This window comes from Blastococcus sp. SYSU DS0619 (genome assembly GCF_054051035.1).
Map to the genome: position 1 here is coordinate 57,672 of NZ_JBJHAM010000010.1, position 56,219 is coordinate 113,890.

Consider the following 56,219-nt stretch of genomic DNA (forward strand, 5'->3'; position numbering starts at 1 on the left):
CGAACCTCGTCGGGACCTTCGCCCTGCTGGAGGCCGTGCGGAAGCACGGCGTCCGCTACCACCACATCTCCACCGACGAGGTCTACGGCGACCTCGAGCTCGACGACCCGGCGAAGTTCACCCCCGAGACGCCGTACAACCCGAGCAGCCCGTACTCCGCGACGAAGGCGGGCTCGGACCTGCTGGTGCGCGCGTGGGTGCGCTCCTTCGGCATCCACGCGACCATCTCCAACTGCTCCAACAACTACGGGCCCTACCAGCACGTGGAGAAGTTCATCCCCCGGCAGATCACCAACGTGCTGTGCGGCCTGCGCCCCAAGCTGTACGGCGCCGGTGCGAACGTGCGCGACTGGATCCACGTCGAGGACCACAACTCCGCGGTGCACGCGATCCTCGACCGCGGCCGCTCCGGGGAGACCTACCTGATCGGTGCCGACGGCGAGAAGGACAACCGCGCGGTGCTCGGGCTGATCCTCGAGCTGACCGGGCAGCCGGCCGACGCGTTCGACTCCGTTCCCGACCGCGCCGGGCACGACCTGCGCTACGCGATCGACGCCACCACGCTGCGCACCGAGCTGGGCTGGACGCCGAAGTACACCGACTTCCGCGACGGCCTGGTCGACACCATCGACTGGTACCGCACCCACGAGGCCTGGTGGCGGCCGCAGAAGCAGCAGGTCGAGGCCGGCTACGCGGCCCAGGGGCAGTGAACGCGGTCATCGTCGGCGCGGCCGGTCAGCTCGGTCGCGCGCTGCAGCGCGAGTTCCCCGACGCCGTCGCCCTGGACCGGACGGCGCTGGACGTCACCGACGCCGCCGCCGTGCGGGCGTTCGACTGGACCGGGGTGGACGTCGTGCTCAACGCCGCCGCCTGGACCGCCGTGGACGCGGCCGAGGACCCGGCCAACGCCGCCGCCGTCCGGGCCGTCAACGTCGACGCCGTCGCGCACCTGGCCGACACCGCCCAGCGGCACGGCAGCGCGCTGGTGCACCTGTCCAGCGAGTACGTCTTCGACGGCCGGCACGCCGGCCCGATCCCCGAGGACGCGCCGCCGTCCCCGCTGAGCGTCTACGGCCGCAGCAAGGCCGACGGCGACGCCTGCGCCACCGCGATCGACCGGCACTGGCTGGTGCGCACGACCTGGGTGGTGGGGGAGGGCGGCAACTTCGTGCGCACGATGGCCGGCCTCGCCGACCGCGGCGTCTCCCCGTCGGTGGTCGACGACCAGATCGGCCGGCTCACCGCCACGGCCGACCTGGCCGCCGGCATCCGCCACCTGATCGCCACCGGCGCCCCCTACGGCACCTACAACCTCACCGGCGACGGCGAGCCCGCCTCGTGGGCCGACGTCGCGGCCACCGTCTTCACCGCACGCGGCCGCTCCGCCGGCGACGTGACCCGGGTGAGCACCGCCGAGTACTTCGCCGGGCGGACCGGCATCGCCCCGCGGCCGCACAACAGCGTCCTGGACCTGGCGAAGATCCACGCCACCGGCTTCCGGCCCCGCGACTGGCGTTCGATGCTGGACCGGTACCTCAGCGGACCCGCCTGACCCACGCGCCACCGCCGTCGCCCCCGTTGGGACGGAACGGTCAAGTCCTGGGACCGGGATGCCGATGACGTGGACGTGTCGTGGTGGTGGATCGTCGGTGGGCTCGTCGCCTGGCTGGTCGTCGCGACCCTGCTGGCGTTCGCGATCGGCCGGGGGATCCGGATCGCGGACCGCAACTCGCCCGGCACCGGCGTCCCGCTGACGACCGCCGACCTGCCGTCGACGTTCGTCGCTCCCGCCCCCCGCACCCGCCGCCGCGTCGTCCCGCTGCCGCCGGTGGGCGTCGGTCTGGCCGCCGCCGCGGTCGTCCTCATGGCCACCGGCTTCGTGCTGCGCCTGACCGGTGCCACCGGCCCGGCCGCGCAGCTGCTGTCGATGGACGCCCCGTTCTCCCTGCCCCGGCTGTTCGTGGCCGGGCTGTTCGCCGTCGCGGCCCTCGCCGCGGTCGCCGGCGCCGCCCGCAACCCCGGCCGCCGCACCTGGTGGCTCGCCGTCGGCCTGGTCGCCGCCGGGATCGCCTCGGTCAAGGCCGGTGGCACCGTGCACGCCGATGCGATGGGCGCCGCGATCTCCACCGTCGGGAAGCCCGCGGCCATCGCGATCAGCGCGGTCGTGGCGGTCGCCGTCGTCGGCGCGCTGTTCGTCCTGAGCCGCACCGAGCGCCGTGACCGGCGCCGGGTCCTCGGCAGCCTCGCCGGCTACGGCGTCGCGTCGGTCGGCCTGTCGGCGCTGTCGGTCCTCGCCCCGGACTCCCTGCGGGTGACGGCCACCTTCGTCGAGGAGTCCGGCGAGGCGCTGGCCGGGGTCGCCTTCCTCGTCGCGGTGCTCATCGGTGTCGCCCCGCGCCTGGTACTGCCCGCCGACTGGGCGCTGCGCCGCTCCGACGACGCGCACTCCCTGGAGCTCGTCCAGCCGCCGCTGGAGAAGCCCGCCGGCTGAGCCCCGCGGCTCAGATCGAGGCGCGGACCTGCCCGCATCGGCAGGCGTAGAGCGACGAGCCGCTGAACGGGTCGTCACCGCGGTAGCGGAACCAGTGCACGTGCGTCGGTGTGGGGCGTGCTCCGGCGGTGGGGCTCTGCCGCGGCCCGTCGACGTCCTCGATGGGTGCGGAACGGGTCACCTCGGCTGCTCCCATCCGGACTGCCGCCCGACGTCCGGGCGGTCTGCGCACCGGTCTACCCCGGATACCCGAGGAGCGAGCATCCGGAGGGTGAACTGTGCGCGGCGAGATCGGCCGCCCGCCCGGTGGAGCCGGTCAGCCGGAGGTCCAGGCGAGCAGCTCGTCGGCGGTACGGGTGTTGATCACCCGCTCGGCCGGGACACCGCACTCGATCGCCCGCTCGCAGCCGTTGTACTGCCAGTCGAGCTGCCCGGGTGCGTGCGCGTCGGTGTCGATGGCGAACTCGCAGCCCAGCTCGACGGCGAGGGTCAGCAGCCGCCGGGGCGGGTCCAGCCGCTCGGGGCGGGAGTTGATCTCCACCGCGGTGCCGTGCTCGACGCAGGCGGAGAAGACGGCCTCGGCGTCGAAGTCGCTCTCCGGCCGTGGTCGCTGCGTGCCGTTCCGCTGCTTGCGGCCGATCACCAGCCGGCCGGTGCAGTGCCCGAGAACGTCGGTGTGCGGATCGGCGACGGCGGCGAGCATCCGGTCGGTCATCGCCCGCCGGTCGGCCCGCAGGTCGGAGTGCACGCTGGCGACGACGACGTCGAGCCGGCCGAGCAGCTCGTCGGTCTGGTCCAGGGAGCCGTCGACGTTGATGTCGACCTCGATACCGGTGAGGATCCGGAACGGGGCGAGCTCGGCGTTCAGCTCGGCGACGACGTCGAGCTGCCGCTCCAGGCGCTCGGGGGTGAGCCCGTTCGCGACCGTCAGCCGGGGGGAGTGGTCGGTGAGCGCCAGGTACTCGTGGCCGATCGCCATCGCGACCTCGGCCATCTCGCGGATCGGGCTGCCGCCGTCGGACCAGTCGGAGTGCGCGTGCAGGTCACCGCGCAGCGCGGCCCGGAACGCGGCGACGTCGCCGGCCGCGGGCAGCTCGGCGGCGTAGGTCTCCTCCAGCGTCGTCAGGTACTCGGGCACCCTGCCCTCGTGCGCCTGCACGATCGCGGTCGCCGTCTTCGGGCCGATGCCCTTGAGGTCCGTCAGCGTCTTCGTGCGGATGCGGCGGTCGAGCTCGGCCTCGTCGAGGCCGTCGACCACCGCCGCGGCGCTGCGGTACGCCGCGACCCGGTAGGTGGCCTCGCGGGCGCGCTCCAGGAGGAAGGCGATCCTCCGGAGCGCGGCCGCGGGCGGGAGCGGAGCGCTCAGCGCAGCGCCTTCAGAGCGCCCTTGCCGGTCTTCTTGCCGGCCTTGCGGGAGGCCCTCTTCTGCGCCTTCGTCGCCCGCTTGGTGGCCTTCTCGTAGTTCTTCTCCGTGGCGTCGGCGGCCCGCCGCGCCGCCCGCTTGGTGCGGTAGCCCACCGACGGCTTGCCCTCGGTGTCGACGGCGGCGAGCAGCAGCCCGCCCAGCAGGCCGGTGTTCTTCAGGAAGTTCGACGTCTGCCCGAACTTTTCCGTCGGGTCGTCGTGCTCCCAGAACCGGTGGCCGGCCAGGGTGGTCGGCACGACCGACGCGGAGAGCACCAGCGCGGTGAGCCGCGGGAACTTGTTCAGCGCGAACAGCGCGCCGGCAGCGACCTTGACGGCGGCGTCGACCTTGACCCACTGCTCGACGTCGCGGGGCAGCTCCACGGGGAGCTGCTTGTCGGCGGTGTCGGCGATCTTCTCGACCACGGGGCGGGCTCCCGGCACGCGGTCCTGCGGCTTGCGCAGGGTGCTGACCCCTCCGTAGACGAAGGGAGCGGCGAGCAGGGGCCGGGCGATCCGGCGAACGAGCATGGTGACCTCTTTCCTCGATGCCACTGGGCAGTCGCGTCGTGCACTGCCCCGAAGATCGATTCCGCAATCACCGGGGTCGTGCGTCGTCGTCCCGGCACCCGCCCCCCTAGCCTGGCGCCGTGCACGTTCTCCGGGCTCTGCGCCAGGCCGCCGTCATGCTGGCCGTGTCGGCGGCCGCCGCGGCGGCCGCGGCCGGCGTCTGGGTGGCGGTGGGCGACGCGGCGTTCCGCTCGCGGTTCGCGATCTGCCTGCTCGTCGTCGCCGGCCTGCTCAGCCTGACGGGCGGCACGCTCGTGTCGCGCAGCGCGACCATGGAGATGCGGGCCCTCACCGGCCAGGGGCCGGGGATGGACGAGCCGGGGGAGGGGGAGGCGCTCACCGCTGTCGGCGTCTTCCTGTTCGTCGCGCTCCCGCTGTTCGCCGCCGGAGCCGTCCTCTACGGCCACGGCTGACCGCTCGCCGAGGGCTCAGCCGTCGTCCGGGCCGGCGCACTGCTCCGGGGAACAAGGGGCCTGCCCGGCGCTCCGGAGCCCTGTTTTCCCGAAGTGGGCGTCTCCCCGGCGGACTCGGCTGGAGATCGGTCGTGCCCTACCGATGTTCTCCCCAGCGGGCGGGCGCAGGAGCTCCTCCGCGCCGATCCGGGAGGGACCGACGTTGCGCCGTCACAGGAGACCCGACGCCGGTGGCGAGGTGACGCCCGTCCCCCGTGACGTCGAGGCGGTCGAGGCGGTCATCAACGCCCTGGACGAGGGCGTCACCGACAGCGCCGAGGCGCACCGGCTCATCGCCGACACCCTGGTCCGCGAGCTGGACCTCGACTACGGCGCCGCCTGGCTGCCCGACGGCGCCGGCGGGTTCGCCCTCGCCACCGAGTCGGGTCGCTACGTGGCGGCGATGCGTGCCTCCCGGGTCGAGCGGCTGCTGCCCTCCCAGGGGATGGCCGGCGCGGCGATCCGCAGCCAGGACCCGGTGCTGAGCAACGAGAGCACCGACCCGGCCACCTGCGGCCGGTGGCGCACCGCCCAGGCGGCCGGCGCCACCCGCGGCTGCGTGCTGCCCGTCGTGGACGACCGCGAGGTGGTCTGCCTCTACGAGTTCTACAACGCCACCGAGCTGCCGTTCTTCGGCGGACGTCAGTCGAAGTGGAAGTCCCTGCGGCGGATCCTGAGCCACGCCCGCAAGGCCGCGCTCGCCACGACCTCGCTCCAGGAGACGCTCGACGACCGCCAGGCGGTGACCACCGTCGTCACCCAGATCGGCGCGGCGCCCACGCAGAGCGAGGCGCTGCGCGTCGCGCTGGACACGGTGCGGACCGCTTTCGGCTGGGCCTACGGCTCGTACTGGGCGCTCGACGAGTCCGCCGGCGTGCTCCGCTTCCAGCAGGAGTCCGGCTCGGCTGGGGACGAGTTCCGCCGGGTCACCCTGGCCGCCAGCTTCGCCGAGGGGGTGGGCCTCTCCGGCCGCGCCTGGCGGGCCCGCGACCTCTTCTTCGTGTCCGACATCGGCGAGATGACCGACTGCGTCCGCGCCCCCGCCGCGCAGCGCGCCGGGGTGCGGTCGGGGGTGTGCTTCCCGCTGGTCGTCAACGGCCGGGTGGTCGGGACCATGGACTTCTTCGTCACCGAGACCATCGCGCTGTCGGACTCCCGCGCCGCCGCCCTGCGCAACGTCCAGCAGCTGGTCTCCCAGCGCCTGGACGTGCTCCGGCGCACCGAGGAGTCGGCCGCCAACGCCCGGGAGCTGCTGGACACCGTGGCCCGGCTGCGCGCGGCGGCCGGTGACGCCGGGGGCGTCGCCGAGAGCGCGGTCAGCCAGGCGTCGACGATGACCAGCGAGGTGCGGGCGCTGGACGAGGCCTCGGTCGCCGTCGGTGAGGTCATCCGCATCATCTCCGGCATCGCCGACCAGACGAACCTGCTGGCGCTCAACGCCACCATCGAAGCCGCCCGCGCCGGTGAGCTGGGCAAGGGCTTCGCCGTCGTGGCCGGCGAGGTCAAGGACCTGGCCCGGGAGACGGCGAAGGCCACCCAGAAGGTGTCCGACCAGATCGCCGGCATCCAGGCCAGCAGCAAGGCGGTCGCGGCGGGCATCCACACCACCGGGGAGATCATCGGCCGCCTCGACGCCGTCCAGGCGCGGATCAGCGAGGTGCTCGAGGAGCAGGCGCGGATGGCGCAGCTGATCGACACCGCCGGCTGAGCCGCCCCGGGGCCCGGCCGGTCCGGGGCTTCGGTCCGGGAGTCTGCTTCCCCGCTCCCGGGGTACGGGCGGACGATGACCTCCACGAGAAGTGTCGCCGCGGTCGGCCGCGGCGTCCTCGCCGGCGTTGCCGGGACCGCGGTGATGACCGCATTCCAGAAGCTCGTCGAGATGCCGCTGACCGGGCGGCGGGACAGCTACGCGCCGGCCGAGCTGGCCGAGCGCCTGCTGGGCGCACGCCCCGCGACGGCGCGCGGGCGGACGGTGCTCAACTACGCCGCCCACTTCTCGCTCGGGACGATGTGGGGAGCCGCGTACGGCGTCGCCGCCCGCCGCGGCCTGCGCGGTCAGCGGGCGGTGCACGCCGTCTTCGCCGTCGTCTACCCCGCCGACGTGGCGGTGAGCACGGCCCTCGGCATCTACGCGCCCGGTGCCTGGACCCTGCGGGATCTGGCGGTCGACGTCGCCGGCAAGTACGTGCAGGCGCAGGGCACCGGGCTGGTGTTCGACCGGCTCCTCGACCCGGCGTGACCCGGCGCCGCCGGCCGGCTCACTGCAGGTCGACGAACCGCTCGACGTCGCGGGGCCGCCCGGCGATCACGATCTCGGAGCCGTAGGTCAGCACCGTGTCCGTCCCCGCGTGCGTGTAGGCGTCGCCGCCCTCGGGCTTCACCGACACCACGGTGACCCGGTGTCGCGTGCGCAGGCCGGTCTGCCCCAGCGGCGTGCCCACGATCTCCCGCGGGGGCTTGGTCTTGGCGAACACCCACTGCGGGTCGAGCTCCACCCAGTCCAGCAGCCGGCCGGAGACCAGGTGGGCGACGCGCTCGCCCATCTCGTGCTCGGGGAACACCACGTGGTGGGCGCCGATCCGCTCGAGGATCTTGCCGTGCTGGCTGCTCAACGCCTTGGCCCAGATGTCGGCCACCTCCAGCTCCACCAGCAGCGAGGTGGTGAGGATGCTGGCCTCGAGGTCGGTGCCGATGGCGACGACGACGCGGCTGAAGTCGCCGACGCCGATCTCCCGCAGCGCGTCGAGATCGGTCCCGTCGGCGACCACGACCTGACCGAGCTGGCCGGAGAGCCGCTGCACGATGTCGGGGCGGTGGTCGATGGCCAGCACCTCGGTGCCACCGCCGGCCAGCTCCAGCGCCAGCGCCGTGCCGAACCGGCCCAGGCCGATGACGGCGACCGGGTCCCTGTGACTAGCCAACGATGGTCCTCTCCTCGGGCAGCTGGTAGAGCCGGGCACGTTCGCGCAGCGCCAGCCCCGAGGCCAGCGTGAGCGGTCCGATCCGGCCGATGAACATGAGCGCGACGACGAGCAGCTGCGCGCCCGGCGGCAGGTCCGCGGTGATGCCGGTGGAGAGGCCGACGGTGGAGAACGCCGAGACGGTCTCGAAGAGCACCTGCTCGAAGCCGAAGTCGGTGAGCGCCTCCATCGCGAAGGTGGCGACGGCGACCACTCCGATGCTGAGCAGGGCGACGGCCAGCGCCTGCCGCTGGTTGGTGGCCGGCACCCGGCGGCGCCCCACCTCGACGTCCGGGTCGCCCCGCAGCTCCGCCCACAGCACGTAGGCCAGCAGGCCGAACGTCGTCACCTTGATGCCGCCGGCGGTGCCGGCGCTGCCGCCGCCGATGAACATGAGCACGTCGGTGAGGAAGAGCGTCTCCGGCTGCACCGCCGACATGTCCAGGTTGTTGAAGCCGGCGGTGCGCGGCATGACCCCGGCGACGAAGCCGGCCAGGAGGGTGTCGCCGGCGCCCAGCGGGCCGAGCGTCCGCGGGTTCCGCCACTCGGCGAGCATGTAGCCGACGGTGCCCACGACAAGCAGCGCCAGCGTGACGAACACGGTGATCCGGGTGAGTACCGACCACGTGCGCGGCCGCCGCCAGGAGCGGGCCAGCTCGAAGACGACGGGGAAGCCCAGCCCCCCGACGATCACCGCGGTGGCGATCGGAAGGGTCACCCACGGGTCGGTGACGTAGCCGATCAGGCTGTCGGCGTTGAGCGAGAACCCGGCGTTGTTGAACGCCGAGATCGCGTGGAACACCCCGCTGTAGACGGCGTAGGGCAGCGGCTCGTCGTAGCCGAGGGCGAACCGGGCGGCCAGCACGACCGCGACCACGACCTCGCTCACCAGGCTGAAGACGACCACCCGGCGCAGCACCCGCCGGACGTCGGCCGCCGACAGCGACTTGGTCTCGGCCTGGGCGACCAGGCGGGCCCGCAGCCCGAGCCGCCGGGAGAGCAGGAGGGCGAACAGGCTGGCCAGCGTCATGATGCCGAGCCCGCCGGCCTGGATGAGCAGCAGGATGACGCCCTGCCCGAAACCCGACCAGTACGTGCCGGTGTCCACGGTGGCCAGGCCGGTGACGCAGACGGCGGAGGTGGCGTGGAAGAGGGCGGTGAGCAGGTCGGCGCGACCGGGGCCGGCGGTGGCCATCGGCAGCGACAGCAGCGCGGTGCCGACCACCACGGCGAGGAGGAACGCGCCGGCGATGACCCGCCCCGGGTGCCGGAAACCGCGCGCGGCCGGCGACTGCGACGGGGCGCGGAGGGTCTGCGTCACCGTGCGCCACCCGGCGTCCGCGGGGAGCCCGGGCGCACCGGCCACCGGCGCCGGCCGGCGGCCGCGACGGCGCCGCCCACCGCGAAGCCGGCCAGGACGTCACCGGGGTAGTGCACGCCGACGTGCACCCGCGAGTAGCCGACGCCCAGGGCGACCGGTGCCAGCACGGCACCGGCTGGGGGGCTCTCCAGGGCCACCCCGGTGACGAAGGCCGCGGCCGAGCTCGCGTGGCCGCTCGGGAAGGAGAGGCTGCCCGGCTCGCGCCGGAGCCGGCGCTCGGTGCGCAGGTTCGCCAGGTCCGGCCGCACCCGGCCGAACGCCCGCTTGAGGACGGCGTTGACCACGGCGCTGGACACCAGCATCGAGCCCGCCCCGCGGACCGCGCCGCGCCGCAGCGGCCCGCGCCGGGTACCCAGGACGAGCGCGATCAGCGCCCACAGCAGGCCGTGGTCGGCGGCGGTGGACAGCCGGCGCAGCCAGCGGTCGGCCGGGCTGGTGGGCAGCGACCCGACGAGGGCGTGCAGGCGCGCATCGAGGTCGCGGGCGGAACGCACGGCCGGACGCTAGACCTGCCGGCCGGGATCGGCGGACACGGCACCCCGAAGGGGTCAGGCGCGGACCGCCACCCACCATGTTGATCAGGTGACCTGATCGTTCTGGGTCCTGGCTCAGTGTCGATGGTGAGCCAGGACCCGTGATGATCAGGTCACCTGATCATCACGGGAGGGTCAGGCCTTGCGGCGGGCCCGGTAGGCGGCGACCGTCGAGCGGCTCGCGCAGGTGTTGGAGCAGTAGCGGCGGCTGGCGTTGCGCGAGGTGTCGACGTAGACGTCGTCGCAGCCCTCGGCCGAGCAGACGCCGAGACGTTGCCAGCCGTGCTGCACCACGACCTGCGACAGGCCCATCGCCACCGTCGTCGTCAGCTGCTCGAGCGCCGGGGCGTCGGGGCGGGCGTAGTGCAGGTGCAGCTCGCCGTCGTGGTCGGTGGCGTACGGGCGCGGCCGCGCGAGCGCCAGCAGCTCGTTGAGCCGGGTGAGGACGTCGGCCTGCGACTCGGCCAGCGCGACGGCGCGCACCAGCCGGGAGGTGACGGCCGCCTTCTCCGCCTCGGCCGGCGTGAGATCCAGCGACGTCCCGGGCGTGAACCACTCGTCGTGCGCCGTCAGGAACAGCGCCACACCGTCGTCGGGCTCCAGGTCGGCGTTGGCCAGGGCGATGGCCAGCTCGACCGCGGTGGACCCGTAGGTGTCGTAGTCCAATTGACTCCCTACTGTCGAGTCCCTACTCTCGGGACTGCGTAGGCGGTCAACGGTCTTTGACCGCCTACTGTTCCTTCCCCTGCAGTGCGAAACGAGTGCAAGCGTGCGTGCCTATCTCACCGTCTGGCGGCTTCCCTCCGCCCCGGTGCTCCTCCTCTCCGGCTTCGCCGGGCGTCTGCCGTCGGCCATGGTGCCGCTGGCGCTGCTGCTCATGGTGCAGCAGCAGACCGGCTCCTACGCGATCGCGGGTCTCGCCGCGGCCACCCTGGGCGTCGCCTCGGCCGCGATGGCGCCGATCCTCGGGCGCCTCGCCGACCGGAGGGGGCCGCGCCGCATCCTGCTCACCCAGGCGGCGCTGTACCCGCTGCTGCTCGGCCTGCTCGCGCTCGTCGTCCTCCGCGATGCGCCGACCACCGCCGTCATCGCGGCCTCCGCCCTGGCCGGTGCGAGCACGCCGCTGGTCTCGGGCACCGTCCGCGCGCTGTGGTCCCGCACCGATCCGCGCTCCCGGCCCGCCGCCTACGCCCTGGACGCCACCGCCACCGAGCTGGTCTTCGTGGTCGGCCCCACGCTGGTCGCCACGCTGGCCGTGCTCGCCGCCCCGGCCTGGGCGGTGGGGGTCGCCGGCGCGCTCGCCGTCGTCGGCGCGCTGGGCATCGCCGGTGCCGCCCGGTCGTGGGTCCCGGCACCGGTCTCGCGGGTAAGCCTGTTCTCCACCGTGCTCACCCCCGGCATGCCCCGGGTCCTGCTCAGCGGCTCGGCCGTGATGCTCGGCTTCGGCGCGCTCGAGGTGGCCATCCCGGCCTTCGCCGACTCCGCGGGCCGCCCCGGCATCTCCGGCCTGCTGCTGGCCGTCTGGTCGCTGGGCTCGGTCGCCGGTGGGCTGTGGTTCGGCGCCCGGGTGATGAGCGCGTCGCTGCCCCGGCAGTACCGCTGGCTGCTGTTCGGCGTCACCGTCGGCCTCGCGCCGCTGGCCTGGATCTCCAGCCCCTGGGCGCTGGGCGTGCTGCTCTTCCTCGGCGGGACGGCGATCGCCCCGACCCTGACCGTGCAGAGCTCGCTGGTCGGCTCGCTGGCCCCCGTGCACGCGACCACGGAGGCCTTCACCTGGCTCTCGACCATCACCGTCGGCGCCTCCGCCGTCGGTGCGGCTCTCGGGGGCGCGCTGATCGAGGGGCCCTCGGGTGTGCCGGGTGCGCTGGTGCTCGCCTGCGCCGGGGCCGCGTCGGCCGTCGTCGTCACCCTGGTGCCCGGTCGCCGTCCGGCGCCGCGGACGGCGAGTGCCCGCGAGTCCGTCGCCGCCTGAGCCGCACCGCTCGACGAGACCTGCGATCCCGTGGCCATCGAGCCGCGATCGCCCCGAGGCCGCAGGTCCCGTCCGTCGGGGGAGGGGGTCGGCCCACCCCCGGGGCAGCCGGCTGCGGAGCGCTGGTAGTCTCTCTCCTCGGTGGTTACGAGGTGACTCGGACCCCGGGAGGCTTCGCCTAGTCCGGTCTATGGCGCCGCACTGCTAATGCGGTTTGGGTTAATCCCCATCCCGGGTTCAAATCCCGGAGCCTCCGCGCACGACAACTGAACATCCGCACCCGTAGCTCAACGGATAGAGCATCTGACTACGGATCAGAAGGTTAGGGGTTCGAATCCCTTCGGGTGCACGTCTGGTTGAGACACCGAGCGGCCCCGCACTTCGACGGAAGTGCGGGGCCGCTTCGTCGCCCGCCCGCCCGCGTCGCGCGCCTGCCTCCGCTCCGGGGGTGCTGTTCGCGCCGTGGGGGTCCTGCAAGCCCCGCAGAGCGCGAGTACGACTCCCAGAGCGGCACCGTGGGCGGCACGGCGAACTTTGCGATCGTGTGACACATCGGCCATCTGGCAGGCGGATCGCGTCCCGAGGGGTAACGAGGAGCGGGGTCCGCTCGCGTGGGCGCCACCGTTGCCGCCTGCGCCGAGGAGTTTCGTGTCGCCCCGTCCCGCCATCGACGGCCTGCCGCTGCCCGGCGTCGAGGAGGCGCCTGCCTCCCGTACCCGCCGCGGCGGCGTGGTGCTGAACCTGGCACTGGCCGTGGTGCTCGCCGGGGCGCTGCTCGCCGCCTTCGCGCTGCCGGTCGTGGGCGGGGCCTCGGTCGCCACCCGCGCCGGCGCCGACCTGATGCAGCCGGTCACCGACGAGCTGCTCGACCGCACGCCGGTCAGCAACACCCGGGTGCTGGCCGCCGACGGCTCGCTGATCGCGGAGTTCTACCGGCGCAACCGCACCGTGGTGCCCAGCGAGGCGATCGCCCCGGTGATGAAGGACGCGCTGGTCGCGATCGAGGACAGCCGCTTCTTCTCCCACGGCGGTGTCGACGGCAAGGGTCTGGCCCGGGCGCTGCTGCGCAACCTGTCGGCCGGCGAGGTGGTCGAGGGCGGTTCCACCCTCACCCAGCAGCTGGTCAAGCAGATCCGGCTGCAGTCGGCCACCGACCCCGACGCCCGCGAGGCCGCCACCGACGAGAGCGTCGGCCGCAAGCTCCGCGAGGCGCAGCTGGCCCTCGCCATGGAGCAGGAGTACAGCAAGGACGAGATCCTCACCCGCTACCTGAACCGGGTCTACTTCGGAGCCGGCGCCTACGGGGTGGCCGCGGCGGCCGAGACCTACTTCGACGTGCCGCCGGACGCGCTGACGCTCGCCCAGGCCGCCACCCTCGCCGGGCTGGTGCAGAGCCCCACCCAGTACGACCCGTTCGTGGCCCCCGAGCGCGCCACCGAGCGGCGCGACGTCGTCCTCGCCCGGATGGCCGAGCTCGGCCTGGCCGACCCGGCCGCCGTCGAGGAGGCCCGCAGCGGCCCCGTCGTCCTGACGCCCGGCGGAGGCGAGCCCCGTGGCTGCCGCGAGGTGCGGCTCGGCGCCTTCTTCTGCGACTACGCCCTGAGCTACCTGACCGACACCCTCGGCCTCTCCCGCGAGCAGATCGACACCGGCGGCCTCACCGTCGAGACGACGATGGACCCGGCGATCCAGCGCGCAGGGGACGACGCCGTGCTGCGGACCCTGGCCCGGGAGGACTCGCGCGCCGGCATCTACACCGCGGTGGAGCCCGGTACCGGCCGGGTGCTCGCCATGGCGGTCAACCGCCTCTTCGGCGCCGTCGAGGGCGACCCGACCAGGACGACGGTCAACCTCAACGTCGTGGCCGGTCAGGGCACCGGGTCGACCTACAAGGTGTTCACCGCGGCCGCCGCGCTCGAGCAGGGCTACGGCATCGACCACGAGATCACCACGCCCGACCCGTACGTGTCGACGGTGTACCGCGACGGCGACGGGCCCTACGACGTCGAGAACGCCGGCCGCTACCGGCAGCGGCTGGACATGGAGCAGGCGCTCTACATGTCCTCGAACACCTACTTCCTGGCGCTGGAGGACCAGCTCGGCAGCGTCGAGGCGCCGGTGCGCATGGCGCAGCGGCTGGGCCTGGCCTCCCTGGACCCCGTCGCCGACCAGGTCGTCGCCGAGAACCGCGGCTCGTTCACCTTCGGTGCCGAGGCCACCAGCCCGCTGCACCTGGCCAACGCCTACGCCACGCTCGCCGCCGGCGGCACCCGCTGCGCGCCGACGCCGATCGTCCGCGTCCTCGACCGCGCCGGCGAGCCGCTGCTGGGCGAGGACGGGCAGCCGCTCGGCGGCCCGCAGTGCGAGGCCGAGGTGGTGGCCCCCGGGCTGGCGCACACGATCAACCAGGCGCTGCGCAAGGACGTCGAGCCGGGCAATCCCGGGCAGACCGGTCGCCGCGCGTACGTCCCCGGGCACGAGATCGCCGGGAAGACCGGGACCACGCAGGACAACGTCTCCGTCACCTTCGTCGGCTACACGCCCCAGGTGGCGGCCAGCGTGATGGTCTACAACCCGGTGGAGAACCAGGACGTCGGCGGCTTCGGTGGCGGTATGCCCGCCCAGATCTGGCACGACGCCATGCAGCCGGTCCTGAGCGCGCGGGAACCGGTGCCCTTCGCGCCGGCCGACCCGTTCTACGTGCAGGGCACCCGGGAGAGCGTCCCCGGCGGATGCGTCGGCCGGTCCGCCGACCGCTGCCGTGGCCTGCTGGGCTCCCGGGGTCTGGAGACCACCCTGGTGGCCGTCGACAGCGCGCGCCCGCGGGGTGTCGTGGTCGGCGTCGACCCGGGGCCCGGCGCGGTCGTCGAGCGGGGCAGCACCGTGACGGTGCTGGTCAGCAACGCTGCGCGGTGGACGCCGCCGCCTCCGCCGCCTCCGCCGCCCCCGCCCCCGCCGCCGGCCCCCGAGCCGACGCCCGAGCCGCCTCCGCCGCCGCCGAGCCCGGAGCCGCCTCCGCCCCCGGCGCCCGAGCCGACGCCGGAACCGCCTCCGCCGCCCCCGGCGCCGGAGCCCCCTCCGCCGCCGCCGAGCCCGGAGCCCCCTCCGCCGCCGCCGAGCCCGGAGCCGCCTCCGCCGCCGCCGAGCCCGGAGCCGCCTCCGCCGCCGCCGAGCCCGGAGCCGCCTCCTCCGCCGCCGAGCCCGGAGCCGCCTCCTCCGCCGCCGAGCCCGGAGCCCCCTCCGCCGCCGCCGAGCCCGGAGCCGCCTCCGCCGACCGAGCCGGCCCCGGAGACCCCGCCGCCGGCGGCCTGACCCACGGCTCGGCCCCGGGTGCGGCACCCGGGGCCGGCCTCGGCTCACCTGCTCGACGGGTCGGGACCTTGGCGCCACGCGAGCAGCCCGTTCCGGCGCGCGACCGGTCGTACCGCCGCGTCCGGTCGTTACGGACGAGGAGGCGTGCCCCGGCGGCCCTGCCAGGCATAGGCGCGTGTGCGGGCACCCGAGGCGCTGCCGCCCCACTCGTCCGTGGCGACGTACCGGTGCTGCGAGCCGTCCGCCATCACGATCTCGAACACCCCGGCGGCGGCGTCGCCGAGGACGCTGCCGTCGAGCGGCCCGCCGCGCGCCACTGCTCTGGGGACGTCGTCCGAGCCGGGGGCCACCCGGCCACGCTAGCCGACGGAAAAGGGGGCGGGGGGCCGGTTCTGACGGTCTGGCCGCGTTGGTCGGTCCACCCAGCGATGGGTGGCCACTCGGTCCCGGCTACCCCCGCCCGTCTCTACTGTGAGCCAGCTCACAAGGAGAGTCAAGCCGGCGCCAGGGGGCGCGATCAGGCGAGCCGGCGGAGGATCTCCGGGCCCAGCTGGTCGACGGCGGTGTGCCCGGTCAGCCCGAGGGTGAGGTCGAACTCGCCCAGCACGTCGGAGACGACCTGCCGGACGCCCTCCTCGCCGGCCAGCGCCAGCCCCCACGCGAACGGCCGGCCCAGCAGCACCGCGCGGGCGCCCAGCGCGACCGCGGTGAACACGTCGGCGCCGGTCCGGATGCCGCTGTCGAGCAGTACCGGTGCCCGGTCGCCGATCGCCGCCACGACGTCGGGCAGCGCGTCCAGCGCCGGGATCGAGCGGTCGACCTGCCGCCCGCCGTGCGTGCTGACGACGACGCCGTCCATGCCCTCGTCGAGCGCGCGCCGGGCGTCGTCGGGGTGCAGCACACCCTTGAGCAGGATCGGCAGCTTCGTGCGGGAGCGCAGCCAGGCCAGGTCGGTCCAGCTGATCGACGGTCGCGAGTAGATGGACAGGAACGTCTCGACGGCGGCGCGGGGGAGCGGCGAGCGCAGGTTCTCGCGGAACGGGCCCGGCCACGCCCGCGCCATGCTCACCAGCGCCTTGACCGCGGCCGGCGTCGGGCGCGGCTGGGGCTCCTTCGGCCCGCCGGTCGCCGCCCGCTCCTCGACCAGTCGCCGGAAGACCGGGTCGGAGGTGTACTGCGCGATGCCCTTGCCCAGCGCGAACGGCAGGTGCCCGAGGTCCAGGTCGCGCGGCCGCCAGCCGAGCATCGTGGTGTCCAGGGTGACCACGAGGGCCTCGCAGCCGGCCGCCTCGGCCCGGCCGATCAGGCTCTCCACCAGCTCGTCGGAGCTGGACCAGTACAGCTGGAACCAGCGCGGCGCGTCGCCCATCGCCGCCGCGCACACCTCCATGGGCACCGAGCCCTGGTTGGAGAAGACCATCGGCACACCGGTGGCGGCGGCGGCCCGCGCCACGGCGAGATCGGCCTCGTCGTGCACCAGCTCCAGGGCGCCGACCGGGCCGAGCAGCAGGGGAGCCGGCAGGCGCCGCCCGAACAGCTCGACCGAGGTGTCCCGGACGCTGGCGTCGCGCAGCACCCGGGGCACGACCGCCCACCGGTCGAAGGCTGCCCGGTTGGCGCGCTGGGTCGCCTCGTCACCGGCGCCCCCGGCGACGTAGGCGTACGCGCGGGCGTCCAGCACCTTCTTCGCGCGCTCCTGCAGCCGCCGGATGCCGACGGGTACGCGCGGGGAGTGGCCGAACACCCCGGCCCGGTAGACCTCGTTCTGCCGCCGCCGTCCCACGCCCGCTGTGTCCACGCGGCCACCGTAGTGACCGGCCTCTCACCGTCGTCCGCGGCCTCGGTGGACGTCCGGCGGTTGCCAGGTGGCGCTCCGGGGAACGAATTCCCGACACGCCGCACGACACGCGCGACACGGTCGTAACGGGCTAGCAACGAAGCGTCACTTCAGGCATCATCTGGAACTCGAGTGCATCGGAACAGGAGGACGGCCTGACCAGCAGGTTCGAGCGAGCTGTCGAGCCGGCGTCAACGACGTCGGCCCGGGTGGCCCGCAGCGCGTTCTCCGCCGGTGTCGTGACCGGTCTGCTCGTCCTCCTGCTCGGCGCCGCCGTCTCCGGGGCCGCCCCGGCGCTCGCGATCGACGACCCCACCCGCCCCGACGTGCGCGTCACCCACGGCCCCAGCTGCCGGCCGGGCGGGATCGTCGTCGAGGTGGTCGCCGGCACCGCCCCCTACGGCGTCCGGCTGGCCACCACCCGCCAGCCCGGCGGCGAGGACGAGGCCACCCTGGACGCCCAGGAGACCGTGGTGCTGCGCACCGGCGACGTCGCCCCCGGCGAGACCATCGACCCGCAGCTGGAGTTCACCGCCCGGGACGGCTCGGGGTTCACCTACGTCGACGAGCTCTCCGACTACACGCTCACCCGGCCCACGGTGGAGGACTGCGAGGCGGCCCTGTCCCCGCCGCCGCCCCCGCCGGCACCGCCGACCGCCACGGTCGAGCCGCCCAGCCCGAGCGCCTCGCCCACCGGCGGTACGCCCACCGGCTCCGGCGCACCCGGGACGCTCGGCGGGACGACGGCGCCGGGTGCCACGACCACCAGCGGTGGGGCGGCGACGAGCACGGGCGGCGCCACGCCCGTCGGCAGCACGCCGTCGCGCACCACCGACACGGGAGCCGCCCCGGCCCCCGGCCGCTCCGGCCCGAGCGGCACCGCGCAGGTGCAGCCCGGCGGCACGGTGACCCTGCGGGGCGCGGGGTTCATCCCCGGCGAGGAGGTGCGCGTCGTGCTGCACGGCAGCGACACCCTCCTGGCCACGGTCGTCGCGGACCCCGGCGGTGAGGTGCGGGTCGACGTGCGCATCCCCGCAGAGGCGCCGGCGGGCCTGGCGACGCTGGACCTCGTCGGCGCCGACTCCGCCGTGAGCACCGGCGTCGACCTCCGGGTCGCCTCGGCCACCGAGCCGGTCGCGCCCACCCGCGGTGTCCTGTCGCTGGCCTCGCTCGTCGCCGCCGCGGTGGCCCTGGTGGCCACGGCGGCCGGGCTGGTGTCGGTCGTGGGGCGGCAGCACGCCGACCGCCGAGGTCACGGCGCGGTCCCGACCGCCTGAGGTCGGTTTCACTGGTCCCCGTTCCGGGGACGGGAGTCGGGTGCCACGGTCCGAGGACGCGCTCGCGCGCGGTGTCCCCCGGGATGCCGCCGCTCTTCCCGGAGCAGCTCCCCGCCCCGCCGAGACGTGGTTGCGCATCGTGCAGGTGCACGACCGCATCACCCGGCGGGTCGACTCGGCGCTCCACCGCCACCACGACCTCTCCCTCACCGGCTTCGAGGCGCTCCGCCGGGTCGCCGAGTCGCCGGGGGAGCGGGCCTCGATGGGCGAGGTCGCCGACGCCGTCGGCCTGTCCCGACCCGGCGTCACCAGCACGATCAGCCGGCTGGTGGCCCAGGGCCTGGTGGTCCGGGAACGCGGGGCGGGGGACAAGCGGCTCCTGCACGCCCGGCTCACCCCGGCCGGGCGGGAGCGGGTGGAGGCGGCCCGCACCACACACGACGACCTCGTCGCGCACCTGCTCGGCCTGCTCGGTGACGACGCCGCCGTCGTCACCGACGCCCTGGCCCGCGTCTCGGCCGCTACCAAGACCCGCTGCTGAGCGCGGCGGCGGGTGGCCCGCGCCGGGCCGCCCCCGCCCGCGTACGGTGCGCTCCATGGCTGCGCAGGGTGATCCAGGGCACCTCCGATCCGGCCGGTCCGGGGTGGCGGCGTGAACGGGGCGCAGGCCCTCATCCGGACGCTGATCGACGGCGGCGTCGACGTCTGCTTCAGCAACCCGGGCACCTCGGAGATGCACTTCGTCGCCGCGCTCGACGCCGTGCCCGAGATGCGCGGCGTGCTCTGCCTCTTCGAGGGCGTGGCGACCGGCGCCGCGGACGGCTACGGCCGGATGACCGACCGGCCGGCCGGCGTCCTGCTGCACCTCGGCCCCGGGCTGGCCAACGGGCTGGCCAACCTGCACAACGCGCGCCGCGCCGCGACGCCGATGGTCACCGTCGTCGGTGACCACGCCGGCTACCACAAGGAGTACGACTCCCCGCTGGAGAGCGACATCGACGCGCTCGCCGGCACGGTGTCCCGCTGGGTGCGCCGCTCCGGGCACGCCGCCGACGTCGCGGCCGACGCGGCCGCGGCGATCGCCGCGGCCTGCTCGCCGCCCACCGGGATCGCGACGCTGATCCTGCCCGCCGACGTCTCCTGGTCCGAGGGCGCCGAGCCCGCGGCGCCCCTGCCGGCCGGCCGGCCGAGGACGGTGCCGGGCGACGTCGTCGCCGGGGTCGCCGCACTCCTGACCTCGGGGGAGCCGTGCGCGCTCCTCGTGGGCGGGGCGGCGACGCGGGAGCCGGCGCTGCGGGCGGCGAGCCGGGTGGCGCGGGGGGCCGGCGCGAAGCTCTACTGCGAGACCTTCCCGGCGCGGCTGGAGCGCGGGGCGGGCCTGCCGCCCGTCGAGCGCCTGCCCCGGGCCGGGCAGCAGGTCGCCCAGCGGCTGGCCGGCGTCCGCCACCTCGTGCTGGTCGGCGCGCGTCCGCCGGTGGAGTTCTTCGCCTACCCCGACCGGCCCAGCAGCCTGGTCCCCGACGGGTGCCAGGTGCACGTGCTCGCCGACGGCGGCGACGACGTCGTGGACGCGCTCGGCGCCCTGGCCGACCTCGTGGGCCCGGACGCGGAGGCCGACCGGCAGCCGCTGCAGCGGCCCGACCTGCCCACGGGTGCGCTCACCCCGGACACGGTCGGCGCCGCGCTCGGCGCCCTCCTGCCGGAGGGGGCGATCGTGGTGGACGAGGGCGTGACGTCCTCCCGGCAGATGCCGTTCCCCACCGCCGGTGCGCCGCGCCACGACTGGCTGACGCTCACCGGTGGGGCGATCGGTCAGGGGCTCCCGGTCGCCACCGGGGCCGCGGTCGCCCGCCCCGGGCAGCGGGTCGTCTGCCTCGAGGGCGACGGCAGCGCGATGTACACCATCTCGGCGCTCTGGACCCAGGCCCGGGAGTCGCTCGACGTGACCACCGTCGTCTTCAGCAACCGGTCCTACCGCATCCTCGAGGGCGAGCTCCGCAACGTCGGGGCGGAGGCGTCCGGGCCGCGGTCGAGGGACCTGCTGGAGCTGACCCGGCCGGATCTGGACTTCGTCTCGCTGGCCGCCGGGATGGGCGTGCCCGGCAGTCGGGCGACGACCGCGGAGGAGTTCGCCGAGCAGTTCCGCCGGGCGAACGCCGAGCCGGGACCGCACGTGATCGACGTCGTGCTCACGGTGCCCTGACCGAGTCCGGATCGTTGTCTTTTCGGTGAGCTGCCGGGTTTGCCCTGTGCTTACATCCAGGTGATCCACACCACCGGCCGGGTGCATCCGGCGGCGACCGGTCAATGGCGATCGTTGGAGGAACGAGCATGCGCATCTCGTCAGGCATCGCGGGCGTGGCCCTGGTCAGCCTGCTCGCCGCGTGCGGCGGGGACGACGGCGGTGACACCACCGGCGGCGGCAGCGGCGGTGACGCGGCCGCGTACCCGACCGAGTCGATCCGGATGCTGGTGCCCTACGGCGCCGGTGGGCCCACCGACCTGACCACCCGCACCGTGGGGGCCTGCGTCGAGGAGGAGCTCGGCCAGACGGTGGTGGTCGAGAACCTGCCCGGCGGCTCCGGCGCGCTGGCCACGACCGAGCTGGTCGGCGCCGAGCCCGACGGGCACACCCTGTCGCTGGTCACCGCGGGCACCATGGTGCTGACCCCGCTGGCCAACGAGGTGGGCTACACCAAGGACGACATCACGCCGGTCGGCGTCATGACCGAGGTCCCGTCGGTCCTCGCCGTCGGGGACAGCTCGCCGTACGCCTCCGCGGAGGACTTCTTCGCCGCGGTCGAGGCCGAGCCGGGCACGGTCACCGTGGGCACGCCCGGTGCCTCGACGCCCCAGGCCATCGAGCTGCAGCGGCTGGCCGAGGAGCACGGTGTCCAGGTCACCGCCGTCCCGTTCAACGGCAACGCCGAGATGACCACCGCCCTCCTCGGCGGCAACGTGGACGCCGTGCTGATCAACGCCTCGAGCGACGTGGTCCAGAACATCGAGTCGGGCGCGTTCGTCCCGCTGGTCGCCTCGCCCGAGGAGCGGCTGTCCTGGCTGCCCGACACCCCGACCTTCGCCGAGCTGGGCTACGACGGCCTGACCCTCTCCGGCTCGACCTTCGGCCTCGCCGGCCCCGCGGGGCTGCCCGACGACGTCGTCTCGACGCTGGAGGACACCCTGCAGACCTGCCTGGACAAGCCCGAGGTGCAGGAGCAGCTCGGTGAGGAGTACGTCCTCGAGGAGTTCGCCGGGGCCGAGGAGCTCGCCGAGGTCCTGGACCGCACGCAGGAGGTCTACGAACCGATCCTCGGCTGACCCGATCTCCGCACACACACGTCCCGCCCTCGACCATCGGAGGAACCATGCGTCGTACCCGCTCCACCTGGCCCGCGCTGATCGCCGCGTCCGTGCTCACCCTCGCCGCCTGCGGCGGCTCCGACGACGCCGGCTCGACGGACTCCGGCGGCGACGCCGCCGCCGAGTACCCGACCGAGACCATCACCCTGGTCGTCCCCTACGCCGCGGGTGGCCCGACCGACCTTGCCGCGCGCACGATCGGCAGCTGCATCGAGCAGGAGCTGGGTCAGACCGTCGTCGTCGAGAACCGCGAGGGCGCCTCCGGCTCGGTCGGCATGCAGGCGATGATCCAGGGCGGCGCCGACGGCTACTCGCTGTCGCTGATCGCCGTGCCGGCCTCGGCGACCAACCCGCTGCAGGACGACGTCGGCTACACCAACGAGGACTACGTCCCGATCGCCGCGGTCACCGAGATCCCGTCCGCGCTCATCGTCGGGGAGGACTCGCAGTTCGCCACGGCTGAGGAGTTCTTCAGCTACGCCGAGGAGAACCCCGGCGAGCTCAACGTCGGCGTCCCCGGGACGACCACGTCGCAGGCGATGGAGCTCCGACGGCTGGCCGAGGGGTACGGCATCGAGGTCACGGCGGTGCCGTTCACCGGCAACGCCGAGATGACGACGGCGATCCTCGGCGGCAACGTCGACGCGATCTTCATCAACTCCTCCCAGGACGTGCTGACGAACATCGAGGCCGGCAGCTTCGTCCCGCTGGCGGTCAGCCCGCCCGAGCCGGTGGACTACATCGACGCGCCGACGCTGGCCGAGTCCGGGTTCGAGGAGCTCACCAACAGCGTGTCGGTCTTCGGCCTGGCCGCGCCGGCGGGAGTTCCGGACAACGTCGTCTCGACGCTCGAGGAGACGGTGGACACGTGCCTGCAGCAGGACACCGTGCGGGAGCAGCTGGGCGAGCAGTACGTTCCTGACGAGTTCATCGGCAGCGAGGCCTTCTCCGAGCGGATCGACGAGATCGTCGAGGCCTACGGGCCGATCCTGCAGGAGTGAGCCCTGCAGCCGCGGGGACCGGCGTTGCGCCGGTCCCGCGGCTGCCCGGTCGTGTGTCCGCCTTCCCCCTCGGAGAGTTGATGACCAAGCAGTTGCACCGGCTCGCGCCGCTGATCCTGGTGCTCCTCGGTGTGGCCGCGATGGTGGGCGCCCGCGGACTCGGCCTGGGTGAGCTGAACGCCCCCGGTCCCGGCCTGTGGCCGTTCATCGTGGCGCTCGTGCTCACCGCGACGGGGGTGGTGCTGCTCTTCATCGACGACCCCGAGGACTACGAGCCCTGGACCCGCGGCACCCTCGGGATCGCCATGGGGCTGCTCAGCCTCGCGGTGTTCATCGTGCTGTTCGAGACGATCGGTTTCCTCGTCTCGGCCGTGCTCATGCTGCTGTTCTGGCTGCGGATCTTCGCCAAGGAGCCGTGGCGCTGGGCCGTCCCCCTCGCCGTCCTCGGTGCGGTCGCGTTCCACCTCGTCTTCGTCGAGGCGCTGGCCGTACCGTTCCCCGACGGCATCCTCTTCGCACCGGCCGGGAGCTGAGGCATGGGCATCCTCGAGGGCATCGGCCAGGGGTTCTCGGTCGCGCTCGACCCGACGAACCTGCTCTACGTCTTCATCGGCGTGCTCATCGGCACGGTCATCGGTGTGCTGCCGGGCCTCGGGCCGACGGCCACCATCGCGCTGCTGCTGCCGATCACCTACGAGATCGAACCGGTCACCGCGGTCATCCTGCTGGCGGGCATCTACTACGGGTCGATGTACGGCGGCACGATCACCTCGGTGCTGCTGCAGCTCCCGGGCGAGGCCGCCTCGGTGGTCACCACGTTCGACGGCTACCAGATGGCCAAGCAGGGCCGGGCCGGCCCGGCGCTGGGCATCGCCGCGGTCGGCTCCTGGATCGGCGGCACGGTCTCCGTGGTCGGCCTGGCGCTGCTCGCGCCGCCGCTGGCCGACCTGGCGGTCGAGTTCGGCGCCCAGGAGTACGTGGCCCTGACCGCACTGGGCATCCTGCTGGTCACCTACCTGGGCACCCGGCACCCGGTGAAGAGCCTGTCGATGGCCGCCCTCGGCCTGCTGCTGGCCACGGTCGGGCAGGACCTGATCACCGGGACCAACCGCTTCACCTTCGGGCAGATCTCGCTGTTCGACGGGTTCGACTTCGTCGCCGTGGCGATGGGGCTCTTCGGCGTCGGCGAGATCCTCTACAACGTCGAGAAGACCGAGAAGGCCCAGGCGATCAAGAGCAAGGTCAAGAACATCTGGCCGACGCGCAAGGACTTCAAGGACTCCTCCGGCGCGATCGCCCGCGGTTCGGTGCTCGGCTTCTTCATCGGGGTGCTGCCCGGCGGTGGCGGTGTCATCTCCTCGCTGGCCTCGTACGCCACCGAGAAGCGGCGGGCCAAGGACCCGACCCGCTTCGGCAAGGGCGCCATCGAGGGCGTCGCCGGGCCGGAGACGGCGAACAACGCCTCCTCCACGTCGGCGTTCATCCCGCTGCTCACCCTCGGGATCCCGCCCAACGTGGTGCTGGCGCTGATCTTCGGGGCGCTGCTCATCCAGGGCATCACGCCCGGTCCGCAGCTGATCGACCAGCAGCCCGAGATCTTCTGGGGCGTCATCGCGTCGATGGCCATCGGCAACCTGATGCTGCTGATCCTGAACATCCCGCTGGTCGGGTTCTTCGTGCAGCTGCTGCGGGTGCGCGCGGGCATCCTCGCCGCGTTCGCCCTGCTGGTCACGATGGCCGGCGTCTTCTCGGTGAACAACGACATCTTCGACATGTGGATCGTGCTGATCTTCGGGATCATCGGCTGGCTCATGAAGAAGACCGGGTTCGAGCCCGGTCCGCTGGTGCTGGCCTTCGTCCTGGGCGCGATCCTCGAGTCGAACTTCCGCCGGTCGATGCTGATCTCGGGCGGCGAGTTCTCGACCTTCTTCACCCGCCCCATGTCCGGGACGCTGTTCGCCCTGATGGCCCTGGTGGTCATCTGGAGCACCGTCCAGGGCATCCGGCGTCGGCGGAACCGCAGCCGCCCGTCCACGCCGGGGGAGGAGGACCTGGCGGCGACCGGGACCACCGCCGAGCCCGAGGGCACGCCCGGTATCGAGAACACCGACGAGTCGGCGCCCGCGTCGGGCGGCGACTCGCGGCAGGACCGGTCCTGACCGGCCGGGCGCGCCTCCGGGGCGTGACCGCGACGGCCCGGTGGCCCGAGAGGTGGCGGCAGTGATCGACAAGCGGGTGGCGTCCCTCGCCGCAGCGGTCGAGGGGGTCGCCGACGGCGCGACCGTCCTCGTGGGCGGGTTCGGCGCCGCCGGGGTGCCGGTGGAGCTGGTGCACGCGCTGCTGGACCAGGGTGCCCGGGACCTCACGATCGTGACCAACAACGCCGGCAGCGGGGAGACCGACGTCGCCGCGCTGATCCGGGAACGGCGGGTGCGCAAGATCATCTGCTCGTACCCGCGGTCGATGGGCTCCATCTGGTTCGAGGAGTTCTACCGGGCGGGGGACATCGACCTGGAGCTGGTACCGCAGGGCACGCTCAGCGAGCGGATGCGCGCCGCGGGAGCGGGGCTGGGCGGCTTCTTCACCCCCGCCGGCGCCGACTCGCTGCTGGCCCGCGGCAAGGAGGTGCGGATGATCGCCGGACGGCGGCACGTCTTCGAGGAACCCCTGGGGGGTGACCTCGCGCTGGTCAAGGCCCTGCGCGCGGACCGCTGGGGCAACCTCGTCTACAACAAGGCGGCGCGGAACTTCGGCCCCACCATGGCCACCGCCGCGCAGCTCACCGTCGTGCAGGTGCGTGAGTTCGTGGAGCTGGGCGAGCTGGACCCCGAGGCCGTCGTGACCCCGGGCATCTTCGTCGACCGGGTCGTGGAGGTGGCGGGATGACCGCTGCGCTGTCGCACACCGACATGGCCGCCCGGGTGGCCCAGGACATCCCCGACGGCTCCTACGTGAACCTCGGCATCGGCATGCCCACCCTCGTCGGCGACGTCGTCTCCGACGGCAAGGAGGTCGTCTTCCACAGCGAGAACGGCATCCTCGGCATGGGCCCCGGGCCGGCGCCCGGCGAGGAGGACTGGGAGCTGATCAACGCCGGCAAGCAGCCGGTCACCCTGGTCACCGGCGGCTCCTACTTCCACCACACCGACTCGTTCATGATGATGCGCGGCGGCCACATCGACGTCACCGTGCTGGGGGCCTTCCAGGTGTCCGAGCAGGGCGACCTGGCGAACTGGGCCACCGACGACGCGCACCTGCCCCCGGCCGTCGGCGGCGCCATGGACCTCGCCGTCGGCGCCAAGCGGGTGCTGGTGCTGATGATGCACACCACGCCCGACGGCCGGCCGAAGCTGCTGCGGGAGTGCAGCTACCCGCTCACCGCCGCCGCCGTCGTGCACCGGGTCTACACCGAGCTCGCCGTCATCGACGTCGGCCCGACGGGGTTCGTCGTGCGCGAGATGGTCGCCGGGCTCTCCCGCGAGGAGCTGCAGCAGCGCACTGCCGCCCCGCTCGGGTTCGCCGACGAGGTCGGCGTCCTGGTCCCCTCCGGCAGCTGAGCCGCTGCGCCGGGATTCGGTTCCCGTTCCCACCGGGGGGCGGGGACCGATCCTGCAACGGACCGGGACGACACGCGCGACCCTTCGGTCCATGTGAGATGTAGGTCACTTTCGGCCCGTAGTCTCGGCCCCGCGAGGTCCGCCGTCGTCGTGCCGACGAGCGGGCCGCCGGTCGGACCATCCGGAGGGACCACCATGCGACGCTCCCAGGCTGCGGCCCCCGCCGCTCTCGCGGCATCCGTGCTCCTGCTCGCCGCCTGCGGCGAGGAGGCGGCCGAGGGCGGTGGTGAGTCGGCCGCTCTCGAGTACCCCACCGAGCGGATCACGCTCATCGTGCCCTACGCCGCCGGTGGTCCGATCACCCTTTTCGGGCAGACCGTAGGCACCTGCCTGGAGGAGGATCTGGGTCAGACCGTGGTGGTGGAGAACCGCGAGGGCGCCTCCGGCTCGGTCGGCATGCAGGCAATGCTCGCCGGCGGGGACGACGGCCACACCATCGGGATCATCGCGGTGCCGGCGTCGGCCACCAACCCGCTCCAGGACGACGTCGGCTACACCAACGACGACTACGTGCCCATCGCGGCCGGCATGGTGATCCCCTCGGTGCTGGCCGTGGGGCAGGATTCGCAGTTCGCCGACGCGGAGGCGTTCTTCCAGTACGCCAGGGAGAACCCGGGCGTGCTCGACGTCGGTGTCCCGGGGGCGACCACCTCGCAGGCCATGGAGCTGCAGCGGTTGTCCGAGCTGTACGACGTGCAGGTGACCGTGGTGCCGTTCAACGGCAACGCCGAGATGACCACCGCGGTGCTCGGTGGCAACGTCGACGCCGTCTTCATCAACTCCACGGAGGACGTCCTGCAGAACATCGAGGCCGGCAGCTTCCGGCCGCTCGCCGTCAGCCCGGAGGAGCCGATCGAGTATGTCGACGCTCCCACGTTGGCCGAGGTCGGGTTCCCCGAGCTGGTCTACAGCACGTCGGTCTGGGGCTTCGCCGCACCGGCGGGGGTCCCCGACGAGATCGTCTCCGAGCTCGAGGGCTCGATCGAGAACTGCCTCGACAAGGAGGAGACGGTCGAGATCCTCGGCGAGCAGTACGTGCCCGACGAGTTCCTCGGCTCCGAGGAGTTCGCGGCACGCATCGACGACATCATCGAGGTCTACGGGCCGATCGTGCAGGAGTGAGCTGCCCTGGCGGCCTCCGACGGTCGGTCCAGGTAGCTCCGGCGGTCGCCTGATCGGCGGGTTCGCCAACACTTCAAGCCCGTAGTGTTTCGCCGGTACGAGAACGGGCAGGACGCGATCATGCTCGCGCAGTGCACCGTCGTCGTGCCGACGATCGGGCGACCCTCGCTCGACGTCCTGCTCGACGCGCTCGCCGCGGCGCCGGGCCCCCGGCCGGCCGAGCTGGTGATCGTCGACGACCGGCCCACCGGCGAGCCGCTGCACCCCGACCGCCCCGGCCTCCCGCCGGTCCGCGTCGTGCGCACCGGCGGCGGCGGGCCCGCCCGCGCCCGCAACCTGGGCTGGCGCACCGCCCGCACCGAGTGGATCGCCTTCCTCGACGACGACGTCGTGACCGACCCTGACTGGTACGAGCGCCTGGACGCCGACCTCGCCGGCCTGCCCGCCGACGTCGCCGGCAGCCAGGGCCGGGTGCGCGTGCCGCTGCCGGAGCACCGGCGCCCGACCGACTGGGAGCGCGGCACCGCAGGGCTGGCCACCTCCAGCTGGATCACCGCCGATCTCGCCTACCGCCGCAGCGCCCTGGCCGCGGTGGGCGGCTTCGACGAGCGCTTCCCCCGTGCCTTCCGCGAGGACTCCGACCTGGCGCTGCGGATCATGGACACCGGTGCCCGCCTGGTGCGCGGCGAGCGCTGGATCACCCACCCGGTGCGCCCCACCGACCGCTGGGTCAGCGTCCGGGTGCAGGCGGGCAACGCCGACGACGTCCTCATGCGCCGGCTGCACGGGCCCGACTGGCGGGAGCGCGCCGACGCCGCCCTCGGCCGCCGTCCGCAGCACACGGCCGTCACCGCCGCCGCCCTGGCCGCGGTCGGTCTCGCCGCGGCGCGCCGTCCGGCGGCCGCCGCGCTGGCCGCGGCCGCGTGGGCCGCCGGCACCGCCGAGTTCGCCTGGCGGCGGATCGCCCCGGGCCCGCGGGACCGCGACGAGGTCACCACCATGCTCGCCACCAGCGCGCTCATCCCGCCGCTGGCCACCTGGCACTGGCTGTGCGGGGTGGTGCAGCACGTGGGCGTCCGCCGCTGGCAGGGCCTGCCCGACCTGGTGCTCTTCGACCGCGACGGCACCCTGGTGCACGACTTCCCGTACAACGGCGACCCCGCGTGGGTGCGCCCGGTGGACGGCGCGAAGGAGGCGCTGGACGCGTTGCGCGCCCGCGGCGTGCGGGTCGGGGTGGTCAGCAACCAGTCCGGCGTCGCCCGCGGGCTGATCACCCGCGACCAGGTGGACGCCTGCATGGCGCGGCTGGACGAGCTGCTCGGCCCGTTCGACACCGTCCAGTACTGCCCGCACGGCCCGGACGACGGCTGCGATTGCCGCAAGCCGGCGCCCGGCATGGTCAAGGCGGCCTGCGCCGAGCTCGACGTCGATCCGGCGCGCGTCGTCGTCATCGGTGACATCGGCGCCGACGTCGAGGCGGCGGCCGCGGGCGGCGCGGCCGGGATCATGGTGCCGACGCCGGTCACCCGCCGCGAGGAGGTCGACGCCGCCCCACGCGTCGCGGCGACCCTGACCGCAGCGGTGGACGACGTCCTGGGTGGGCACTGGTGAGCCGCACCGTCCTGGTCGCCCGCCTCGACAACGCCGGCGACGTCCTGCTGCAGGGCCCGCTCGTGCGGGCCGTCGCCGCGGGCGCCGACCGCGTCGTGTTCCTCGCCGGGCCGGCGGGCGCCGCGGCCGCCGCGCTGCTGCCCGGCGTCGACGAGGTCTGGACCTGGTCGTGCCCCTGGATCCTCGGCGACCCGCCGGCCGTGGACGCCGCCGACCTCGCCGCGCTCACCGACCGCGTCCGGGCGCTCGCGCCCGACGAGGCGGTCCTCTCCACGTCGTTCCACCAGTCGCCCCTGCCCCTCGCCCTGGTGCTGCGCATGGCGGGCGTGCCCCGCATCTCGGCGATCAGCGTGGACTACCCCGGCACGCTGCTCGACGTCCGCCACCGGGTCGACGACGACCTCCCCGAGCCCGAGCGGGCGCTCTCGCTCGCCCGGGCGGCGGGGTTCGAGCTGCCGGCCGGCGACGACGGCCGGCTCGCCGTGCGACGACCCCTGCCCCCGGTCGCGCACCCGGCCGCGGCGGAGCCGCGGGGCCATGATCTGTCGCCCGGGTACATCGTCCTGCACCCCGGGGCCTCGGTCCCGGCGCGTGCCTGGCCGGCGCAGCGGTGCGCCGAGGCGGTCGAGGCGCTCGCCGACGCAGGCCACCGGGTGCTGGTCACCGGCGGCCCGGCTGAACGGGAGCTGACCGCCCTCGTCGCGGGCACCCGGGGCATCGACCTGGGCGGGGCGACCTCCCTGGCCGAGATGGCCGCGCTGCTCGACGGTGCGGCGGCGGTGGTCGTCGGCAACACCGGGCCCGCGCACCTGGCCGCCGCAGTCGGCACGCCGGTGGTCTCGCTGTTCGCGCCGGTCGTGCCCGCCGAGCGCTGGGCGCCCTACGGCGTGCCCACGGTGCTCCTGGGCGACCAGACCGCACCCTGCCGGGGCACCCGGGCCCGCGAGTGCCCCGTGCCCGGCCACCCCTGCCTGACCTCGGTGACCGCGCAGGACGTGGTCGCCGCGGTCGAGAAGCTGAGCACGGTCGAGCCCACGGCCGTCCGCCGTCCCGACGTCGCAGCCGGGAAGGCGGCGGCGGAGATCCAGGTGAGTGCGTGAACATCCTGCTGTGGCACGTGCACGGCTCGTGGACGACGGCGTTCGTCCAGGGCCGGCACCAGTACCTGCTGCCGGTCGTGCCCGACCGGAGCGCCGACGGGCTGGGCCGGGCCCGTACCTGGGACTGGCCGGCGTCGGCCCGCGAGGTGACGCCCGCGCAGCTGCGCGACGAGCAGGTCGACGTCGTCGTCCTGCAGCGACCCCGGGACCTGGAGCTGGTGCGCGAGTGGCTCGGCCGCGAGCCCGGCCGCGACCTGCCCGCCGTCTTCCTCGAGCACAACGCCCCCGGGCTCGAGCCGGGTGACGGACCGGTCCCGCACACCCGGCACCCGATGGCCGACCAGGCGGACATCCCGATCGCGCACGTCACGTTCTTCAACGAGCTCTTCTACGACAACGGCCGGGCGCCGACGACGGTGATCGAGCACGGGATCGTCGACCCGGGGGAGCGGTACACCGGCGAGCTGGCCCGCGCCGCCGTCGTCACCAACGAGCCGGTGCGCCGCGGGCGCACCGTCGGCGCCGACCTGCTGCCCGGCCTGGCCGCGGTGGCTCCCGTCGACGTCTTCGGCATGGGGCTGGCCGGCCTGCACGAGCGGTACGGCCTCGATCCCACCCGGGTCGCCCTGCACGACGACCCGCCGCAGGCCGCCATGCACACCGAGCTGGCCCGCCGCCGGGTCTACGTGCACCCGGTGCGCTGGACGTCGCTGGGCCTCTCGCTGCTGGAAGCCATGCACCTGGGGCTGCCCGTCGTCGGCCTGGCCACCACGGAGGCGGTGGAGGCCGTGCCCGCCGAGGCGGGGGTGCTGTCCACCCGGCCCGAGCGGCTGTGGACCGCCGTCCGGGAGTTCCTGCACGACCCGGACGCCGCCCGGCTGGCCGGGAAGGCCGCCCGCGCGGCGGCGCTGGAGCGCTACGGGCTCGACCGCTTCCTGCGCGACTGGGACGGTCTCCTCGAGGAGGTGACCCGATGAGGATCGATCTGGTCAGCGAGCACGCCAGCCCGCTCGCCGCGATCGGCGGCGTCGACGCCGGCGGGCAGAACGTGCACGTCGCCGCCCTGGCCGCGGGGCTCGTCCGGCGCGGGCACGAGGTCACCGTGCACACCCGCCGCGACGACGCCGCGCTGCCCGAGCGGGTGACCACCGACGACGGGTACGACGTCGCCCACGTCACCGCCGGCCCGGCCGAGCCGCTGCCCAAGGACGACCTGCTGGCGCACATGCCCGCCTTCGCCCGCGTGCTGCGGCACGGCTGGGCCGCGCAGCCGCCCGATGTCGTGCACGCCCACTTCTGGATGAGCGGCCTGGCGTCGGTCGAGGCGTCGGCCAGCCTGCTGCGCCCCGTGCCGGTGCTGCAGACATTCCACGCCCTCGGCTCGGTCAAGCGCCGCCACCAGGGCGACGCCGACACCTCCCCGGCCGAGCGGGTCGACCTCGAGCGCGGCCTGTGCCGCGACGTCAGCCACGTCGTGGCCACCTGCTCCGACGAGGTCTTCGAGCTGCGCCGGCTGGGCCTGGAGAGCGACCGCGTCTCGGTCGTGCCCTGCGGCGTGGACACCTCGGTGTTCACCCCGCGCGGGCCGGTGGCCCCGCGGGGTGACCGGAAGCGGCTGCTGGTCCTCGGCCGGCTCGTCGAGCGCAAGGGCCAGGACGACGCCGTGCGGGCGCTGCGTGCGGTGCCCGACGCCGAGCTCGTGGTCGTCGGCGGTCCGGCCCCGGACGCGATCGACGCCGATCCCGAGGTGCGCCGGCTGCGCGGCATCGCCGCGGAGGCGGGCGTGGCCGACCGGCTGGTGTTCGCCGGGTCCGTCGCCCGCGCCGACGTCCCCGCCTGGGTGCGCTCGGCCGACGTGGTCCTCGCCGTCCCCTGGTACGAGCCGTTCGGCATCACCCCGCTCGAGGCCATGGCCTGCGGGCGGCCCGTCGTCGCCACCGCCGTCGGCGGGCTCCAGGACACCGTCGCCGACGGCGTCACCGGTGACCTGGTGCCCCCGCGCGACCCCGAGCGGCTCGGCGCGGTGCTCGCCGCGCTGCTCGCCGACGACGACCGGCGCGCCGCCTACGGCGCCGCCGGCGTGCAGCGGGCCCGCGCCCGCTACCGCTGGGCCCGCGTCGTCGCCGACACCGAAATCGTCTACCGGCAGGTCCTCGCCCGCCGCCGCCCCGTGGAGATCGCCCGATGACCAGCATGCCGATGAGCGCGGCCCCGAACACCGCCGCCGAGGTCGTGTCCCCGGACACCTGCACCCACCTGACCGGCGCCGACCACGTCGCCTCGCTGACCGCCGCGCTGCGGTCGGTGGACGGCCAGCTGGACGTCCTCGACCGCTGGGGCCGGCTGCTCGCCGACGTGCTCTGCGGGGAGTCCCGCGGGCGCCTGCTGGCGGCGGGCAACGGCGGCAGCGCTGCACAGGCCCAGCACCTCACCGCCGAGCTGGTGGGCCGCTACCGCGCCGACCGGCCGCCGTTCTCGGCCATCTGCCTCACCGCGGAGACCTCGTCGCTGACCGCCATCGCCAACGATTACCCGGCCGACGAGCTGTTCGCCCGCCAGGTGGAGGCGCACGGACGGGCCGGCGACGTGCTGATCCTGCTGTCGACCTCGGGCCGCTCGCCCAACGCCGTCGCTGCGGCCCGCCGCGCCCGGGAGTGCGGGATCACCGTGCTGGCGATCACCGGGCCGGCGCCCAACCCGCTGGCCGCCGCCGCCGACGAGGCGGTCTGCATCGACTCGCCCTGGACGGCCACCGTGCAGGAGTGCCATCTGGTCGCCCTGCACCTGGTCTGCGCGGCGTTCGACGCCGCGGTGCTGGCCGAGCCCTCCCGGGTGCCCGCCGGCCCGACGCTGGGGGCCGCGCAGTGACGCGCCGGACGCCGCCCGCGCCCCGGCCGCTCGTCGTCGTGGGCGACGCGCTGCTCGACGTCGACCTCGTCGGCACCGCCTCGCGGCTGACCCCCGACGCCCCCGTGCCGGTGGTCGAGGACATTGAGCGGCGGGAGCGCCCGGGCGGCGCCGCCCTCGCCGCCGTCATCGCGGCGGCGGCCGCCGCCCGGGAGGTGGTGCTGGTCGCGCCACTGGACTCCGACGAGGGGGCCGAGCGGCTGCGGGCGCTGCTCGACGGCCGGGTCCGGCTGATCGCGATCTCGGCCGGCGGCGGCACCGCCGTGAAGCAGCGGGTGCGCGTGGGCGACCACTCCGTCGCCCGGCTCGACAGCGGGGCGCCCGTGGCGGTGCTGGGCGAGCTCCCGGCCGAGGCCGCCGCGGCCATCCGGGACGCCGCCGCCGTGCTGGTCGCCGACTACGGCCGGGGGACGACGGCGGACCCAGCCGTGCGCGACGCGCTGGCCGCCGCCCGCGGCCCCGTGGTCTGGGACCCGCACCCCCGCGGCGCCGACCCCGTGCCCAACGCCCGGCTGGTCACCCCCAACGGCGCGGAGGCCACCCGCGTGGCCGCCGGTGCCGGCGTGGCGGCCGACGGCTCGGGCCTGGCCGCCGTCGGCGCCCGAGCCGAGGCCCTCATCCGGCACTGGGGCGTGGGCGCGGTCGCGGTGACCCTCGGCGCCCGCGGGGCGCTGCTCTCCTACGGCTCCGGAGCGCCCATGGTGGTGCCCGCGGCCGCCGTCACCGGGGGCGACCCGTGCGGGGCGGGCGACTCCTTCGCCGCCGCCGCGGCCCTGGCGCTGGCCGACGGCGCGGTGACCGGCGAGGCGGTGGCCGCCGCGGTCGCCTTCGCCTCGGCGTTCGTGGCGCGCGGCGGGGCCTCGGCCTGGGACGCCGCCGACGGGGCAGAGCCGGACGTGGCGGCGGAGCCGGGTGCGGAGTCGGTCATCGCGCGGGTCCGCGCCGCCGGCGGCACCGTCGTCGCCACCGGCGGGTGCTTCGACCTGCTGCACCCGGGGCACGTCGCGACACTGCGGGCCGCCCGTGGCCTCGGCGACTGCCTGGTCGTGTGCATCAACTCCGACGACTCGGTGCGCCGGCTCAAGGGCCCCTCCCGGCCGCTGGTGACCGCGGCGGACCGGGCCCGGGTGCTGGAGGCGCTGGAGTTCGTCGACGCCGTCGTCGTCTTCGGGGAGGACACCCCGGCGCAGGTCCTCGACCGGTTGCGACCCGACGTGTGGGCCAAGGGTGGCGACTACGCGGGGGCCGACCTGCCCGAGGCCGAGGTGCTGCGCAGCTGGGGCGGGCAGGCCGTCGTCCTGCCCTACCTCGACGGCCACTCGACCACGGCCCTGGTCGAGCGCTCGCAGGTGTGAACGGGCAGCCGACCGCCGTCGTCCTGCGGCCGCTCGGCCTGGGGGACCTGCTCACCGGCGTGCCCGCCATCCGCGCGGTGCGGGCCGCCGTCCCCGGCCACCGGCTGGTCCTGGCGACGACGACCCCGCTGGAGCCGCTCGCCCGGCTGATCGACGCCGTCGACGAGGTGCTGCCCGCCCGCGAGCTCGAGCCCCTCGACTGGGCCGGTCCGCCGCCGGAGTTCGCCGTCGACCTGCACGGCAAGGGCCCGGCCTCGCACGTGGTCGTGGCGGACCTGGCACCCGCGCGACTGCTCACCTTCGACAGCCCCGGATACCCCGGCCCGACCTGGTACCCCGACGAGCACGAGGTCCGGCGCTGGTGCCGGCTGGTCGCCGAGGGGCTGGGGGTGGACGCCGACCCCGATGCCCTCGACCTCGCCGTCCCGGCCGTCGCCCCGCCGGTGCGGGGCGCCGCCGTCGTCCACCCGGGGGCGGCGTTCCCCGGGCGGCGCTGGCCGCCGGACCGGTTCGCCGCCGTCGCCAGACACCTGGCCGACGCCGGTCAGGACGTGCGGATCACCGGCGGCCCGGCCGAAGTGGAGCTGGCGCGGTCGGTGGCCGACCAGGCCGGGCTGGGGGACGACGCGGTGCTGGCCGGCCGCACCACGTCGCTGGAGCTGGCCGCCGTGGTCGCGGCCGCCCGCCTGGTCGTGTGCGGCGACACGGGCGTCGCGCACCTGGCCACCGCGTACCGGCGGCCCTCGGTGGTGCTGTTCGGCCCGGTGTCGCCCGCGCTGTGGGGGCCGCCGTCCCGGGCCGGGGAGCACGGGCCGCTGCACCGCGTCCTCTGGCACGGCGACGGCACCGGCGACCCCTGGGGCACCGAGCTCGACCCCGCGCTGGCGCAGATCACCGTCGACGAGGTGCTCGATGCCGTGGACGGACTCGTCGACGGCGCCTGCCCATCCCAGGCATAGGAAGCCATGCCTACGGTTCGGGCCGCCGGAACACAGGCATAGCCTCCTATGCCAGGCCGATGCCGCGGCCGGCTACTCGCGCTGGCGGAGGGCGTCGAAGAGCACCGTCTGGAGGTCGCTCTCGTCGACGGCCGAGTACGCCGCGCCCCCGGTCGCGTCGGCGATGTCCTCCAGCGCGCTCAGGTCGGCGTCCGGCCCGAGGGCGACGCCGATGACCTTGACCGGCCGGTTCGGGTCCTGCTCCTCGGCCAGCGTGCCCAGCAGGCTGTCCAGGGTGAGGCCCGCGGCGTCGTCCTCGTTGGTGCCGTCGGTGACGATCAGCACGCTGTTGACGGCCGTCGGGTCGTAGTCCTCCCGCGCGGCACGGACCGCGGCCAGCGTGGTGTCGTACAGCCCGGTCCCGCCCGGCGTGAGCCGGTCAGGGAGCGTGTCGAGCTGCTCGTCGAGGATCTCGCGTTGCACCTGCCCGTCCACCACGTCGTCCAGCTCGCGGGTGGGCACCATCTGCTCCCAGTCCCGGTCGCCGTCGAGCTGGTAGGCGAACACCCACGAGCCGAGCGCGTAGTTGTCCGGGACCAGGGAGAGCGCCGCCTTGGCCGCGTCGCGGGCCAGGGTGGCGCGGGTGCCGTCGCCGACCGGGGCCTCCATCGACTTCGAGACGTCGAAGACCGACAGGATCCGGGACGGCGCGGCGAGGCTGCTCAGCCGGGTGAGCAGCGCCTGCACCTGCGCGGCCTCCAGCGGCATCACCGCCGGGCTCGCCTCCGCGATGCCGGTGTCGGGGCCGGCGCCGGTCGGCGCTGCGCCCCCGGGTCCGCGGAAGCCGGCGTCGCGCACGGCGGTCTGCGCCTCGTCGGAGAGCAGCCGGTCGACCACGGCGTCCACGGCCTGCTGCTGCAGCCCCGTGGGCGAGCCGACCCGCAGCACCGGGTAGTCGAGCACCGGCGACCCCTCGGCCGGGTAGACCGCGACGAGGTCGGCACCCTCGGCGCCCTCGTTGAGGGCGTAGACCTCCTGCTCGCTCACCGGCACCAGCGGGGCGTCGGTGCTGCCCTCGCGGCCGGCGGCGAGGGCCTCGCTCGGCGAGAGGGCGGTGCTGCGCGCCGCGGAGAGCACGGCCTGCACCACCGCGTTGTCCGCGTCGGCGTCGTCACCCAGGGCGGTGCGCACGGCGGCGAGCGCGGAGATGGCCTCGGCGCTGGCGGCCAGGTCGGGCACCGCGAGCGGCCGGCCGGTGCCGAGGGCCTCGGCCCAGCCGGGCGCGGTCTCGGCCCAGCCGAGGTCGTCGGCCACCGCGGCGCTGGTGCCCAGGACCACCGGGGACACCGCCATCGAGCCGGCCTGCTCCAGCTCGGCGGAGGCGACGCGGGCCGCCCACAGGCGGGAGTCGGGGACCCACACCTCGGGGAGAGCGTCCTCGGCCAGCGCGCCGAGGGCGCCGGCTGTCTGCAGCGGCTCCTGGGCGGTCACCTCGACGTCGACGCAGACGTCGCCGTCAGGTGACTCCAGGCCGGTCAGCAGCTCCTCGGTCAGCTCGCCGAGCTCCGGGGCGACGGCGACGTCGACGGTCGCGCGCTCGCAGCCCCCGCTCGCCGTGAGCCACCAGGCGAGGCCGCCGAGCACCAGCACCACCGCCAGGCCTGCGGCGATGAGGACGGGTGGCACCGTGCGGCGCTGGGTGGTGTGCTCGGCGTGGCGGCCCATGCTCGCTCTCTGTGGTCGACTCGGGGGATCGCGGCTCCCCTGAGCGCGCTGGCTCCAGAGTAGATGTGAAGTGGGTCGCTCCGGGGTGACTCTCGTCGCACGCGTGGCGACGGAGCGTCAGACCGCCTGGGTCGTCGCGGCGGTGCGCCGGGCGGCGAACCAGTCGACGGTGCGGCGGAGCCCCTCCTCGGACGGCACCCGGGGCTGCCAGCCCAGCAGCTGCTCGGCGAGCGCGGTGTCGGGGCGGCGCACCTTGGGGTCGTCGACCGGCAGGTCGATGTGCTCGACGGGGGAGTCGGAGCCGGTGAGCTCGACGATCCACCGGGCCAGGCGCAGCATGGACAGCTCGTCGGGGTTGCCGATGTTCACCGGGCCGGCGTGGCCGGAGAAGGCCATCGCCAGGATCCCGGCCACCGTGTCGTCGACGTAGCAGATCGAGCGGGTCTGCGAGCCGTCGCCGGCGACGGTGAGCGGCCGGCCGTCCAGCGCCTGGTTGACGAAGGCGGGGATCGCGCGACCGTCGTCGGCGCGCATCCGGGGGCCGTAGGTGTTGAAGATCCGCACGATGCCGGTGTCGGTGCCCTTCGACGTCCGGTACGCGGTGGTCATCGCCTCGCTGAACCGCTTGGCCTCGTCGTAGACCCCGCGCGGGCCCACCGGGTTGACGTTGCCCCAGTACGCCTCGGTCTGCGGGTGCTGGAGCGGGTCGCCGTAGACCTCGGACGTCGAGGCGAGCACGTAGCGGGCGCCCTTGTCGTGGGCCAGCCCGAGGGTGTGCAGGGTGCCGAGGCTGCCCACCTTCAGGGTCTCGATCGGCATCTTGAGGTAGTCGATGGGGCTCGCGGGGGAGGCGAAGTGCAGCACCAGGTCCACCGGACCGGGCACGTGCACGTAGTCGGTGACGTCGCAGCGGACGAGCCGGAACCCAGGGTGCTCCATCAGGTGCACGACGTTCTCGGGGGAGCCGGTCAGGAAGTTGTCGAGGCAGACGACCTCGACCCCGCGCTCCAGCAGCTGCTCGCACAGGTGCGACCCCAGGAACCCGGCGCCCCCCGTGACTACCGCCCGGCGGATCGTCCGCGCCTCGCGTACCGGCCCCTCGACCATCGCTGCCTCCTCGTCCGCGCACCGCCGGTGGCGCGCACCGTGCGGCCCGTACCCGGAGATCAACATCGCACACACTTCGGCCTCGAAGTGTTCGTGCCGGTGTCGCGACCCCGGGACGACGAACGGGCCGCCGGCCTCCCGAGGGAGACCGGCGGCCCGCCGGATGTACTGCCCCCCCGGCCCGTGCGAGCCGGGGGAGGGGTGCCCCGTCAGGGGCCGGACGGATCAGTCGACGACCGACTCCTCGTCCGGGATGGCGTTCGTCGGCGGGGTCGCCGGCTCACCGTCGAACTCCTCGATCGGGGCGTCGCCGATGTCGGTCGTGCGGACCTCCTGGACGACCTCCGAGCCGTTGCCGACGATGCGCTCGATGGTCATGCCGCTGGTGCCCATGTGGCTGTCCTCGGAGTAGCGGAACGGCGCGAACACCGGGCCCTCCCACTCGCCACCGGCGGTCTCGATGGCCTCGACCAGGCCCTCGCGGGTCGGGTTCTGGCCGGCCGCCTGCAGCGCCTGGGTCGTGGTGTAGGCCTGCGCCATGCCGTAGATGCGGTAGTTGGTGAGCTCGCCCTCGCCACCGCACTCGTCCCAGATGCGCTGGAACTCCTGCACCCACGGGTTGTCGGTCTGGTCCACGGTCGGCAGGTAGCCGGTGGTCAGCGCGCCGTCCAGCAGGGCCGCGTCGCTCACCGCGCCCTCGCTGAAGCGGTTGAGCAGGCCGCCGACCAGCGTCGGGTCCGAACCCACGTTGGAGTAGAACCACTGCGGGTCGTAGCCGAGCTGCAGCGCGGTCAGCTGCGACAGCGCGGTGTAGCTGGGCACGTTGAAGCCGACGACGAAGTCGGCACCGGCGGCCTGCAGCGCCGCGATCTGCGGGCCGACGTTGGTGTTGCCCGGCGTGTACCGCTCGGCCGCGACGATCTGGTCGTCGATGTACTGCCGGATGCCGGCCTCGCCGTCCTCGCCGAAGTCGTCGTCCTGGAGGAAGAGCCCGACCTGCGCGTCCGGGAAGTTCTCGGCGATGTACTCGCCGATGATCTTGCCCTCGCTCATGTAGTCGGTCTGCCACCCGAACGACATCGGGTAGGTCTCCGGGTCGTCGCCCCACATCAGCGAGCCCGAGGAGACGAACAGGTCGGGGACGCCCTCGTCGTTGAGGAAGTCGACCACGGCGCTGTGGGTGGGGGTGCCCAGGCCGCTGATCATCGCGAAGATCTCGTCCTCGAGGACGAGCTCGTTGGTGACCTGGCTGGTCTGGGTCGGGTTGTAGGCGTCGTCGCGGAAGACCCAGTCGATCTCCCGGCCGTTGACGCCGCCCTCCTGGTTGAGGCAGTTGAAGTAGGCGTCGATGCCGGTGGGGATCTCGCTGTAGCCGGGAGCGGCCACACCGGTCAGCGGGTAGTGCGCGCCGAGCTTGATCGAGGTCTCGGTGACGCCGATGTCGGAGGCCTCGTTCTCGCCCCCACCACCACCGCTGCTGGAGCCGCCACCGCTGTCATCGCTGCCGCCACAGGCGGCGACGGTGGAGGCGACGGTGGCCGCGGCGATGGCGGTCATGAGTCGACGGGAGGATCTGGACAACAGTTCTCCTCTGGTGCGGCCCGGGCATCGGTGCCCGGGAGTATGGGTGAGGTGGAGCGGCCGGTCGTGGCGGGTCGAGGGGGTCGCCCTCACCCCCTGCTGCTCGCGCCGGTGGCGCCGGCCTGAGCCATCGCCCGCTTGGCCTTGCGGGTCATCCAGCGGAGGCGGATGGTCCCCACGAAGCCGGCCGGGACGAAGATCATCACCACGATCAGCACGACGCCGTAGACGAACGGCGCCAGCTGGGCGGCCTCGGTCTGGTCGAGTCCGAGGTCGCCGCCGAGGTTGGTGACGAACGGCGGGAGGAAGACGAGCAGCGCCGAGCCGAGCAGCGCGCCGGTGAGGCTGCCCAGCCCGCCGATGACGATCGCGGTGAGCAGCGCCAGCGAGAGCACGATGGTGAAGCCGCTCGGGGCGGCGAGGCGGACGACGATGGCCAGCACGCCACCGGCCAGCCCGGCCGCGGCGGCGCTGACGACGAACGCCAGCACCCGCCAGGCGCCGAGGTTGATGCCGGCCAGCTCGGCGGCCACCTCCTGGTCGCGCACCGCCCGCCAGGTGCGCCCGATCCGGCTGCGGATCAGGTTGGCCAGGAAGAAGTAGGTGAGGAGCAGGCAGATCGCGCCGACGTAGGCCAGCCACTTGGTGCTCGAGGCGTTGTTGCCCGAGACCGCGTCGATGAAGCTCCCGAACCACTCCGGGGCCTGCGGGGCGCGCACCCGCATGCCCTGCTCGCCGCCGAAGATGTCGTGGAAGTAGATCGCCAGACCGGGCAGGCCGACGGCGAGGGCGAGGGTCGCACCGGCCAGGTACGGGCCGTGCAGCCGGGCGGCGGCCACCCCGACCAGCGCGCCGATGGCGGTCGCCACGACGATCGCGGCCAGCAGGATCACCGGCAGCGGGAGCGGCTCGTCGGCGTCGAGGAGCAGCGCCGTGGTGTAGGCGCCGGCCGCCATGAGCGCACCGTGGCCGAGCGAGATCTGGCCGTTCATCCCGGTGAGCACGGTGAGCCCGCCGGCGGCGATGGCGTAGTACGTCAGGGTCGCCAGCTGCGAGTTCTGGAACGGGCTGGTCAGCTCCAGCACCGCCACCGCCAGCACGGCGCACACGGCCAGCACCAGCAGGTGGCGCAGCAGCGTGGACTGCGGCAGGAACGATCGGCCGGCCTTCGCGGGGCCCGAGGGGGCGTCGCCCCCGGCGGTCGCCTTGACGGGCGCGTCGTCGCTGGCCTTGCCGGCGGTGCCGGTGGATGCCGGGCTCTGCAGGTCGCTCATGGTCATGCCCTCCGAGCCGTGGTGCTGCTGAACAGGCCGCCGGGTCGCACCAGCAGCACGACGATGAGGATGACCAGGGCGGAGATGTTGACCAGCGCGCTGCCACGCGGGGCGTAGCCGCTCACGTAGCTCAGCGCCAGGCCCAGGATCAGCCCACCGACGATCGCGCCGACCGGCGAGTCGAGGCCGCCGATGATCGCGGCGACGAAGCCGAACACGATCAGTGCGTCCATGTAGGCGGGCCAGACGAACGTGCCGCCGGCGATGAGCAGGCCCGCCAGCGAGCCGACGACGGCGGCCAGTCCCCAGCCGAGGGTCAGCATGCCGCCGACCTTGACACCGAGGAGCCGGGCGACCTCCTGGCTGAAGGCCGAGGCGCGCATGGCCAGGCCGATCCGGGTGAACCGGAACAGCGCGACCAGCAGCGCCATGGTCAGCAGCACCGAGCCGATGATGTAGAGGCTGGTCGGCGTGAGCGGGATCGTGGTGTCACCGATCTCGAAGCCGCGGACCCCGAACGGCGTGGGGAACGACTGGAACGACGAGCCGAAGATGATCGCGATGAGCGCCTGGATGGCGACGAACAGACCCAGGGTCACGATGACGGCGTTGAGCTCGGGGCCGCCCTCCACGGGGCGGATGATCACCCGCTCGACGATCGCGCCCAGGAGGAAGCCCGAGAGCAGTGCGACGATCAGCGCCACCCAGTAGGACTGGCCGGCCTGGATCAGCGCCAGGGCGATGAACGTGGTGGCCGCGGCCATCGAGCCCTGGGCGAAGTTGACGATGCGGGTGGAGCGCCAGATGAGCACCAGGGCCAGGGCGAAGGCCGAGTAGATCATGCCCTGGGTCAACCCGGTGAGGGTCACGTTGACGAAGTAGTCCACGGAGGAGGAAGCCTTCCTGGCAGTGCGGGGAGGGTCAGAAACCGAGGTAGGCGTGCCGGAGGTCCTCGTCGGCCATCAGCGTGCGGGCGGAGTCGGTGACGACCACCTTGCCGAGGTTGAGGACGACGCCGACATCGGCGACCGACAGGGCGCTGCGGGCGTTCTGCTCCACCAGCAGCACCGACAGGTTCTCCGAGTCGACCAGCTTGCGGAGCAGCCCGAAGATCTGCGCGACGATGCGCGGGGCCAGGCCGAGGGAGGGCTCGTCGAGCAGCAGGACCCGCGGCTTGGCCAGCAGCGCCCGGCCGATGACGAGCATCTGGCGCTCGCCGCCGGAGAGCGTGTGCGCGGCGTTGTTCTTGCGCTCGGCGATGCGCGGGAAGAGGTCGTAGACCCGGTCGAACTCCTCCTTGCCGACCTTGCCGCGGAACAGCGCGCCGACCCGCAGGTTCTCCTCGACGGTGAGCTCGGAGATCACGCCGCGGCCCTCGGGGACGTGCGCCATCCCCTTGCCGACCATGGCCTCGACCGGCGCCTTGGTGATGTCCTCGCCGTCGAGGACCACGCGGCCGGAGACCGGGCGGACCAGGCCGCTGATCGTGCGCAGCAGCGTCGTCTTGCCGGCGCCGTTCGCACCGAGGACGGCGGTGATGCGCCCGGCCTCGGCCGACAGGGAGACGCCGTCGAGCGCGCGGACCGGCCCGTAGGTGGAGGTGAGGCCCTCCACCTCGAGCAGGCGGGTCGTGGTCGCGGTGCCGCCGGTCGCGGAGCCGCCGGTGGCGGAGACCGCCGTGCTGCCGTGGGTCTCAGGCATGGGTACGTCCTCCGTCGGCGTGGGTCAGCTCGTCGGCGTCGGCCCCGGGGTCGACGGCGTCGCCGAGGTAGGCCTCGGTGACCGCCGGGTCGGCCTGGACCTCCGCGGGGGTGCCGGCGGCGATCTGCTTGCCCGAGTCGAGGACGGTGATCTGGTCGCAGACCCGCATGACCAGGTCCATGTGGTGCTCGACCAGGAGCACGCTCATCCGGCCGACGACCGAGCGGATCAGGTCGCCCAGCTCGTTCATCTCGTCCTCGGAGAGGCCGCTGGCGGGCTCGTCGAGCAGCAGCAGCTCCGGCTCGGAGACCAGCGCCCGGGCCAGCGCGACCCGCTTCTGCACCGGGTAGGGCAGCGAGCCGGGGTAGCGGCCGGCGTACTGCTCGGCGTTCAGCTCGGTCAGCGCCCGCATCGCCCGCTCGCGCAGCGCCCGCTCGTCCTTGTCGGACGTGGGCAGGGCCACCAGCGCCGAGAAGAAGCCGGCGCGCGCGTGGCGGTGTGCACCGACCATGACGTTCTCCAGCACGGTCATGCCGGGGAACAGGCCCACGCCCTGCAGGGTGCGGGCGATGCCCAGGGAGGTGAGCTTGCTGGGCTGGAGCTTGCGCATCTCCTCGCCGCGCCAGACGATCCGGCCCGACGTCGGGCGGACCAGGCCGCAGGCGACGTTGAACAGGGTGGTCTTGCCGGCCCCGTTGGGGCCGATCAGCCCGTGCACCTGGCCCGGCTCGACGGTCACCGACACGTCGGTGAGGGCCAGCACGCCGCCGAAGGCGACGTTGATCCCGGTCATCTCGAGCCGGGCCGTGGGCGGTGATTCGTGCGTTCGCTGGCTGCCGGTCGGCTGCGCCAAGGGGCCCACTGCTCCTCTGCATCGGCGAGGTCACCACCCCAGAGCAGGGCGGCGACGGTCGGGTCGCGAGTACGTCCCGCTGAGAGTGCACGGCCGTGTCGGCGGTCACAATGGGCGCACCGCACAGCGATCGCGAGATCGGGTTGTGCTGTGTGTCCCACGTCTCGCGCGGCGGGACGGAGGGTGTACGCGGCCGCCGGGGAACCTGGTGGGAACCTGGCGGGACGGGACCGGTGAGGGCTCGCCGACGGCCGCCGGGTCGCGGGGCCGGCGTCGATTGGGTCACGACTGTGCCGGGCCGACACTCCTCTCCTGTGTTCGCACTCACAATGGGCTGATCGCACAGTGATGTGCGTCCCGTGTTGTGCTGTCAGCGGCGACGTCAGGAGGAGGTGATCACGTGCAGCCCTTCCGCCCGGAGGTGGCGACCCGGCTCGCGATGCTGGCGCCCCGGCTGATGGACCAGCTCGACGCGATGACCGACCGGATGGTCGACGTCCTGGCCCGCACCGAGCCGGCCTACCGGGAGCTCGTCGAGCAGTCCGAGCAGGACGTGCGGACCTCGACGCGGTCCAACCTGGAGAGCGGGCTGCGCTCGCTGATGGCCGCGGCCGCCGGCACGGGCACCCTCCACCTGGCCTCGGCGCGGGCGGTGGGCCGCCGGCGGGCGGCGCAGGGCGTTCCGCTGGAGGCGGTGCTGCGGGCCTACCGCCTCGGTGGGCAGGTGACCTGGGAGGCGCTGCTCGCGGTCTCCCGCGACGGCACTGGGCAGCACGACACCCTGCTGCTGGAGGTCGCCGGCTCGGTGTGGCGCACCAACGACGCGGAGTGCGCCGCCGTCGCCGAGGGCTACCGGGAGGAGCAGCGGCGGCTCGACGGCGTCGACGACCAGGCCCGGCAGCAGGCGCTGGACGGCCTGCTGGAGGGCCGCGGGAGCGACCCCGCCTTCGTGCGCAGCGCCGCGGAGATGCTGGCCATGCCGCTCGCCGGGCGACTCATGGCGGTCGTCGCGCTGCCGGGTCCCGACGGTGCACCCGGGCTCGGCGCCCCCGGCGAGATGCTGCTCAAGCGCGGCGTGCGGTCGGTGTGGGGCGCCCGCGGTGACGCCCAGGTGGGCGTGGTGGTGCTCGCCGCCGTCCGGCCCGGGGACCTGCTCACGTTGCTGCGGGGGGCCGCGACCGGCCCGGTCGGGGTCTCCGACGTCGTGGTGGGTGCGGCCGCGCTCGGTGCGGCCTACCGGCTGGCCGAGACGGCGGTGCGCACCCTGCCGGCCGGCGCGAGCCGGGTGGTCAGCATCGACGACCGGCTGCCCGAGGCGCTGCTGAGCAACTCGCCCGAGATCAGCTCCCGGCTGGTGGGACAGTCGCTCGGCGGGCTGCTGGAGCTGCCCGAGGACGAGCGCGACGTGCTGCTGGACACGCTGGCGGCCTTCCTGGCCACCGACGGGTCACCGACCCGCGCCGCCGACGCCCTGTACTGCCACCGGAACACCGTGATGCACCGGCTGCGGCGGATCGAGTCGGTGACCGGCCGGAAGGTGACCGACCCCCGGTCGCGGCTGCTGTGGCAGCTGGCGCTGCTGGGCACCGAGCACGGGGAGCCGGCCCGCCGTTCCGCGTAGCCGGTACCTCCTACTGGAGGTAGTTCTCCACCTGCTGCTCCGGGCGGACCTCGGCCTCGTCCGGGTCCTCGGCGTACTGGCGCTTGGCGCGGCGCTGCCGCAGCAGGTCCCAGCACTGGTCGAGGTCGGCCTCGAGCTTGCTCATGCGGGCCCGCGTCTCGTCGGTGTGCTCGCTGCTGTCACGCAGCTTGTGCTCCTCGTCCACCAGGGTGTGGATGCGCTGCAGAAGGTCGTCCTCGTTCATGCCCCGGTCCGTGCCCGGGGAAGCGGGCGCGAAACCGGGGCGGCGGTCACCCCTCGCCCGGCACCCAACCCTCGACGAAGGCGGCCAGCCGGCGGTGCACCGCCCCGCCGGCGCGGCCGAGGGCGAGCAGGGCCGCGCGCTCCAGCGGCACACGGACGGTGCGCCGGCCGGCCGGGCGGGTGGCCACGGCGTGACCCGCGGCGACGAGCTCCGGCCAGGGACGGGAGAGCTGGGCCCGGACCCGGTCCAGCGCGGCGCCGGTCGGCCCCGCGTTGCCCTCGACCATCGCGGTCACGAGGCCGGGGTCGCTGCCGATCACCCGGGTGCCGTCGCGGAAGCTGCCCGCGGCCAGCGCGAGGGCGAGCGGGCCGGCGTCGGCGGCCGCGGCGGCGAGGGCGGCGGCCAGCAGGTGCGGGACGTGGCTGATCGCGGCGACGGCGTCGTCGTGCTCGGCGGCGGTCACCGGCACCACCTCCGCGCCCACCGCGAGCGCCACCTCGGCGACGCGCAGCCACCGCGGCAGCTCCGTGTCCGGCTCCAGGCACAGCGCCCAGCGGGCGCCGGCGAACAGCGCGGGGTCGGTGGCGCCGTGGCCGGAGCGCTCGGTGCCGCACATGGGGTGGCCGCCGACGAAGCGCCGTCCCAGGGTGCGGCCGAGGGCGTCGAGCACCGGCACCTTCACCGAGCCCAGGTCGGTCACCGTCGCGTCGGGGTCGACGGCCAGCCCGTCGAGGGCCGTCGCCATCGCCGGCAGGGGCACGGCGAGGACGACGACGCCGGAGAGCTCGCGGGTGATCCGGACACCCCGCGCGGCCGCTGCGTCACGGGCGGCCGGGTCGACGTCCCAGCCGGAGACCGGGCGCCCGGCGGCGGCCAGCGCGGCGGCCAGCGAGCCGCCCAGCTGGCCCAGCCCCACCACGCCGACCGGGGGAGCGGGCATGGTCGGGACCGGGAAGGACGGCCCCCCACCGGTGGGTGTGCCCCCGGGACGTGCGGCGTCGGCCATGATCAGAGGCTATGACGCCGACCTGCCCGCTCCTGCCGCCCCTCGCGCCATGACGCCCCGTTCGTTCCTGCTGACCCCGGAGCTCGCGGAGTACGTCCGCGCCTCCTCCGACCCGGTCGACGAGGTGATGGCCGACCTGATCCGGGAGACCGCGGAGATGGCCGCGCGCGGCGAGGCCCCGGACACGATGCAGATCGCCCCCGAGCAGGGCGTGCTGATGCGGCTGCTCACCACCGCGATCGGCGCCCGCACGGCGATCGAGATCGGCACGTTCACCGGGTTCTCCGCGCTCTGCATCGCGCGGGGCCTGCCCGAGGACGGGTCGCTGCTGTGCCTGGACCGCAGCGAGGAGTGGACGGCGGTCGCCCGGCGCCACTGGGAGCGGGCGGGGGTGGCCCGGCGGATCGAGCTGCGCATCGGCGACGCCCTGACCTCGCTCCGGGAGCTGCCGGGGGAGGAGACCTTCGACCTGGCGTTCGTGGACGCGGACAAGACCGGCTACGCCGCCTACGTCGAGGAGCTGCACCCCCGGGTGCGGCGCGGCGGCGTGGTGCTCCTGGACAACACGCTGCGGTCCGGGGGCGTGCTCGACCCGCGCAGCGAGTCCGACCGGGCGCTGGCCGAGCTGAACGCCGCCCTGGCCGCCGATCCGCGGTGGGAGACGGCGCTGCTGCCGCTCGCCGACGGCCTGACCCTGCTGCGCAAGCGATGAGCGAGGGCGCGCCGGCGGGTCCGGCCAGCTACGCGGTGCGGGTCGCCCGGGTCGACTCCCGGTGGAAGGTGGAGCTGCTCGCGGCCGACGCCGGTGACGAGCTCCCGGTGCTCGAGCGGGCCCTGGGCGAGCCCGGCGCCGGGGGATGGCCGCCGCCGATCGTGCTCGTCGTCGACTCGCGGCTGTACTTCGTGGCGCTGCGGCACGGCCCCGGTGGCATGGTGCGGGCGCTGATCTCCGACGCGACGATGCTCGAGTGGGTGCTCGCCGCCGAGGTGGTGGAGCGCTACGGGATCGGCGTCGACACCGAGGGCGCCTTCGACGACGACGAGACCGGCTGGCCCGGCGGCGACCTGGACCTGTTCGCCGACGACGGGCTGCCGGCCGAGGAGCTGAGACCGATCGTGACCGCCGACGACCTGTGGGCCGACGAGATGGTGGCCCGGATCGCCACCCGGCTGGGCTTCGCCGACGAGCTGGCCGCGGCGGTGGCCCCGTGACGGTCTCGGCGGTGGTGTTCGACCTGGGCGGGGTGATCACCGAGAGCCCGATGACCGCGTTCGCCGCGTACGAGCGCGAGGCGGGGCTGCCCGAGGGTCTCATCCGGCAGCTGAACTCGACCGATCCCGACACCAACGCCTGGGCCCGGTACGAGCGCAACGAGCTCGACGTCGCCGGGTTCTCCGCCGCGTTCGAGGCCGAGGCCGCCGCGCTGGGCCACCGCATCGACGCCTCCCGCGTGCTGGCCGGGCTGCAGGGGGAGCTGCGCCCGGCGATGGTCGACGCGGTGCGCCGGCTGCGCGAGGCGGGTCTGCCGGTGGGCCTGCTGTCGAACAACGTGGCGCCGATGGAGCGGACCGGCCGGCTCGGCGACCTGCTCGGCCTGTTCGACGCGATCGTCGAGTCGTCGACCGAGGGGGTGCGGAAGCCGGAGCCGGAGATCTACCGGCGGGCGCTGGACCGGCTGTCCGAGGCGGTCGGCCGCCGGATCGAGGCGGCCGACTGCGCCTACCTCGACGACCTGGGCATCAACCTCAAGCCGGCCCGCGCGCTGGGCTTCTCGACGATCAAGGTCGTCGACCCGGCGGTCGCGCTGGCGGAGCTGTCCGAGCTGGTCGGCTTCCCGCTGGACGACGCCGCGTGAGCCGGTCCCGGTACCTGTACCTCGGACGGTCCGTCTCTGCCCACCTGTGCTGGGCAGAGACGGACCGTCGTCGGAAGTCCTCGTGACCGAGGACCTCGACGCCGCGATGGGACGGGCGCTCGAGCTGGCCGCGGCTGCGGAGGGCTGGGGCGACACCCCCATCGGCGCCGTCGTCCTCGGGCCGGACGGCGCGGTGCTCGCCGAGGCCGCCAACGAGCGGGAGAAGCGGGGCGACCCCACGGCGCACGCCGAGGTGCTCGCGCTGCGGGCCGCCGCGCAGGTGCACGGCGACGGCTGGCGGCTGGGCGGCTGCACCCTGGTGGTGACGCTCGAGCCCTGCACGATGTGCGCCGGGGCGAGCGTGCTGGCGCGGGTCGACCGGGTGGTCTACGGCGCCGACGACCCGAAGGCCGGGGCGGCGGGATCGCTGTGGGACGTGGTCCGCGACCGGCGCCTCAACCACCGGCCCCAGGTCACCGGCGGGGTCCGCGGCGAGGAGTGCGGCGCGCTGCTACGTGCCTTCTTCCGCCGCCAGCGGGGCCTGTAGTCTCTTCGGCGGTGGCGTGTCCGAGCGGCCGAAGGAGCACGCCTCGAAAGCGTGTGAGGTGCAAGCCTCCGTGGGTTCAAATCCCACCGCCACCGCCAGCTGACGACGGCGGCGCCCCTGCGGGCGCCGCCGTCGTGCTGTGTGAGCCACCTCGCACCGCTGCCAGGGAACTGGCAGCCGGGCCACAGGTCTCCTGAGCATTTCGCCTCCACTGTGTCGACGCCGCCGTTACGGCATGCAACCTTTCGACACTGCGGAGCGACGAATGTTCTTCACCTACCTGCGGCGCGAGCTGCGCCAGCGACGCCGGCAGTCCCTGCTGGTCGCGCTCGGACTCGGCCTGGCGATCGCGCTGGTCATCACCGTCACCTCGGTGACCGCCGGCGTGGGCGACGCGCAGGACGAGGTCCTGGAGTCCGTCTACGGCGTCGGCACCGACATCACCGTGAGCACGCAGCCCCAGCGCCCCGACGCGGCCGCCGAGGGCGGCGGGACGGCGGGCGGTCCGCCCACCTTCCAGTTCGACCAGGAGGGCACGGAGGCCGCCGGCGGTGGCCGCTCGTTCGACCAGGACCAGCTGCGGACCTCCGGCGCCACGATGGACGCCGCCGCGGTCGAGACAGTGGCCGGCATCGACGGGGTGAGCGCCGTCGCGGGGACGCTGAGCATGACGAGCACCAGCTTCACCGGGGAGATCCCCGACTTCGGCAGCGGGCAGATGCCCGCCCCCGGCAGCGCGGAGGACGGCGCGGCGACCGGCCCGGGCAGCGGTGGCTCCTTCAGCGTCACGAGCATCGACATCGAGGGCGTCGACCTCACCGCCGAGGCCGTCGGCCCGCTGAGCTCCACGACGCTGGACGAGGGCCGAGCCCTCACCGCGTCCGACGCCGGTGCCCAGGTCGCCCTCGTGGACGCCACCTACGCGACCGAGAACGACGTCGCCGTCGACGGGACGGTCAGCCTCGGGGGGGCCGACTTCACCGTGGTCGGCATCGTCTCCTCCGCCTCGGCGTCGGCCACCACGGCCGCCGACGTCTTCGTCCCCCTGGACACCCTGCAGACGCTCGCCGAGCAGAGCGGTCAGGTCTCGACCCTCTACGTGCAGGCCGCCTCCGCCGACGTGATCGAGGAGGTGCAGACCGCGATCGAGACCGCTCTCCCCGACGCCACCGTCAGCACCGCCGACGACCTGGCCGGCGAGGTGTCCGGCTCGCTGTCCAGCGCCTCGGACCTCGCTCGCACGCTCGGCACCTGGCTGGCCGCCCTGGTCCTGCTCGCGGCCTTCGTGCTCGCGATCCTCTTCACGCTCTCCGGCGTGAGCCGGCGGGTCCGTGAGTTCGGCACGCTCAAGGCGCTGGGCTGGCGCAGCCGCCGCGTCGTCGGCCAGGTGATGGGCGAGTCGCTCGCCCAGGGCCTGCTCGGCGGCGCCGTCGGTCTGGCGCTCGGCCTCGGCGCGGTCCTGGTGATCAACCTCGTCGCGCCGGAGCTCTCCGCCACGGTGGCCGCCTCCGGTGCCGGTGCCGGCGCGGGTGGTCGGCCGGGCGGCTTCGGCGGTCCGGGGGGCGAGGCGGCGGACGCCGCGTCGGCGGTCGCGGTGACCCTCTCCGCCCCGGTCACGGTGACCACCGTGCTCCTGGCCGTGGCGATCGCCGTCCTCGGTGGGCTGCTGGCGGGCGCGGTCGGTGGCTGGCGTGCCTCGCGCATGCGCCCGGCGGAGGCGTTGCGCAGTGTCGCCTGAGCCCGCCGCCCCGACCCTGCCCCTTCCCACTCCGCCGGACCCGGAGGTCCCCATGTACGTCCTGAGCCAGACCGCGAAGCGCTACACCACGAAGAAGGGCGCCGTCGACGCCCTGCGCGACGTCGATCTCACGATCGGCGCCGGCGAGATGGTCGCCGTCCAGGGGCCGACGGGCGGGGGGAAGTCCACCCTCCTGCAGCTGCTGGGGGCGCTGGACCGGCCGACGTCCGGGTCGATCACCCTCGACGGGCAGGAGCTCTCGGGCCTGGACGAGGGCGGGCTCACCGCGCTGCGCGCACGCACCATCGGGTTCGTGTTCCAGGGCTTCAACCTGGTGCCGACGCTCACCGCGCAGCAGAACGTCGAGACCGGGCTCGTCCCGCTGGGCGTGCCCGCCCAGGAGCGGGCCGAGCGCGCGGCCAGGGCGCTGGCCGACGTCGGGCTGGACGACCGCGCCGGCCACCTGCCCTCGGAGCTCTCCGGCGGTCAGCAGCAGCGGGTCGCGCTCGCCCGTGCGCTGGCCAAGGGGCCGCGGGTGCTCCTCGCGGACGAGCCCACGGGCAACCTCGACGAGCAGACCCGGGACGAGATCATGGAGCTGCTCGAGCACCACTGGCGGGAGTCCGGCCTCACCGTGGTGATCGTGACCCACGACTCGGCGGTGGCCCGGCGGGCACAGCGCCGGCTCTGGATCAAGAAGGGTGCGCTGACCGAGCGGACGTGACCACCGCGGGGCCGGGACAGGGCGGCTCAGGCGGGGAAGTCGCTGTCCAGGACGAGCTGCCCGTCCCGGACCAGGAACGTGAACACGTGCGGCCCGGTCTCGCGGCTCCCGTCGGCGTAGCGCAGCTCCATGGTGGCGGTCGCCGTGGTCTGCCCGTCCGCCGCCTCGATGTCGCTGAGCCGCACGTCCTCGAACTGGTCCCAGTAGCGGACGTAGCCGTCCCGGCTGATGTTGGCGCGCAGCGTCGGGCCGGTGCGCTCCCACGCCTCGGCCGGGTCCCGGATCACCAGCCGGTGGTAGTCCCGGAGGAAGTCGCGGACGTTCTCCTCGGCGAGCGGGTCGTCGCGGTCCTCGTCGTCGCCGTCGCCCTCGTTGCCGTTGCCGTTGCCGTTGCCGTCCCCGTCCTCCTCGTCGTCCCCGCCGTCCTCGGCGGGCGGGGGGACGACGGGCGCCGGGGGCGGCTCCTCCGGCACCGTCTCCGTGGGCACCGGCTCCTCGCTGGAGGGGGCCGCCTCGGAGGTCGCCGCCGTGGGGGACGCGGCCGTGTCGTCCGGGTCCCGGTCGCCGGAGGTGGCCAGCCATCCCCCGAGCACACCCAGCAGCACGACGGCGACGACGCCGGCGACCACCCACGCTCCCCGGCGCCGTCCGCGGCGGCCGGCCGGCGCGGGACCGGGTGCGGGGGCCGCCCCCGCGGCGGCGGCCCGGGCCGGAGGTGCCGGGGGCACGGGGGTGCGCGCGGCGGGCGGGACGGGCGTGCGGGCGGCCGGCGGGATCGGGGTCGGGGTCGCCGTGGCGGCGAACACCGCCGTGCCGGCGGGCCCGGACGAGGGACGCAGGGCGGTGCGGGCCAGCAGCACCGTCGTCGTGTCGCCGTCCCGGCCGGCGGCCAGCCGGGCCAGCTCGTCGCGCACCTCCGTCATGGGCGGGCGCGCGGCCGGGTCCTCGGCGAGCATCCGCAGCAGCGGTTCGGTGAGCGCCCCGGCGCGGTGCGGCGGAGTGATCCGGCCGGCCGCGACCCGGTGCAGCATGCCGAGGGCGTTGTCCTCCATGCCGAACGGCGGGATGCCCTCCAGACAGGTGTAGAGGGTGGCGCCGAGGGAGAAGACGTCGCTGGCCTCGGTCATCTCCTGCCCCTGGGCGACCTCCGGTGCGAGGAAGGCCGGGGTGCCGGTGATCTGGCCGGTCTGGGTGAGGGTGACGTCGCCGCGGGCGTGCGAGATCCCGAAGTCGGTGATCTTGACCAGGCCGGCGACGCGGCCGCCCTCCCCGATGAGGATGTTGGCCGGCTTCACGTCCCGGTGGACGATCCCGGCCGCGTGCGTGGCGGCCAGCGCGTCGGCGACCTGCGCGCCGATCTGCGCGACGAGGGCGGCGGGCAGCACGCCCTCGGTGCCGAGCACCTCCGCCAGGCTGCGGGAGGGCAGGTACTCCATCACCAGCCAGGGCGCCCCGCCCTCGAGGGCCACGTCGTAGACGGAGATCGCGTGCGGGTGGCTGAGCCGGGCGGCGATCCGGCCCTCGCGCAGCGCCCGCTGGCGCTGCTCGTCGATCTGCTTCTCGTCGGCGCCCAGCGGCGAGAGCACCTGCTTGACCGCGACCTGCCGGCCCAGCAGCTCGTCCCGCGCCAGCCAGACGGTGCCCATCCCACCGCCGCCGACCTCGGACTCCAGCCGGTAGCGGCCGGCGACGAGCCGGCCGGGACCGGTGACGGGACGGGTCATCGACGGGCGTCCGGCGGGCTCAGACGGTGGAGGGCGCGCCGTACCGGCGCGCGTACTCCTCACGAGCGCCCTCGGGGAGGACGTCGTAGAGCTCGCCGAGCTCCGTGTGCGCCTCGGGCGCGAGGTCGTCGAAGAGCTGCCGCCACGTGGGCGGGTCGTCGTAGCTGCGGGTCAGCAGCAGCTCCCACGCCTGCGCCTGGCGGTCGCGCTTGCTGCGCTCGGCGACGAACTCGGACAGGTAGCGGTCCTTCGCCGCGGTCTTCTCGGCGGCGGTCGCCCCGGCCGGCAGCTCCCCGGCGTCGCCCCCCTTGAGCACGCCGACGATCGCCTCCACGACGTCCGGCCGCACCTCGCCGTGCTCTGCCATGTCTGCGCCTCCTCGTCTCCGGCCCGCAGTTCCGGGCCCTTCCCCGCAGGCGGTCCGGTGAACCGCGCCCGGGTGCAGGATGCCGCACGGCGCGCCGGACGGCCCGTCCGGTGGTGTCCCGGCGAGCGTCGCACGGGCGCCCGGTACGATCGCTCCCGTACCTGGAGGATTCGCCTAGTGGCCTATGGCGCTCGCTTGGAAAGCGGGTTGGGGGCAACCCCTCGGGAGTTCGAATCTCCCATCCTCCGCAGTACGGACGGGCCCCGGTGCGTGCACCGGGGCCCGTCGCCGTCCGCGGACCGGGCGCGGGAGCCGGCAGCCGGCGAGGGGGGCGGCGCGCGGCGGCCGGCGTGCCCTACAGTGGTGGCCGACCCCTCGTGTGGCGTCACCCTGTGAACCTCCCCAGGGCCGGAAGGCAGCAAGGATAAGCGGGCTCTGGCGGGTGCGCGGGGGGTCCTTTTCTTGCCCGGGGCCCGATCCCCCGGCCCGGCGTCCACCGGCCCCTCCGTCCGGTCGGTCCTGCCACGTAACCTCCTCGGCGTGGCTCTGGCGCTCTACCGCAAGTACCGCCCGGCGACCTTCGCCGAGGTGGTCGGGCAGGAGCACGTCACCACCCCGCTGATGAACGCGGTCGACGGCGGGCGGATCAACCACGCCTACCTGTTCAGCGGCCCGCGCGGCTGCGGGAAGACGTCGTCGGCGCGGATCCTGGCCCGCTCGCTGAACTGCGAACAGGGGCCGACGTCCACGCCGTGCGGGGTCTGCGGGTCCTGCATCGCACTGGCGCCCGACGGTCCCGGCTCGCTGGACGTCATGGAGATCGACGCGGCCAGCCACGGCGGTGTCGACGACGCCCGCGATCTCCGCGAGCGCGCGTTCTTCGCGCCGGTGAACAGCCGCTACAAGGTCTACATCGTCGACGAGGCGCACATGGTCACCACGCAGGGCTTCAACGCCCTGCTCAAGGTGGTCGAGGAGCCGCCGGACTTCCTGGTCTTCGTCTTCGCCACGACCGAGCCGGAGAAGGTCCTCCCGACCATCCGCTCGCGCACCCACCACTACCCGTTCCGCCTGGTCCCGCCGACGACGCTGCGCGCGCTGCTGGAGAAGACCTGCGCGGCCGAGGGCGTGACGGTCGAGCCGACGGTCTTCCCGCTGGTGGTGCGGGCCGGTGGTGGCTCGGTGCGCGACTCGCTGTCCATCCTCGACCAGCTCCTGGCCGGCGCCGGCCCCGAGGGCGTGACCTACCGGAGCGCCGTCGGCCTGCTCGGCGTCACCGACGACGCGCTGCTCGACGAGACCATCGACGCGCTGGCCGCCTCGGACGCGCCCGGTGTCTTCCGCGCCGTCGACCGCGTGGTCGAGGCCGGGCACGACCCGCGCCGCTTCGCCACCGACCTGCTCGACCGGATGCGCGACCTGATCGTGCTCGACGCCGTGCCCGACGCGGGCGGCAACGGGCTGCTCGACTGCCCGCCCGACCGGCTGGACCTGATGAACTCCCAGGCCCAGGCGCTCGGCTCGGCCACCCTGTCGCGCATGGCCGACACCGTGCACGAGGGCCTGGCCGACATGCGCGGGACGACGGCGCCCCGGCTGCTGCTGGAGCTGGTGTGCGCCCGCATGCTGCTGCCGGCCACCGACGGCTCGGCCGCCGCCACCCTCCAGCGCCTCGAGCGGCTCGAGCGGCGGATGTCGATCGCCGGTGAGCACGCCGGCCGCCCCGCCGCGGAGGTCGGGCACCGGGAGGCCGTCCCCGCCGAGACCCCCCGAGCCGAGACCCCCCGAGCCGAGACGCCCCGAGCCGTGGCGCCGGCACCCCTCACCCCCGCCGAGGAGTCCGCGGGGACGCGGCGCGAGTTCGTCCGCCGGTCGCAGGCTCAGCAGCAGCAGCAGCAGCAGCAGGCGGGCCGGCCGTCCGGCCCGGCACCGACCCGGCCGGAGGCCGGCCCGGCGCAGCCGCCGGCACCGGCCGCCCCGGCCCAGCCGCAGGCACCGGCCGCCCCGGCCGCGGCCCCGGTGCAGCAGCCGGAGCCCGCCGCCCCGGCAGCGACCACGCCCGCGCCGGCCGACGCCCCGGCGCCGGCCGCACCCGCCCCGTCGGGCGACGGCTGGCCGGAGACCGCCAAGCCGGGGAGCCGCCCGCGGCCCGCCGCGGCGGCGCCCACCGCCCCGGGTGCCGACTGGCCCGAGACCGCCCAGCCGGGCAGCCGGCCGCGCACCGCCCCGCCGGCCGCACCGGCCGCACCGGAGGCGGAGCCGGCCCGGCGCCGGGTCGCGGCCGAGGAGCCGGACATCCCGCTGCCGCCCGAGCCGACCGACGACGAGGACTGGCCGCACCCGGCGCAGCCCGCCGCGGTGCAGGCCGCCGCCGCGCGGGTCGACCAGCCGCGCCCGTCGGCGTCCCCGCCGCGCGCCGCCGCGGAGTCCGCGCCCGCACCGCGGGGCGGGGAGCCGACGCCGGTCGTGTCGGCCAACCCTCCGGAGACCGCCGCCGACGGCGAGCTGACCACCACGGACGTCCGCCGGGTGTGGCCGGAGCTGCTCGCCGTGGTCAAGAAGCACAAGCGGACCACCGAGGCGCTGTTGAAGAACGCCCAGGTGCACCAGCTGGCCAACGGCGTGCTCACGCTCTCGACGTCGTCGCCGGCGCTGGCCCGGCGGCTGGGTGACGACCTCAACAAGGACGTCCTCCGGGAGGCGCTCAACGAGCTGCTGGGGGTCCGCTGGCGCGTCGACGCCGTCGTCGAGGGGGCCGGCCCGGCCGCCGGGGCCCGGAACGCGGCACCGGAGGCGGCGCGCGAGGCCGCGCGGGCGGCGGAGGCCGCCGAGGCCCGGGAGCTGATGGCCGAGCGGGCGGCGGAGACCTCCTCCGACGGCGACCGGGAGCCCGCGCCGGCCGTCGACCAGGAGCAGGCCGCCCTGCAGCTGCTGCGCGCCCAGCTGGG

General features: G+C 74.7%; 53 protein-coding genes, 4 tRNA genes and 1 other RNA gene (2 of these 58 cut by a window edge). 38 read left to right on the forward strand and 20 right to left on the reverse strand.

Going from position 1 to position 56,219, the window contains the following annotated elements; genetic code table 11:
• The 3 genes from rfbB to ACI79T_RS12960 form a co-directional block, all read left to right on the forward strand.
• Positions 1-710, forward strand: the 3' portion of a protein-coding gene (gene rfbB / locus ACI79T_RS12950) for a dTDP-glucose 4,6-dehydratase (RefSeq protein WP_456610477.1). The gene continues 286 nt to the left of window position 1, outside the view; only the last 710 of its 996 coding nucleotides appear in the window; its start codon lies beyond the left edge, outside the window; it ends in the stop codon at positions 708-710.
• The gene (locus ACI79T_RS12955) at positions 707-1,552 is read left to right on the forward strand and encodes an SDR family oxidoreductase (RefSeq protein ID WP_456610478.1); all 846 of its coding nucleotides are present in this window, start codon (positions 707-709) and stop codon (positions 1,550-1,552) included. Before rfbB ends, ACI79T_RS12955 begins: the two co-directional genes overlap by 4 nt.
• Positions 1,553-1,621: 69 nt before the next feature.
• Entirely contained in the window at positions 1,622-2,491 is an 870-nt protein-coding gene (locus ACI79T_RS12960; protein ID WP_456610479.1) for a hypothetical protein, read from the forward strand.
• 10 nt (positions 2,492-2,501) lie between these two features.
• Here ACI79T_RS12960 and ACI79T_RS12965 read toward each other — a convergent pair whose 3' ends face one another.
• From ACI79T_RS12965 to ACI79T_RS12975, 3 genes are all read right to left on the reverse strand, one after another.
• The gene (locus ACI79T_RS12965) at positions 2,502-2,672 is read right to left on the reverse strand and encodes a hypothetical protein (protein WP_456610480.1); all 171 of its coding nucleotides are present in this window, start codon (positions 2,670-2,672) and stop codon (positions 2,502-2,504) included.
• Positions 2,673-2,807: 135 nt separating this feature from the next.
• Positions 2,808-3,857 (reverse strand): PHP domain-containing protein, encoded by a 1,050-nt coding sequence (locus ACI79T_RS12970; RefSeq protein WP_456610543.1) that lies wholly within the window; start codon positions 3,855-3,857, stop codon positions 2,808-2,810.
• Positions 3,854-4,426, reverse strand: coding sequence for a hypothetical protein (locus ACI79T_RS12975; RefSeq protein WP_456610481.1), 573 nt, complete (start codon positions 4,424-4,426; stop codon positions 3,854-3,856). Before ACI79T_RS12975 ends, ACI79T_RS12970 begins: the two co-directional genes overlap by 4 nt.
• A gap of 119 nt (positions 4,427-4,545) precedes the next feature.
• Between ACI79T_RS12975 and ACI79T_RS12980 the strand changes: the two genes are divergently transcribed.
• The 3 genes from ACI79T_RS12980 to ACI79T_RS12990 all read left to right on the forward strand — a co-directional run bounded on the left by ACI79T_RS12980 (position 4,546) and on the right by ACI79T_RS12990 (position 7,156).
• Entirely contained in the window at positions 4,546-4,878 is a 333-nt protein-coding gene (locus tag ACI79T_RS12980; RefSeq protein WP_456610482.1) for a hypothetical protein, read from the forward strand.
• A 238-nt stretch (positions 4,879-5,116) separates the two neighbouring features.
• The gene (locus tag ACI79T_RS12985; RefSeq protein WP_456610483.1) at positions 5,117-6,625 is read left to right on the forward strand and encodes a methyl-accepting chemotaxis protein; all 1,509 of its coding nucleotides are present in this window, start codon (positions 5,117-5,119) and stop codon (positions 6,623-6,625) included.
• Positions 6,626-6,700: 75 nt separating this feature from the next.
• Positions 6,701-7,156, forward strand: a complete 456-nt coding sequence (locus ACI79T_RS12990; RefSeq protein ID WP_456610484.1) for a hypothetical protein — start codon at positions 6,701-6,703, stop codon at positions 7,154-7,156.
• Between the two features lie 19 nt (positions 7,157-7,175).
• Here ACI79T_RS12990 and ACI79T_RS12995 read toward each other — a convergent pair whose 3' ends face one another.
• The 4 genes from ACI79T_RS12995 to ACI79T_RS13010 form a co-directional block, all read right to left on the reverse strand.
• On the reverse strand, positions 7,176-7,838 hold the full coding sequence (locus tag ACI79T_RS12995) for a potassium channel family protein (protein ID WP_456610485.1): 663 nt from the start codon (positions 7,836-7,838) through the stop codon (positions 7,176-7,178).
• Positions 7,831-9,198 (reverse strand): TrkH family potassium uptake protein, encoded by a 1,368-nt coding sequence (locus ACI79T_RS13000; protein ID WP_456610486.1) that lies wholly within the window; start codon positions 9,196-9,198, stop codon positions 7,831-7,833. Before ACI79T_RS13000 ends, ACI79T_RS12995 begins: the two co-directional genes overlap by 8 nt.
• The gene (locus ACI79T_RS13005) at positions 9,195-9,752 is read right to left on the reverse strand and encodes a phosphatase PAP2 family protein (protein WP_456610487.1); all 558 of its coding nucleotides are present in this window, start codon (positions 9,750-9,752) and stop codon (positions 9,195-9,197) included. Before ACI79T_RS13005 ends, ACI79T_RS13000 begins: the two co-directional genes overlap by 4 nt.
• A 174-nt stretch (positions 9,753-9,926) precedes the next feature.
• Positions 9,927-10,457 (reverse strand): CGNR zinc finger domain-containing protein, encoded by a 531-nt coding sequence (locus ACI79T_RS13010; RefSeq protein WP_456610488.1) that lies wholly within the window; start codon positions 10,455-10,457, stop codon positions 9,927-9,929.
• A 103-nt stretch (positions 10,458-10,560) separates the two neighbouring features.
• On the opposite strand from ACI79T_RS13010, the gene ACI79T_RS13015 reads away from it, so the two are divergent.
• From ACI79T_RS13015 to ACI79T_RS13030, 4 genes are all read left to right on the forward strand, one after another.
• Positions 10,561-11,763, forward strand: coding sequence for an MFS transporter (locus ACI79T_RS13015; RefSeq protein ID WP_456610489.1), 1,203 nt, complete (start codon positions 10,561-10,563; stop codon positions 11,761-11,763).
• A 167-nt stretch (positions 11,764-11,930) separates the two neighbouring features.
• A tRNA-Ser gene (locus ACI79T_RS13020) sits at positions 11,931-12,019 on the forward strand.
• A 20-nt stretch (positions 12,020-12,039) separates the two neighbouring features.
• Positions 12,040-12,112 (forward strand) — tRNA-Arg (locus ACI79T_RS13025).
• A 299-nt stretch (positions 12,113-12,411) separates the two neighbouring features.
• The gene (locus tag ACI79T_RS13030) at positions 12,412-15,075 is read left to right on the forward strand and encodes a penicillin-binding protein (RefSeq protein ID WP_456610490.1); all 2,664 of its coding nucleotides are present in this window, start codon (positions 12,412-12,414) and stop codon (positions 15,073-15,075) included.
• A gap of 128 nt (positions 15,076-15,203) precedes the next feature.
• On the opposite strand, the gene ACI79T_RS13035 is transcribed toward ACI79T_RS13030, so the two are convergent.
• Both ACI79T_RS13035 and ACI79T_RS13040 read right to left on the reverse strand, forming a co-directional pair.
• The gene (locus ACI79T_RS13035) at positions 15,204-15,425 is read right to left on the reverse strand and encodes a hypothetical protein (RefSeq protein WP_456610491.1); all 222 of its coding nucleotides are present in this window, start codon (positions 15,423-15,425) and stop codon (positions 15,204-15,206) included.
• 167 nt (positions 15,426-15,592) lie between these two features.
• A complete protein-coding gene (locus ACI79T_RS13040) occupies positions 15,593-16,873 on the reverse strand; it encodes an alpha-hydroxy-acid oxidizing protein (protein WP_456610492.1) in 1,281 nt (426 codons plus the stop codon).
• 248 nt (positions 16,874-17,121) lie between these two features.
• On the opposite strand from ACI79T_RS13040, the gene ACI79T_RS13045 reads away from it, so the two are divergent.
• The 17 genes from ACI79T_RS13045 (at position 17,122) to ACI79T_RS13125 (ending at position 35,224) form a co-directional block, all read left to right on the forward strand.
• The gene (locus tag ACI79T_RS13045; RefSeq protein WP_456610493.1) at positions 17,122-18,189 is read left to right on the forward strand and encodes a hypothetical protein; all 1,068 of its coding nucleotides are present in this window, start codon (positions 17,122-17,124) and stop codon (positions 18,187-18,189) included.
• 139 nt (positions 18,190-18,328) lie between these two features.
• Positions 18,329-18,730, forward strand: coding sequence for a MarR family winged helix-turn-helix transcriptional regulator (locus tag ACI79T_RS13050; RefSeq protein WP_456610544.1), 402 nt, complete (start codon positions 18,329-18,331; stop codon positions 18,728-18,730).
• 111 nt (positions 18,731-18,841) lie between these two features.
• Positions 18,842-20,392, forward strand: a complete 1,551-nt coding sequence (locus ACI79T_RS13055; protein WP_456610494.1) for an acetolactate synthase large subunit — start codon at positions 18,842-18,844, stop codon at positions 20,390-20,392.
• Between the two features lie 128 nt (positions 20,393-20,520).
• Positions 20,521-21,510, forward strand: coding sequence for a tripartite tricarboxylate transporter substrate binding protein (locus ACI79T_RS13060; protein WP_456610495.1), 990 nt, complete (start codon positions 20,521-20,523; stop codon positions 21,508-21,510).
• Positions 21,511-21,557: 47 nt separating this feature from the next.
• A complete protein-coding gene (locus ACI79T_RS13065) occupies positions 21,558-22,553 on the forward strand; it encodes a Bug family tripartite tricarboxylate transporter substrate binding protein (protein ID WP_456610496.1) in 996 nt (331 codons plus the stop codon).
• 80 nt (positions 22,554-22,633) lie between these two features.
• Positions 22,634-23,086 (forward strand): tripartite tricarboxylate transporter TctB family protein, encoded by a 453-nt coding sequence (locus ACI79T_RS13070; RefSeq protein WP_456610497.1) that lies wholly within the window; start codon positions 22,634-22,636, stop codon positions 23,084-23,086.
• A 3-nt stretch (positions 23,087-23,089) separates the two neighbouring features.
• Positions 23,090-24,712 (forward strand): tripartite tricarboxylate transporter permease, encoded by a 1,623-nt coding sequence (locus ACI79T_RS13075; protein WP_456610498.1) that lies wholly within the window; start codon positions 23,090-23,092, stop codon positions 24,710-24,712.
• A gap of 61 nt (positions 24,713-24,773) precedes the next feature.
• Entirely contained in the window at positions 24,774-25,439 is a 666-nt protein-coding gene (locus ACI79T_RS13080) for a 3-oxoacid CoA-transferase subunit A (RefSeq protein WP_456610499.1), read from the forward strand.
• A complete protein-coding gene (locus tag ACI79T_RS13085; protein WP_456610500.1) occupies positions 25,436-26,110 on the forward strand; it encodes a 3-oxoacid CoA-transferase subunit B in 675 nt (224 codons plus the stop codon). Before ACI79T_RS13080 ends, ACI79T_RS13085 begins: the two co-directional genes overlap by 4 nt.
• Before the next feature lie 195 nt (positions 26,111-26,305).
• Entirely contained in the window at positions 26,306-27,292 is a 987-nt protein-coding gene (locus ACI79T_RS13090) for a tripartite tricarboxylate transporter substrate binding protein (RefSeq protein ID WP_456610501.1), read from the forward strand.
• Positions 27,293-27,376: 84 nt separating this feature from the next.
• Positions 27,377-28,903, forward strand: a complete 1,527-nt coding sequence (locus ACI79T_RS13095) for an HAD-IIIA family hydrolase (RefSeq protein ID WP_456610502.1) — start codon at positions 27,377-27,379, stop codon at positions 28,901-28,903.
• The gene (locus ACI79T_RS13100; RefSeq protein ID WP_456610503.1) at positions 28,900-30,003 is read left to right on the forward strand and encodes a glycosyltransferase family 9 protein; all 1,104 of its coding nucleotides are present in this window, start codon (positions 28,900-28,902) and stop codon (positions 30,001-30,003) included. The genes ACI79T_RS13095 and ACI79T_RS13100 overlap by 4 nt, the downstream gene beginning before the upstream one ends.
• Positions 30,000-30,980: a glycosyltransferase gene (locus ACI79T_RS13105; RefSeq protein ID WP_456610504.1), complete on the forward strand. Its 981-nt coding sequence runs from the start codon at positions 30,000-30,002 to the stop codon at positions 30,978-30,980. The genes ACI79T_RS13100 and ACI79T_RS13105 overlap by 4 nt, the downstream gene beginning before the upstream one ends.
• Positions 30,977-32,191 (forward strand): glycosyltransferase, encoded by a 1,215-nt coding sequence (locus tag ACI79T_RS13110; protein ID WP_456610505.1) that lies wholly within the window; start codon positions 30,977-30,979, stop codon positions 32,189-32,191. Before ACI79T_RS13105 ends, ACI79T_RS13110 begins: the two co-directional genes overlap by 4 nt.
• On the forward strand, positions 32,188-32,871 hold the full coding sequence (locus ACI79T_RS13115) for a D-sedoheptulose-7-phosphate isomerase (RefSeq protein WP_456610506.1): 684 nt from the start codon (positions 32,188-32,190) through the stop codon (positions 32,869-32,871). Before ACI79T_RS13110 ends, ACI79T_RS13115 begins: the two co-directional genes overlap by 4 nt.
• Positions 32,868-34,265, forward strand: coding sequence for a D-glycero-beta-D-manno-heptose 1-phosphate adenylyltransferase (gene rfaE2, locus ACI79T_RS13120; protein WP_456610507.1), 1,398 nt, complete (start codon positions 32,868-32,870; stop codon positions 34,263-34,265). The genes ACI79T_RS13115 and rfaE2 overlap by 4 nt, the downstream gene beginning before the upstream one ends.
• The gene (locus tag ACI79T_RS13125) at positions 34,262-35,224 is read left to right on the forward strand and encodes a glycosyltransferase family 9 protein (protein ID WP_456610508.1); all 963 of its coding nucleotides are present in this window, start codon (positions 34,262-34,264) and stop codon (positions 35,222-35,224) included. Before rfaE2 ends, ACI79T_RS13125 begins: the two co-directional genes overlap by 4 nt.
• A 72-nt stretch (positions 35,225-35,296) precedes the next feature.
• Here ACI79T_RS13125 and ACI79T_RS13130 read toward each other — a convergent pair whose 3' ends face one another.
• The 7 genes from ACI79T_RS13130 to ACI79T_RS13160 form a co-directional block, all read right to left on the reverse strand.
• The gene (locus tag ACI79T_RS13130; RefSeq protein WP_456610509.1) at positions 35,297-36,928 is read right to left on the reverse strand and encodes a substrate-binding domain-containing protein; all 1,632 of its coding nucleotides are present in this window, start codon (positions 36,926-36,928) and stop codon (positions 35,297-35,299) included.
• A 117-nt stretch (positions 36,929-37,045) separates the two neighbouring features.
• Positions 37,046-38,035, reverse strand: a complete 990-nt coding sequence (locus tag ACI79T_RS13135) for a UDP-glucuronic acid decarboxylase family protein (protein ID WP_456610510.1) — start codon at positions 38,033-38,035, stop codon at positions 37,046-37,048.
• A gap of 225 nt (positions 38,036-38,260) precedes the next feature.
• A complete protein-coding gene (locus ACI79T_RS13140) occupies positions 38,261-39,592 on the reverse strand; it encodes an ABC transporter substrate-binding protein (RefSeq protein WP_456610511.1) in 1,332 nt (443 codons plus the stop codon).
• Between the two features lie 113 nt (positions 39,593-39,705).
• On the reverse strand, positions 39,706-40,890 hold the full coding sequence (locus tag ACI79T_RS13145; RefSeq protein ID WP_456610512.1) for a branched-chain amino acid ABC transporter permease: 1,185 nt from the start codon (positions 40,888-40,890) through the stop codon (positions 39,706-39,708).
• A 2-nt stretch (positions 40,891-40,892) separates the two neighbouring features.
• A complete protein-coding gene (locus tag ACI79T_RS13150; protein ID WP_456610513.1) occupies positions 40,893-41,777 on the reverse strand; it encodes a branched-chain amino acid ABC transporter permease in 885 nt (294 codons plus the stop codon).
• A gap of 34 nt (positions 41,778-41,811) precedes the next feature.
• Positions 41,812-42,591 (reverse strand): ABC transporter ATP-binding protein, encoded by a 780-nt coding sequence (locus ACI79T_RS13155; protein ID WP_456610514.1) that lies wholly within the window; start codon positions 42,589-42,591, stop codon positions 41,812-41,814.
• The gene (locus ACI79T_RS13160; protein ID WP_456610515.1) at positions 42,584-43,453 is read right to left on the reverse strand and encodes an ABC transporter ATP-binding protein; all 870 of its coding nucleotides are present in this window, start codon (positions 43,451-43,453) and stop codon (positions 42,584-42,586) included. Before ACI79T_RS13160 ends, ACI79T_RS13155 begins: the two co-directional genes overlap by 8 nt.
• A gap of 391 nt (positions 43,454-43,844) precedes the next feature.
• Here ACI79T_RS13160 and ACI79T_RS13165 point away from each other — a divergent pair, with 391 nt between their 5' ends.
• Positions 43,845-45,065 carry a PucR family transcriptional regulator gene (locus tag ACI79T_RS13165; protein ID WP_456610516.1) on the forward strand — a complete coding sequence of 407 codons (1,221 nt, stop codon included), beginning with the start codon at positions 43,845-43,847 and terminating at the stop codon, positions 45,063-45,065.
• Between the two features lie 10 nt (positions 45,066-45,075).
• On the opposite strand, the gene ACI79T_RS13170 is transcribed toward ACI79T_RS13165, so the two are convergent.
• Together ACI79T_RS13170 and ACI79T_RS13175 are read right to left on the reverse strand one after the other, a co-directional pair.
• Positions 45,076-45,309, reverse strand: a complete 234-nt coding sequence (locus ACI79T_RS13170) for a DUF2630 family protein (protein ID WP_456610517.1) — start codon at positions 45,307-45,309, stop codon at positions 45,076-45,078.
• A 46-nt stretch (positions 45,310-45,355) separates the two neighbouring features.
• A complete protein-coding gene (locus ACI79T_RS13175; RefSeq protein ID WP_456610518.1) occupies positions 45,356-46,315 on the reverse strand; it encodes a prephenate dehydrogenase in 960 nt (319 codons plus the stop codon).
• 49 nt (positions 46,316-46,364) lie between these two features.
• Here ACI79T_RS13175 and ACI79T_RS13180 point away from each other — a divergent pair, with 49 nt between their 5' ends.
• The 7 genes from ACI79T_RS13180 (at position 46,365) to ACI79T_RS13210 (ending at position 51,180) form a co-directional block, all read left to right on the forward strand.
• Positions 46,365-47,027 (forward strand): O-methyltransferase, encoded by a 663-nt coding sequence (locus ACI79T_RS13180; RefSeq protein WP_456610519.1) that lies wholly within the window; start codon positions 46,365-46,367, stop codon positions 47,025-47,027.
• Positions 47,024-47,527, forward strand: coding sequence for a tRNA adenosine deaminase-associated protein (locus ACI79T_RS13185; RefSeq protein WP_456610520.1), 504 nt, complete (start codon positions 47,024-47,026; stop codon positions 47,525-47,527). The genes ACI79T_RS13180 and ACI79T_RS13185 overlap by 4 nt, the downstream gene beginning before the upstream one ends.
• Positions 47,524-48,171: an HAD-IA family hydrolase gene (locus ACI79T_RS13190; RefSeq protein WP_456610521.1), complete on the forward strand. Its 648-nt coding sequence runs from the start codon at positions 47,524-47,526 to the stop codon at positions 48,169-48,171. Before ACI79T_RS13185 ends, ACI79T_RS13190 begins: the two co-directional genes overlap by 4 nt.
• A gap of 82 nt (positions 48,172-48,253) precedes the next feature.
• Positions 48,254-48,718 (forward strand): nucleoside deaminase, encoded by a 465-nt coding sequence (locus ACI79T_RS13195; RefSeq protein ID WP_456610522.1) that lies wholly within the window; start codon positions 48,254-48,256, stop codon positions 48,716-48,718.
• Positions 48,719-48,728: 10 nt separating this feature from the next.
• Positions 48,729-48,816: transfer RNA gene (locus ACI79T_RS13200), tRNA-Ser, on the forward strand.
• Between the two features lie 167 nt (positions 48,817-48,983).
• Positions 48,984-50,456, forward strand: a complete 1,473-nt coding sequence (locus ACI79T_RS13205) for an ABC transporter permease (RefSeq protein ID WP_456610523.1) — start codon at positions 48,984-48,986, stop codon at positions 50,454-50,456.
• Positions 50,457-50,508: 52 nt separating this feature from the next.
• Positions 50,509-51,180: an ABC transporter ATP-binding protein gene (locus ACI79T_RS13210; protein WP_456610524.1), complete on the forward strand. Its 672-nt coding sequence runs from the start codon at positions 50,509-50,511 to the stop codon at positions 51,178-51,180.
• 26 nt (positions 51,181-51,206) lie between these two features.
• Here ACI79T_RS13210 and ACI79T_RS13215 read toward each other — a convergent pair whose 3' ends face one another.
• Entirely contained in the window at positions 51,207-52,904 is a 1,698-nt protein-coding gene (locus ACI79T_RS13215; RefSeq protein WP_456610525.1) for a serine/threonine-protein kinase, read from the reverse strand.
• Between the two features lie 19 nt (positions 52,905-52,923).
• Positions 52,924-53,271, reverse strand: a complete 348-nt coding sequence (locus ACI79T_RS13220; RefSeq protein WP_456610526.1) for a hypothetical protein — start codon at positions 53,269-53,271, stop codon at positions 52,924-52,926.
• A gap of 163 nt (positions 53,272-53,434) precedes the next feature.
• Here ACI79T_RS13220 and ACI79T_RS13225 point away from each other — a divergent pair.
• The 3 genes from ACI79T_RS13225 to ACI79T_RS13235 form a co-directional block, all read left to right on the forward strand.
• A tRNA-Ser gene (locus ACI79T_RS13225) sits at positions 53,435-53,519 on the forward strand.
• Between the two features lie 118 nt (positions 53,520-53,637).
• Positions 53,638-53,733: signal recognition particle sRNA small type (ffs, locus tag ACI79T_RS13230), an RNA gene on the forward strand.
• A gap of 78 nt (positions 53,734-53,811) precedes the next feature.
• Positions 53,812-56,219: the 5' portion of a DNA polymerase III subunit gamma and tau gene (locus tag ACI79T_RS13235; RefSeq protein WP_456610527.1), read on the forward strand. 22 nt of this gene lie beyond the right edge of the window; only the first 2,408 of its 2,430 coding nucleotides appear in the window; the start codon lies at positions 53,812-53,814; its stop codon lies off the right edge, out of view.

What these genes read in the sequence shown, in the direction of transcription:
- ACI79T_RS13065 (WP_456610496.1), top strand. Translation starts at nt 21,558, where the DNA reads ATGCGTCGTACCCGCTCCACCTGGCCCGCGCTGATCGCCGCGTCCGTG.
- ACI79T_RS13070 (WP_456610497.1), top strand. Translation starts at nt 22,634, where the DNA reads ATGACCAAGCAGTTGCACCGGCTCGCGCCGCTGATCCTGGTGCTCCTC.
- ACI79T_RS12975 (WP_456610481.1), bottom strand. Translation starts at nt 4,426, where the DNA reads ATGCTCGTTCGCCGGATCGCCCGGCCCCTGCTCGCCGCTCCCTTCGTC.
- ACI79T_RS13140 (WP_456610511.1), bottom strand. Translation starts at nt 39,592, where the DNA reads ATGACCGCCATCGCCGCGGCCACCGTCGCCTCCACCGTCGCCGCCTGT.
- ACI79T_RS13185 (WP_456610520.1), top strand. Translation starts at nt 47,024, where the DNA reads ATGAGCGAGGGCGCGCCGGCGGGTCCGGCCAGCTACGCGGTGCGGGTC.
- ACI79T_RS13130 (WP_456610509.1), bottom strand. Translation starts at nt 36,928, where the DNA reads ATGGGCCGCCACGCCGAGCACACCACCCAGCGCCGCACGGTGCCACCC.
- ACI79T_RS13170 (WP_456610517.1), bottom strand. Translation starts at nt 45,309, where the DNA reads ATGAACGAGGACGACCTTCTGCAGCGCATCCACACCCTGGTGGACGAG.
- ACI79T_RS13085 (WP_456610500.1), top strand. Translation starts at nt 25,436, where the DNA reads ATGACCGCTGCGCTGTCGCACACCGACATGGCCGCCCGGGTGGCCCAG.
- ACI79T_RS13135 (WP_456610510.1), bottom strand. Translation starts at nt 38,035, where the DNA reads ATGGTCGAGGGGCCGGTACGCGAGGCGCGGACGATCCGCCGGGCGGTA.
- ACI79T_RS13060 (WP_456610495.1), top strand. Translation starts at nt 20,521, where the DNA reads ATGCGCATCTCGTCAGGCATCGCGGGCGTGGCCCTGGTCAGCCTGCTC.
- ACI79T_RS13175 (WP_456610518.1), bottom strand. Translation starts at nt 46,315, where the DNA reads ATGGCCGACGCCGCACGTCCCGGGGGCACACCCACCGGTGGGGGGCCG.
- ACI79T_RS13115 (WP_456610506.1), top strand. Translation starts at nt 32,188, where the DNA reads ATGACCAGCATGCCGATGAGCGCGGCCCCGAACACCGCCGCCGAGGTC.
- ACI79T_RS13075 (WP_456610498.1), top strand. Translation starts at nt 23,090, where the DNA reads ATGGGCATCCTCGAGGGCATCGGCCAGGGGTTCTCGGTCGCGCTCGAC.
- ACI79T_RS13210 (WP_456610524.1), top strand. Translation starts at nt 50,509, where the DNA reads ATGTACGTCCTGAGCCAGACCGCGAAGCGCTACACCACGAAGAAGGGC.
- ACI79T_RS13145 (WP_456610512.1), bottom strand. Translation starts at nt 40,890, where the DNA reads ATGAGCGACCTGCAGAGCCCGGCATCCACCGGCACCGCCGGCAAGGCC.
- ACI79T_RS13110 (WP_456610505.1), top strand. Translation starts at nt 30,977, where the DNA reads ATGAGGATCGATCTGGTCAGCGAGCACGCCAGCCCGCTCGCCGCGATC.
- ACI79T_RS13205 (WP_456610523.1), top strand. Translation starts at nt 48,984, where the DNA reads ATGTTCTTCACCTACCTGCGGCGCGAGCTGCGCCAGCGACGCCGGCAG.
- ACI79T_RS13155 (WP_456610514.1), bottom strand. Translation starts at nt 42,591, where the DNA reads ATGCCTGAGACCCACGGCAGCACGGCGGTCTCCGCCACCGGCGGCTCC.
- ACI79T_RS12990 (WP_456610484.1), top strand. Translation starts at nt 6,701, where the DNA reads ATGACCTCCACGAGAAGTGTCGCCGCGGTCGGCCGCGGCGTCCTCGCC.
- ACI79T_RS13215 (WP_456610525.1), bottom strand. Translation starts at nt 52,904, where the DNA reads ATGACCCGTCCCGTCACCGGTCCCGGCCGGCTCGTCGCCGGCCGCTAC.
- ACI79T_RS13180 (WP_456610519.1), top strand. Translation starts at nt 46,365, where the DNA reads ATGACGCCCCGTTCGTTCCTGCTGACCCCGGAGCTCGCGGAGTACGTC.
- ACI79T_RS13220 (WP_456610526.1), bottom strand. Translation starts at nt 53,271, where the DNA reads ATGGCAGAGCACGGCGAGGTGCGGCCGGACGTCGTGGAGGCGATCGTC.
- ACI79T_RS13090 (WP_456610501.1), top strand. Translation starts at nt 26,306, where the DNA reads ATGCGACGCTCCCAGGCTGCGGCCCCCGCCGCTCTCGCGGCATCCGTG.